Origin of the sequence: Nocardia sp. NPDC049190, from assembly GCF_040648115.1 — a bacterium.
GTDB lineage: Bacteria > Actinomycetota > Actinomycetes > Mycobacteriales > Mycobacteriaceae > Nocardia.
This window is the reverse complement of sequence record NZ_JBEZDE010000026.1, coordinates 1-57,671: the sequence shown is the minus strand read 5'-3', so window position 1 is coordinate 57,671 and position 57,671 is coordinate 1. Positions and strand designations below refer to the sequence as shown.

Annotated in this window: 46 protein-coding genes and 2 pseudogenes; 26 read left to right on the top strand and 22 right to left on the bottom strand. The window is 65.4% G+C overall.

Annotation, left to right across the window (positions count from 1 at the left end; translation table 11 throughout):
* Positions 1-148: 148 nt before the first annotated feature.
* The 4 genes and pseudogenes from AB0B25_RS21975 to AB0B25_RS21960 form a co-directional block, all read right to left on the bottom strand.
* A pseudogene (locus tag AB0B25_RS21975) lies at positions 149-973 on the bottom strand (mycofactocin-coupled SDR family oxidoreductase); the annotation flags it as partial.
* Between the two features lie 407 nt (positions 974-1,380).
* Positions 1,381-3,051 (bottom strand): bifunctional 3'-5' exonuclease/DNA polymerase, encoded by a 1,671-nt coding sequence (locus AB0B25_RS21970; protein WP_357182461.1) that lies wholly within the window; start codon positions 3,049-3,051, stop codon positions 1,381-1,383.
* Positions 3,052-3,285: 234 nt separating this feature from the next.
* Positions 3,286-5,262, bottom strand: coding sequence for a neutral/alkaline ceramidase (locus AB0B25_RS21965; protein WP_357182458.1), 1,977 nt, complete (start codon positions 5,260-5,262; stop codon positions 3,286-3,288).
* A gap of 502 nt (positions 5,263-5,764) precedes the next feature.
* Positions 5,765-6,373 (bottom strand): TetR/AcrR family transcriptional regulator, encoded by a 609-nt coding sequence (locus AB0B25_RS21960; protein WP_357182455.1) that lies wholly within the window; start codon positions 6,371-6,373, stop codon positions 5,765-5,767.
* A 57-nt stretch (positions 6,374-6,430) separates the two neighbouring features.
* Here AB0B25_RS21960 and AB0B25_RS21955 point away from each other — a divergent pair.
* Positions 6,431-6,850, top strand: a pseudogene (locus tag AB0B25_RS21955) (short-chain dehydrogenase); the annotation flags it as partial.
* A gap of 231 nt (positions 6,851-7,081) precedes the next feature.
* Here the strand turns inward: AB0B25_RS21955 and AB0B25_RS21950 are convergent.
* The 3 genes from AB0B25_RS21950 to AB0B25_RS21940 all read right to left on the bottom strand — a co-directional run bounded on the left by AB0B25_RS21950 (position 7,082) and on the right by AB0B25_RS21940 (position 8,821).
* Positions 7,082-7,450, bottom strand: coding sequence for a hypothetical protein (locus tag AB0B25_RS21950; RefSeq protein ID WP_357182452.1), 369 nt, complete (start codon positions 7,448-7,450; stop codon positions 7,082-7,084).
* A gap of 311 nt (positions 7,451-7,761) precedes the next feature.
* Complete coding sequence (locus AB0B25_RS21945) at positions 7,762-8,085, bottom strand: AzlD domain-containing protein (protein WP_357182450.1); 324 nt, start codon at positions 8,083-8,085, stop codon at positions 7,762-7,764.
* A complete protein-coding gene (locus AB0B25_RS21940; protein ID WP_357182447.1) occupies positions 8,078-8,821 on the bottom strand; it encodes an AzlC family ABC transporter permease in 744 nt (247 codons plus the stop codon). Before AB0B25_RS21940 ends, AB0B25_RS21945 begins: the two co-directional genes overlap by 8 nt.
* 79 nt (positions 8,822-8,900) lie before the next feature.
* Between AB0B25_RS21940 and AB0B25_RS21935 the strand changes: the two genes are divergently transcribed.
* A complete protein-coding gene (locus tag AB0B25_RS21935; RefSeq protein ID WP_357182554.1) occupies positions 8,901-9,341 on the top strand; it encodes an Lrp/AsnC family transcriptional regulator in 441 nt (146 codons plus the stop codon).
* Positions 9,342-9,816: 475 nt separating this feature from the next.
* Complete coding sequence (gene ligA / locus AB0B25_RS21930) at positions 9,817-11,808, top strand: NAD-dependent DNA ligase LigA (RefSeq protein WP_357182444.1); 1,992 nt, start codon at positions 9,817-9,819, stop codon at positions 11,806-11,808.
* Here ligA and AB0B25_RS21925 read toward each other — a convergent pair.
* Complete coding sequence (locus tag AB0B25_RS21925) at positions 11,805-11,969, bottom strand: hypothetical protein (RefSeq protein ID WP_357182441.1); 165 nt, start codon at positions 11,967-11,969, stop codon at positions 11,805-11,807. The genes ligA and AB0B25_RS21925 overlap by 4 nt on opposite strands.
* Before the next feature lie 372 nt (positions 11,970-12,341).
* Here AB0B25_RS21925 and AB0B25_RS21920 point away from each other — a divergent pair, with 372 nt between their 5' ends.
* The 5 genes from AB0B25_RS21920 (at position 12,342) to AB0B25_RS21900 (ending at position 18,973) form a co-directional block, all read left to right on the top strand.
* Positions 12,342-13,466, top strand: coding sequence for a cytochrome P450 (locus tag AB0B25_RS21920; RefSeq protein WP_357182438.1), 1,125 nt, complete (start codon positions 12,342-12,344; stop codon positions 13,464-13,466).
* A 373-nt stretch (positions 13,467-13,839) separates the two neighbouring features.
* Complete coding sequence (locus AB0B25_RS21915; RefSeq protein WP_357182435.1) at positions 13,840-14,964, top strand: radical SAM protein; 1,125 nt, start codon at positions 13,840-13,842, stop codon at positions 14,962-14,964.
* Between the two features lie 19 nt (positions 14,965-14,983).
* Entirely contained in the window at positions 14,984-16,207 is a 1,224-nt protein-coding gene (locus AB0B25_RS21910; protein ID WP_357182432.1) for a cytochrome P450, read from the top strand.
* A 669-nt stretch (positions 16,208-16,876) separates the two neighbouring features.
* Positions 16,877-18,064, top strand: coding sequence for an Ig-like domain-containing protein (locus tag AB0B25_RS21905; RefSeq protein ID WP_357182429.1), 1,188 nt, complete (start codon positions 16,877-16,879; stop codon positions 18,062-18,064).
* Positions 18,065-18,130: 66 nt separating this feature from the next.
* Positions 18,131-18,973 carry a TIGR03621 family F420-dependent LLM class oxidoreductase gene (locus tag AB0B25_RS21900; RefSeq protein ID WP_357182426.1) on the top strand — a complete coding sequence of 281 codons (843 nt, stop codon included), beginning with the start codon at positions 18,131-18,133 and terminating at the stop codon, positions 18,971-18,973.
* Between the two features lie 112 nt (positions 18,974-19,085).
* On the opposite strand, the gene AB0B25_RS21895 is transcribed toward AB0B25_RS21900, so the two are convergent.
* The 6 genes from AB0B25_RS21895 to AB0B25_RS21870 form a co-directional block, all read right to left on the bottom strand.
* Complete coding sequence (locus AB0B25_RS21895; protein WP_357182424.1) at positions 19,086-20,264, bottom strand: GDSL-type esterase/lipase family protein; 1,179 nt, start codon at positions 20,262-20,264, stop codon at positions 19,086-19,088.
* Positions 20,265-20,417: 153 nt separating this feature from the next.
* On the bottom strand, positions 20,418-20,993 hold the full coding sequence (locus tag AB0B25_RS21890) for a WHG domain-containing protein (protein WP_357182422.1): 576 nt from the start codon (positions 20,991-20,993) through the stop codon (positions 20,418-20,420).
* A gap of 228 nt (positions 20,994-21,221) precedes the next feature.
* The gene (locus AB0B25_RS21885) at positions 21,222-21,878 is read right to left on the bottom strand and encodes an NAD(P)-binding domain-containing protein (protein WP_357182420.1); all 657 of its coding nucleotides are present in this window, start codon (positions 21,876-21,878) and stop codon (positions 21,222-21,224) included.
* The gene (locus AB0B25_RS21880; RefSeq protein WP_357182417.1) at positions 21,875-22,987 is read right to left on the bottom strand and encodes an LLM class flavin-dependent oxidoreductase; all 1,113 of its coding nucleotides are present in this window, start codon (positions 22,985-22,987) and stop codon (positions 21,875-21,877) included. The genes AB0B25_RS21885 and AB0B25_RS21880 overlap by 4 nt, the downstream gene beginning before the upstream one ends.
* On the bottom strand, positions 22,984-24,039 hold the full coding sequence (locus AB0B25_RS21875) for an LLM class flavin-dependent oxidoreductase (RefSeq protein ID WP_357182415.1): 1,056 nt from the start codon (positions 24,037-24,039) through the stop codon (positions 22,984-22,986). Before AB0B25_RS21875 ends, AB0B25_RS21880 begins: the two co-directional genes overlap by 4 nt.
* A gap of 85 nt (positions 24,040-24,124) precedes the next feature.
* Complete coding sequence (locus AB0B25_RS21870; protein WP_357182412.1) at positions 24,125-24,496, bottom strand: DoxX family protein; 372 nt, start codon at positions 24,494-24,496, stop codon at positions 24,125-24,127.
* 109 nt (positions 24,497-24,605) lie between these two features.
* Between AB0B25_RS21870 and AB0B25_RS21865 the strand changes: the two genes are divergently transcribed.
* The 4 genes from AB0B25_RS21865 (at position 24,606) to AB0B25_RS21850 (ending at position 27,659) form a co-directional block, all read left to right on the top strand.
* Positions 24,606-25,232, top strand: a complete 627-nt coding sequence (locus AB0B25_RS21865; protein ID WP_357182410.1) for a helix-turn-helix domain-containing protein — start codon at positions 24,606-24,608, stop codon at positions 25,230-25,232.
* Positions 25,233-25,411: 179 nt separating this feature from the next.
* Entirely contained in the window at positions 25,412-25,726 is a 315-nt protein-coding gene (locus tag AB0B25_RS21860; protein ID WP_357182408.1) for an aldehyde dehydrogenase family protein, read from the top strand.
* Positions 25,726-25,962 carry a hypothetical protein gene (locus AB0B25_RS21855; RefSeq protein WP_357182406.1) on the top strand — a complete coding sequence of 79 codons (237 nt, stop codon included), beginning with the start codon at positions 25,726-25,728 and terminating at the stop codon, positions 25,960-25,962. Before AB0B25_RS21860 ends, AB0B25_RS21855 begins: the two co-directional genes overlap by 1 nt.
* Before the next feature lie 698 nt (positions 25,963-26,660).
* The gene (locus AB0B25_RS21850) at positions 26,661-27,659 is read left to right on the top strand and encodes an NAD(P)H nitroreductase (protein ID WP_357182403.1); all 999 of its coding nucleotides are present in this window, start codon (positions 26,661-26,663) and stop codon (positions 27,657-27,659) included.
* A gap of 314 nt (positions 27,660-27,973) precedes the next feature.
* Here the strand turns inward: AB0B25_RS21850 and AB0B25_RS21845 are convergent, their stop codons facing one another.
* From AB0B25_RS21845 to AB0B25_RS21835, 3 genes are read right to left on the bottom strand one after another with little or no spacing between them, the layout of a single operon-like run.
* Positions 27,974-29,593, bottom strand: coding sequence for an ABC transporter permease (locus AB0B25_RS21845; RefSeq protein WP_357182401.1), 1,620 nt, complete (start codon positions 29,591-29,593; stop codon positions 27,974-27,976).
* A complete protein-coding gene (locus tag AB0B25_RS21840; RefSeq protein WP_357182398.1) occupies positions 29,590-30,504 on the bottom strand; it encodes an ABC transporter ATP-binding protein in 915 nt (304 codons plus the stop codon). Before AB0B25_RS21840 ends, AB0B25_RS21845 begins: the two co-directional genes overlap by 4 nt.
* Positions 30,501-30,884, bottom strand: a complete 384-nt coding sequence (locus AB0B25_RS21835; protein WP_357182396.1) for a hypothetical protein — start codon at positions 30,882-30,884, stop codon at positions 30,501-30,503. Before AB0B25_RS21835 ends, AB0B25_RS21840 begins: the two co-directional genes overlap by 4 nt.
* Positions 30,885-31,865: 981 nt before the next feature.
* Here AB0B25_RS21835 and AB0B25_RS21830 point away from each other — a divergent pair.
* Positions 31,866-33,302 (top strand): wax ester/triacylglycerol synthase domain-containing protein, encoded by a 1,437-nt coding sequence (locus AB0B25_RS21830; RefSeq protein ID WP_357182393.1) that lies wholly within the window; start codon positions 31,866-31,868, stop codon positions 33,300-33,302.
* Between the two features lie 213 nt (positions 33,303-33,515).
* A complete protein-coding gene (locus AB0B25_RS21825; RefSeq protein ID WP_357182390.1) occupies positions 33,516-34,292 on the top strand; it encodes a hypothetical protein in 777 nt (258 codons plus the stop codon).
* A gap of 129 nt (positions 34,293-34,421) precedes the next feature.
* Here AB0B25_RS21825 and AB0B25_RS21820 read toward each other — a convergent pair whose 3' ends face one another.
* The gene (locus tag AB0B25_RS21820) at positions 34,422-35,402 is read right to left on the bottom strand and encodes an NAD(P)H nitroreductase (protein ID WP_357182387.1); all 981 of its coding nucleotides are present in this window, start codon (positions 35,400-35,402) and stop codon (positions 34,422-34,424) included.
* Between the two features lie 307 nt (positions 35,403-35,709).
* Complete coding sequence (locus AB0B25_RS21815) at positions 35,710-35,895, bottom strand: hypothetical protein (protein ID WP_357182385.1); 186 nt, start codon at positions 35,893-35,895, stop codon at positions 35,710-35,712.
* A 12-nt stretch (positions 35,896-35,907) separates the two neighbouring features.
* Here AB0B25_RS21815 and AB0B25_RS21810 point away from each other — a divergent pair, with 12 nt between their 5' ends.
* The 9 genes from AB0B25_RS21810 to AB0B25_RS21770 all read left to right on the top strand — a co-directional run bounded on the left by AB0B25_RS21810 (position 35,908) and on the right by AB0B25_RS21770 (position 46,146).
* A complete protein-coding gene (locus tag AB0B25_RS21810; RefSeq protein ID WP_357182383.1) occupies positions 35,908-37,320 on the top strand; it encodes an AAA family ATPase in 1,413 nt (470 codons plus the stop codon).
* Positions 37,321-37,462: 142 nt separating this feature from the next.
* Positions 37,463-39,208 carry a GAF domain-containing protein gene (locus tag AB0B25_RS21805; protein ID WP_357182380.1) on the top strand — a complete coding sequence of 582 codons (1,746 nt, stop codon included), beginning with the start codon at positions 37,463-37,465 and terminating at the stop codon, positions 39,206-39,208.
* Between the two features lie 127 nt (positions 39,209-39,335).
* Positions 39,336-40,253, top strand: coding sequence for a universal stress protein (locus tag AB0B25_RS21800; protein ID WP_357182377.1), 918 nt, complete (start codon positions 39,336-39,338; stop codon positions 40,251-40,253).
* 947 nt (positions 40,254-41,200) lie between these two features.
* Positions 41,201-42,328 (top strand): 4Fe-4S dicluster domain-containing protein, encoded by a 1,128-nt coding sequence (locus tag AB0B25_RS21795; protein ID WP_357182374.1) that lies wholly within the window; start codon positions 41,201-41,203, stop codon positions 42,326-42,328.
* Positions 42,321-42,791 carry a cyclic nucleotide-binding domain-containing protein gene (locus AB0B25_RS21790; RefSeq protein WP_357182371.1) on the top strand — a complete coding sequence of 157 codons (471 nt, stop codon included), beginning with the start codon at positions 42,321-42,323 and terminating at the stop codon, positions 42,789-42,791. The genes AB0B25_RS21795 and AB0B25_RS21790 overlap by 8 nt, the downstream gene beginning before the upstream one ends.
* Complete coding sequence (locus tag AB0B25_RS21785; protein ID WP_357182369.1) at positions 42,788-43,612, top strand: FAD/NAD(P)-binding protein; 825 nt, start codon at positions 42,788-42,790, stop codon at positions 43,610-43,612. Before AB0B25_RS21790 ends, AB0B25_RS21785 begins: the two co-directional genes overlap by 4 nt.
* Positions 43,612-44,388 carry an oxidoreductase gene (locus tag AB0B25_RS21780; RefSeq protein ID WP_357182367.1) on the top strand — a complete coding sequence of 259 codons (777 nt, stop codon included), beginning with the start codon at positions 43,612-43,614 and terminating at the stop codon, positions 44,386-44,388. The genes AB0B25_RS21785 and AB0B25_RS21780 overlap by 1 nt, the downstream gene beginning before the upstream one ends.
* Positions 44,372-45,664: a Ni/Fe hydrogenase subunit alpha gene (locus tag AB0B25_RS21775; RefSeq protein WP_357182364.1), complete on the top strand. Its 1,293-nt coding sequence runs from the start codon at positions 44,372-44,374 to the stop codon at positions 45,662-45,664. The genes AB0B25_RS21780 and AB0B25_RS21775 overlap by 17 nt, the downstream gene beginning before the upstream one ends.
* Before the next feature lie 20 nt (positions 45,665-45,684).
* Positions 45,685-46,146, top strand: coding sequence for a hydrogenase maturation protease (locus AB0B25_RS21770; RefSeq protein ID WP_357182362.1), 462 nt, complete (start codon positions 45,685-45,687; stop codon positions 46,144-46,146).
* Between the two features lie 39 nt (positions 46,147-46,185).
* Here AB0B25_RS21770 and ppsA read toward each other — a convergent pair whose 3' ends face one another.
* Positions 46,186-48,546: a phosphoenolpyruvate synthase gene (gene ppsA, locus AB0B25_RS21765; protein ID WP_357182359.1), complete on the bottom strand. Its 2,361-nt coding sequence runs from the start codon at positions 48,544-48,546 to the stop codon at positions 46,186-46,188.
* Between the two features lie 373 nt (positions 48,547-48,919).
* Here ppsA and AB0B25_RS21760 point away from each other — a divergent pair, with 373 nt between their 5' ends.
* The gene (locus tag AB0B25_RS21760) at positions 48,920-51,814 is read left to right on the top strand and encodes a cation-transporting P-type ATPase (protein ID WP_357182356.1); all 2,895 of its coding nucleotides are present in this window, start codon (positions 48,920-48,922) and stop codon (positions 51,812-51,814) included.
* A gap of 280 nt (positions 51,815-52,094) precedes the next feature.
* Here the strand turns inward: AB0B25_RS21760 and AB0B25_RS21755 are convergent, their stop codons facing one another.
* Positions 52,095-53,474, bottom strand: coding sequence for a wax ester/triacylglycerol synthase family O-acyltransferase (locus tag AB0B25_RS21755; RefSeq protein WP_357182354.1), 1,380 nt, complete (start codon positions 53,472-53,474; stop codon positions 52,095-52,097).
* A gap of 233 nt (positions 53,475-53,707) precedes the next feature.
* Here AB0B25_RS21755 and AB0B25_RS21750 point away from each other — a divergent pair, with 233 nt between their 5' ends.
* The gene (locus AB0B25_RS21750; protein ID WP_357182351.1) at positions 53,708-54,706 is read left to right on the top strand and encodes a hypothetical protein; all 999 of its coding nucleotides are present in this window, start codon (positions 53,708-53,710) and stop codon (positions 54,704-54,706) included.
* Here AB0B25_RS21750 and AB0B25_RS21745 read toward each other — a convergent pair.
* On the bottom strand, positions 54,687-57,050 hold the full coding sequence (locus AB0B25_RS21745; protein ID WP_357182350.1) for a heavy metal translocating P-type ATPase: 2,364 nt from the start codon (positions 57,048-57,050) through the stop codon (positions 54,687-54,689). The two genes, AB0B25_RS21750 and AB0B25_RS21745, sit on opposite strands and share 20 nt — an antisense overlap.
* 288 nt (positions 57,051-57,338) lie before the next feature.
* On the opposite strand from AB0B25_RS21745, the gene AB0B25_RS21740 reads away from it, so the two are divergent.
* A partial coding sequence (locus AB0B25_RS21740) for a helix-turn-helix domain-containing protein (protein WP_357182347.1) occupies positions 57,339-57,671 on the top strand: 333 nt, incomplete at its 3' end.

Genomic DNA, 57,671 nt, shown 5'->3' with positions numbered 1-57,671 from the left:
CCGGTGGGTCGCCCGAGTGCCGAACCGGTCCTCCGCTTCCGAAATCCGCACTGCAGTTCGGCGAAATCGCGTAATTGCTCTCTGCCTGAGCAGGTCTCGCTTTCCCACAACTTCGCGGCAGTTCGGGTCGGCGCGATACGCGGGAGGATCACAGTGATCCACCGGCGTCGACCATCTGTGTAGTGTCGGTGACGAACTTTGCGTCATCGGACACGAGATGCACAACAGTGTTGGTCACGTCCTCGGGTTCCAACGCCGCGATCGGAAGCCGGTTCAGAGTCCGGGCCGCTTCCTCCCACTCGGCGTGCCCGGGGTTCTCCAGGTCGGGCCGGAACAGCCGAAATGTGGATTCGTTGAGAACCATTGCGGTGGTCACAATCGTGGGATGGACGGTGTTGACTCGGATACTCTGCGGAGCCAGCTCTTTCGCCAGCACCTTCATCAGCATGACCAGACCTGCCTTGGCTGCCGAATAGTGGGCTATGTTCTCGTTGGCGTACATCGCAGCCAACGAGCTTGTCACGACAACGGAGCCGCCTCGCCCGCCGTCGATGATGTGTGGGACCGAAGCCTTCAGTGACTTCCATACTCCGGTGAGGTTGATATCGATCATGTCTTGCCAGGTCTCTTCGCTCATTTCGAGCGTCGGCCCCGGGCTGGCGATACCCGCGTTGGCGACAACGATATCGAGCCAGCCGAAAGTGGTTACTCCCTCCTGGACCACGGCCGCCATGGTCGCATAGTCGCGGACATCGGCGTCGCGAGCGACGATGCGCCGGCCAGCTGCCTCGACCGAACGCGCTGTCGCAGCGAGATCCTCGGCGCTGGCCAGCGGATACTCGACACTACCCACCATCGCAGTGGTATCGATCGCGATGATGTCGGCGCCTTCGCGCGCGAAACGTACGGCATGACTTCGACCCTGACCGCGCCCCGCACCCGTGATGAATGCGACCTTGCCGTCAGTTTGCCCATAGGCCTGTTCGCCTCCGCCTGACTCGACATGACAATGGTTCTGACAACAGTCGACACTCGCACCGTGGGACGGCAGGGCCGAGCACTGGCTTCGCATCGTCGGTAGGTTCGATGCAGCCGACGTTACCGTCGATCCAGACCGTGCTACCGAGCCATGCGTAATCGTTACCGATCGCCGACACCTTCAGGTTCTCCAGCAAAACCATCTACCGCCACACGACTGTCCCGTGTTCGTCGGCGCTCGAGATCGCGGGTGCGACTTCGTCGGGGAGCAGGTCGAGCCAGGGGCGAGTCCGGGGCTGTCGGGGTCGCATCAGCGATTTCCAGACCGTGCGTGGGGCGCGGGCAGGTTCCGTCGCTCCGTGGCGGAGGGCTCTGGATGTGTCGCGGGATCACCGCGGATCCTCACTTGGCGTCTGCGTAGCAGTCCACCACCGCGGTCGTGAAAGGGAACCGCACCGGTGTCGACCCGAAGGCGATCCGGCCGGCGGTCTCGGCCGCGGTCGCGATCGCCGCGGCGACCGTTTCGGCCTCTTCCGCCGGGCAATGCACGATTACCTCGTCGTGCTGAAAGAAGGCCAGTTCGCCGCGCAGCCCCGCGCGGGTCATGGCATGACGCAGACCCGCCAACACCAGTAGCGTCCAGTCGGCTGCGCTACCCTGCACGACGAAGTTTCGGGTGAAGCGGCCACGAGCACGCGCCGCGGGGTTGCTGCCATACCCGCCGGAATACCCCTGCTCCTGATCCGCCTGGTCGGATGATTCGGGGGGCGGCGAACAGGTGCGGCCTAACCAAGTGCGCACCAGGCGGCCCTCCTCACCAGCACTGGCCGCATCGTCGACATACGCCACCGCGGCCGGATAACGGCGACGAAGTTCGGCCATGTGGGTAAGGGCATCCCCGGAGGTCTGGCCGTAAATGGCGCCCAATAGCGCGACTTTGGCTTGTGCGCGATCGCCGTCGAAGGCGCGGATCGCCAGATCCGCGTACAGATCGTCGCCGCGGCCGGCAACCTCCATCAGCCCCGGATCGCGGGAGATCGCGGCAAGCACGCGTGGCTCCATCTGATCGGCGTCGGCGACCACCAGGCGCCAACCCGGGTCCGCGCGGATCGCTTGACGAATCACCTTGGGGATCTGCAGGGCACCGCCACCGTTGGTGGTCCAGCGGCCGGTAATCGTTCCTCCCGGCACGTATTCGGGACGTAAGCGGCCGTCGTGTACCCACTGCTCGAGCCAGGACCAGCCATGGGCGGTGTAGAGGCGGTAGAGCGATTTGTAGGCCAACAGTGGCGCTACCGCAGGGTGATCGATCTCCTGGAGTTCCCATTTTCGAGTGGAGGACAACGAGATCCCGACGCGGGCGAAGGCTCTGATGATGTCGTTGGGTAGGTCGGGCCGGACCCGCACGCCTTCCCCGAAAGCACGCGACACTTCATCGGCCAGTTCCACCATCCGGCGCGGTAACATCCCGCCCGGAATGCGTTCACCCAGCAACACGTCGAGCAACTCCCGGTGGACGTCCGCACGCCAGGGGATCCCGGCCCGAGACATCTCCGTGGCCACCAGCATGCCCGCCGATTCAGCGGCGAGCAGCAGCCGCATCCGCTCCGGACATTCGGTTTCGGCCGTGCGGGCCACCTGTCCCGCGTAGACCTCCAGCAGTGCGGTGAACTCGTCCGTGCCGGGTGGTAGCGGCACCGGGCCCGAATCGAACAGGGACGGTTGGGTCTCGGCGGGCCGTGTGGGCGCGTCCGGCGGGACGGGCAGATTGTGCAATCGCGCCCACGAGGCCGCCAACGAGTGGGCTTGCCCGGACTGACCCTCCTCGTGGCCGATCAGCAGCGCCTCCGCGGCCTCGACGTCGTAACAGCGGTCGACGCGCACACCGGCCGCCAGCAGGTGCCGATAGATCTCGGCGGTCGATCGCCACACCCACCGATCGACCTCGGGACGTGAACGCACTGCCGCGGCGAGCGAGGACTCGTGCAGCACCGGTCCCGCAGGCCGACCGTCCTGATCGAGTGGACACAGCCGGGCGCCACCCTCGCCGGTTTCCGCCACCGCCCATCTCATGTCCACGAGTCTTGCAGCGGACACTGACATCGCTGACACATCCGCCACCAGGTGGCGGTTTCCGGAAGTGCGCTGCTATACCGGAGATCGACTACGCCGGAGATCGACCTCTGTCCCCCGTGCACGGTCTGCCGGATTCGGGATCCGGGTGACCAGTACCCGGTCGTCGATCAGCCCGAGGTCGGCAACAGGCCCAGCGAGCGGGTTCGGTGGTGCTCGCCGCTGTGGGTGTGATCATTCGCCGTGATCGTCTTCGTGGATTCGGAACTCGGGTGAGGTGCCGCTGAAAGGGACGCAGTCGGTGCCGAGCCGCACGGCGTCACCGAAGTACCGGATCCGGTAGCTGCCGGGAGTCGCGTCGGCGGGGATGTGCCAGCCGATGGTGACTCGCGAGCTCTGGGCTGGTCCACGCGACCAGTTGAAGGTGGTCGACCAGTCGCCGTCGTCGGCGATCGTTCGCCAGCGTTCCCCGTCGCGCCGCTGCACCATGAGATAAGTACTGCCACGGTGCAAGTCGTGGTTGGGGTGCGCGCCGACGAATTCGACACTCACCCGCTCTCCGGCGTGATACGCCGGCTCCGGCTCGGTGAGCACGTCGCCGAAGTTCCGTCCCATTGATGGAAAGTCCGGCGGCGGCGTTGTTTTCGACGGTCGCTGCAGTTGCGACAGATCGGGTGCCGCGGCGCCGGACGGCATCGCCTTCTCGTCGCGCATCGCTGTCGCGAGCTGTGCAGCGATCTGCTGCAGAGCCGGCAACTCCCATCGACCGAACAAGGTGCTCGCGCCCTCGTAGTGCTGTGCGTCGTACTCCTCGGGAGTCGTGACGTAATGGACATAGGCGTTGCTGTATCCGGCGATCACGACGTTGGCCAGCTCGGTGCCGAGGATGGCCGCCACCGTGCGCCGCAACCGCAGGCCGGCGGTGATCGTCGCTTCGCCGGGAATGCCGAGTAGATACAGCTCGCCGATCTGGATGAGTTGCACCGGAACGATCTCTTGTACATACGGCCTGAGCCGATTGAGCAGCCCGCCCGGAGCGACGATCGCCTTGGGTGACTGCGCATCCCGCAGTGCCGGCGCGAACCGGTACGCCAACCGCGACAGCAGATCCCAGCCCGGATTACGGCCTTCGCGAAAGGTCTTCCAGTGGGTGGGCCCGTCGAACCCCGCACCGGCGAAGGCGGCCGCCCCTGCGGCAGGTCTGCCGGTGCGGTGCTCGCGCCCATCTCCGGTGAACTCCGCGGACACGGTCACCGCGGACAGGTCGACGTGCACGAAGCGGTGATCGATGCTGCCGGCCATTCGAGGCATGTACCCGGCGGCGAGTTTCGCAGCGGCCTCGTATTGACGCAGGCCGAGGATCCGGGTGTTCTCGAACTCGTCGTCAGTGGGGCCGTGACCGGGCCTGCCGTCGAGGTTGGGCGACATATCACCGGCGTTGGTCTGCGCGAATGCTGCGACGAAGTCGGGATCCGGGTCCGCCAGGTAGTCCACGTCCTCGACCACGCGCTCCCAGTGATAGGCCGCGTATCCCTTGTGGTCGCCGCTGATCAGCGTGTTTCCGTTGGTCATCGACGTGCCGTGCGAGGCGAACCAGTTGATGGCGCCGACCGGTTCGCCCTCGCGATCGATGCGCAGCAGAGTCGTTCGCGGATCGATGGCGTCGGGGAAGAAATCCTTGTCCTCCTGCGGATTACGGTCGAATGCCGCACGCGAGCGATTGACGCTGGCCTCGCGCAGTTCGCCGTGTATCAGACGCAGAGTGGCCGGTGCGAGATCCTCGTGTGCCCGCTCTGCCGCCTCGACGATACCGTCGATGATCGCCGCAAAGGTCTTGGGGCGGAAACCGATCGAGCTGTTGTACAACCGGTGGTGCGAATAACCGCCGGGCCCGCAGTGGGTGTGGGTTGCGGTGATCATCACGTTGGACTCGGTGTAGCTGTCGCCGAAGCGCTGAGCCAGGCGGCGCAGCACTTCCTGGGTGATGCTGGAGAAGATCAGCGGCAGGTCGGTCACGACCAGCAGCACTCGTCGATCGAGGATCGGGTCCGCGAAGACGAAAGCGCGAGCGCGCAACCGGAGGTGTATTCCGGCGGTCTTCTGATCGGCCTTGCCGTAACCGAGCATGCCGACCTCGGCCGCTTCTCCGGTGATGTCGGCAATCGCGCGCCCGACCAGGTGGCGGTCGGTTGAATACTTCGTTTCCGGCATCGACCTCTGTCTTCCGTCCTGTTGAACCGGCCCGCGGCAGCGGTCTGGAATTCTTACACCGACAAACTAGCGAAAGCAAAGTCGGGATTATGTTGTGTGACCCATGATTTCGCTGGTTTCATACGTCGAGAAGGGTGGTTTCGGGGCAAGCGGGGCGAGATCGTCGACCATGAAAGTTCCTACCCGATCCTGATCTGCGGAGCCTCACCGTGCCTGCTGTGTCATCGTCTCCTATCGCCATGCGTTCGCGCCACCTCGACCTGGTCGGCGCCAAGCAGAGCCAGGGTGCGCTGGACGTTCTCGAGTCGGTCCCCGATCGTCCGGTTGTCCGCTGCGGGAGTGCAGCACTGCTGGATCGAAGGCAATCGAGGACCGTCCCGATGTCATCGGCAGACACTGACCGATGAAACGTGGGTTGCCGAAATCGAAACGGAGATCGTTGGACTCGCGGGCTGGCTTCCTCTCGGCGCCTGAGCGGTTCGCTGACGCGATGAGCTCCTGATCAGTCGGCGGTGTATCGGCTCGCGAGAGCGTGGGCGGTGCGGGCCGCGCGGTCCTCCGCCCAGGCTGAGGAGTTCCTGGCGCCGGGCAGCATGTCCTGCCGATGGAACAACGCCAACCCGTGCGCGGCCGTGGCCACTTGGATCAGCAGATCCAGCGCCGACTCCGCCGCACCGGTGATCCGGCTGGTCACCGGCGTGAGGTCGTCGTGCAGAACGCTTCCCGCGCGAGCGAGTTCGGGGTGGCGGGTCTTGTCGAGGCCGGCCAGGAAGGTGATGTCGAACAGGGCGCGCTCCTCGATGGCGAACCGCACATACGCGGCGGCGAACGCGGCCAGCTGGTCGGCCGGGACGGTATGCGCGTCGACCGCGCCGCGGTAGCGGCGCCTTTGCTCCTCGTAGCCCTTCAGTGCCAGCGACGTCAGCAGGGCGTCACGGTCGGCGAAGTGCTTGTAGGGCGCCGCGACGCTCACCCCGGCGCGCCGACATGCCTCGGCGAGGGTGAATCCGTGCGGGCCCTTCTCGTCGACCAGGGCGAGAGCGGCCTGTTCCAGTGCGTTGCGCAGATCTCCGTGGTGGGTGCCGGTGGGCCGGGTCCGGTTGACTCGCACACGTCCAAGGTTAACATTACTAACCAATGGTGAATGGCATTAACCATGGCTGGACACCGCCCCTACAACAGGACTGTCGCATACGGACACTCCAAGCTGGCCAACCTGCTGTTCACCTACGAACTCCAGCGCAGGATGGCGGACGCCGGCCCTCTCGCGGTCGCAGCCCACCCCGGCGGCGCCGACACCACCGGTTCGAAGACAGCGATGTCCCACTCCGCCACGCTCACACGCGCGGCGTTCGCCGTCATCCGGCCGCTGCTCCTGCAGTCACCTGCTCTGGGAGCCTTGCCCGTGCTGCGTGCGGCCACTGACCCGCACGTGCGGGGAGGTCAGCACTACGGGCCGCGCGGATTCCAGCAGAGCAAGCGGTACCCCACAGTCGTCCGCTCCAGCCCGCAATCCCATGACGCCCATCTCCAGCGACGCCTGTGGGCCCGCTCCGAAGAACTGACGGGCATCGACTTTCCCTTATGAGGGACCGACCGTTCGATTCTCGAGCCCTCCCGCCGCCGTCTGCCACAAATACGCGAACAGGCGGTGGTATCTCCTGCGGCGGCTTGGGTGCCGACGCCGGCGGTTACTCGGATTGCTACGCCCGATTACATCGGTGGATCGCGGCTGAAGCAGGTGCGAACTCGGCTCCGACTACGCGTAGTCCAGTTCGTTGCCGCTCCTGTCGGCGTTTCGCCCAATCGTCATCTTGCGCTACGGAAGTTCGATCTGGTCAGGCTCGGGCAGCGCGTCTGGGCGTTCGTCTGTATACCAGGCATATTCGATTCCGCTGAGCCAGCCGTTCTCGACCCATAACATGATCTCGCCGATCGGTGATCCGTCGCGAGCGGTGACCGCTCCGCTGGCGAAGATCCCGTCTCGCGAACCGGATGCGTGCACCGCACCGGGCCGCACGGCCAGATCGACGCTGGGTGAGCCGATGCCCCAGGTTGCAATGACCTGGCAATACGGCACCTGTGCCAGGTATTCGGCGGTGCCGGCGGCGCCCGAGGACAGCAGCTTGGTGACGACGCCGACTTCTAGGTAGGTCAGCGTCCGCGGCTGAATCGGCCTGCTACTCATCGGTCTCCTCGCTTTTCGCGCTATTCATCATGGAATGTATGTGGCGATGAACCAGTTGCGGCAGGCGCGCCGTAGCGGATTTCGACGGCCCGGCCGCGTCGGGCGTCGGCGAACTCGACGAAGCGCGAATTCTTGGTGCGGATGAGCAGCCGATTCTATTGCGGGACAGCGTGAAAACACCGCCACTCATCGCTGCTGGTCGGATCCGACGGCCCGACACGGGGTCCGGAGATCGCGTCGTCTCGGCGACTGGGATTGCTTCTCAGCGCCACGTTTCGAGACACCCGGCCGGGACCTGTAGTCCCGAGCGCTCAGTTGTGGGCGAGAAGCGTTGTCAGCGCGACGTGTAGGGCCGTGCCGGTCAGGACGCTGAGTACGGCGTTGCGTCGCCACAGGTGCAACGCCAGGGTGACGGCGAGAGCGGGACCGGTGACGGTCAGTTGAGCGGGCGTGATGGCGCGCAGAGTGTATGCGGCGAGGATCACCATGACGCCGACGGGCATGTGCCGGCTCAGGTAGTCGACAGTGGTGCTCGTCCGCAGCGGGGCCAGGACGGCGAACGGGAGTGCGCGGAGCGACCAGGTGATCGAGGCACAGAGGGCGACGGCAGAGAGCAGGTAGCTGGTGTCAGGCACGGGAGTGGTCTTTCGTGGTGAGCGCTCGACGGATCAACAGTGCGGCGGTGAACAGGCCCAGGGCGGTCGGCAGCAGTTGTCCCGGCAGCAGGATCCGGGCCACCAGCGCGCAGACCAGCGCTGTGACCGGGACGGGTATGTCGCGGTCGGCGCGGTAACCATCGATGGCGAGCACGACGAACAGTGCGGTCAGAGCGAAGTCGAGTCCCTCGAGTCGTACTGGTAGCAGAGCCGCGGCGCTGCCGCCGACGGTGGCGCCGGCGACCCAGTAGCCCTGACACAGGAGTTGTAGCCACAGGATGCGTCTACCGCTCCATTCCCGCGCGGACGCACTGGTGGTCAGTGCGTAGGCCTCATCGGTCAGCACGAAGGTCGCATATGCCTTGGCCCACCGGCCGCGGATCCGGTGCAGCGGAAAGGACAGCGAGTAGAAGACGTGGCGGAAATTGACCAGAAACGCGGTCAAGGCCACCTGGGCCAGTGGTGTGGTCGCGGTGACGAGCCCGATCAGGAGGAATTCCAGGGATCCGGCGTAGACGACACCGGCGAAGGCAGGTGCCCACCACCAGGCCAGATGTGAATGAACGACCAGTACACCCAGGGTCGAACCGAGGAGGAACAACGCGAGTCCGACCGAGCTGGAGTCGGCCAGCGCCGCCCGCAGATCCGGCCGCGACCGTTCGTGACGTGGTGGGCCCGCGATCCCGGAATGCGCCGTCCCTGTCGAACTGTTCATCTGATTATTTTATGTGGGTAGGGGCGTAATATGGTTTCCGAAAATTCCGCAGAACCGCGAGTATTGGAAAGAAATGCTGCTGGATTCGGTCGATCAAGATATTTTGTTACAACTTCGCCGGGACGGGCGGCTGACGAATGTCGAGCTGGCCAAGCGCGTGGGCCTCACGCCGCCACCCTGCCTTCGCCGGGTGAAGCGGCTCGAGGACGCCGGGATCATCAGTGGCTACCGGGCGCGTATCGATCCGGCGGCGTCGGGCCGGGCGTTCGAGGTCATCGTGGCGGTGGAGATCAGCATCAATGATCTGCAGACGGTCGAAGAATTCGAGAACGCGATCGCCTCCTACGACGAGGTCGTGGAATTCCATCGTCTCTTCGGCCGTCCCGACTACTTCGTCCGTGTCGCGGTGGCCGACCGCGAGGTCTTCGAAACCTTCTTGACCAGCAAGCTCATGGGTTTGCGGGCGGTCGCGCGAGTGGATTCCCACCTGATCATGAAGAAGATCAAAACCGACGACTGAACCGATCCGATCCGGTCACTGCGGCACCGGGCATGCGGGCGCCGTTGGGTCGTGGGCCCGGTGGCGTGCCGATATTACGAACCGTAGCCTCGATCTGGCTACGTCCGCGCCTGGACCTGGAGCACCGACCACCAAGTCGACGCGCTCGGCCCGACCGGCGCGTGCCGGCCACGCCGACGCGGTCCTGCGACCGGGCCCCGCTGTGACAGGACGAGGCGTGCACGCATTTTTCGGCTCCGACATCGCGATCCGCGGTCGCTGTGCAGCACGCAACCGGTGACGTCCGTCTCTGCGGGACAGTCGTATTCGCCACGATTCTGTCCGGCCGTGGTTGCGGAGATCCTGCTCGCGGCGGTTCGGCGAGCGACGCGGAATTCGGTCAACCCACTACGAGAGGGAGGCGGCGAGCAGGCTGAAGGCCCCTCGCGTCGTCGTTCCAGGTGGGTGTCGGTGGGTATCGGTAGCGTCGGGTGCTGTGGACACTGGGGAACGAATCCAAGAGCTCGCGGACCGCATTGTGGCGCTGCGCGATGCCTACTACCAGGGCTCGCCGTTGGTCGCGGATGCCGAGTACGACGCAATCGAGGACGAGTTACGTTGCCTGATCGAGAAACATCCCGACCTCACGCCCGACCCGAATCCGCTGGAGCAGGTCGGCGCGCCAGCGGTACTGCACTCCCCGATTCGGCACTCGCGTCCGATGCTGTCGCTCGAGAAGGCGACCAAGCCGGAGCAGGTCGCGGCATTCTTCAACCGCTTTCCCGGCCAGTCTGTCGTGGTGATGCCGAAGCTCGACGGCCTGTCCCTGGCCTTGGTCTTCGAGGACAGGCGGCTGGTACGTGCCGTGACCCGGGGTGATGGCACCACCGGTGACGACGTGACCGTGCTGGTCCGCGCATTGGTCGATGGCGTCCCTGAGCGAATTGACGTCCCTGGGCGGGTGGAGGTGCGCGGCGAGGCGGTGATGCTGCGCTCGACCTTCCTCGCCTACAACACGGCGCATCCGGACAAGCCGCTGATCAATCCGCGCAACGCCGCGGCGGGCACGCTACGGGCGAAGGACCCGGACACAGTCTCCGAGCGTCGCTTGCAGTTCTTCGGCTTCGACTTGGATGCCTCTGCCGACGGCGCCGCAGTCGACCTGGGGCAGGGGCTGCGCGCACTGGGCGTGGCGTGTGCCCAGATGCGGCTCTGCGCCGACGCCGAGCAGGCGCAGGCGGCGATCACCGCGATCGAGCAGGGCCGCAACGAACTGGACTACGACCTCGACGGCGCGGTGCTGCGGCTGGCCGACCGCGATGCGTACGCGGCGGCCGGGACTCGGTCGAACTCCCCGCGTGGCGCGCTGGCGTTCAAGTTCGCCGCCGAGGAGAAGACCACATTGTTGGCCGAGGTGGTCTGGGATGTCGGCAAGACGGGCAAGATCGTCCCGGTCGCGTGGCTGGAACCGGTGTTCGTGGGCGGCACGACGGTCACGAAGGCTACGCTGGCCAACCAAGAGGTGATCCGCGCCCGCGACATCAAGGTCGGTGACACGGTACTGGTGCGCCGCGCGGGCGACGTGATCCCGTTCGTGGCAGGCGTACTCGACGCCGCCAAGCGCACGGGCGAGGAACGCGAGATCGTGCCGCCCACCGCCTGCCCTTCGTGCGAGCAGTCGGTGACCGAGCAGGGCAACAGCCGGGAACTGTTCTGCACCAACGTCTCATGCCCCGCACAGACGGTGCGCAGGCTCATCCACTGGGCGTCGCGGGCAGCGGCGGACATCGACGCCATCGGGCAGGTGTGGATCGAACGCCTGGCCGAGGCGGGCATCCTGGAGCGCCCTTCGGACTTCTACACCCTGACCAAGGAGCGCCTGCTCGAGTTCGACCGCATCGGTGAGGTCTCGGCCGCGCGCATGATCGACTCGATCGATGCCAGCCGGCAGGTCGGCCTGCGCCGTGCGCTGATCGGTCTGGCGATCCCGATGGCCTCCGACGGCACCGCCGCGCGCCTGGCCCGAGCGGGATTCGGCTCCCTGGAGGAAGTCGCCGACGCGAGCGAGGAACGGCTCGTGTCGGTGGAGGATATCGGACCGAAGGTCGCCGCCTCCCTGGTCACGCACCTGGATCGGCTGCGTCCGGAACTGGAGCGGCTGCGAGCGCGAGGCGTCTGTCTGGACGTGCTCGAGGAGGACCTCCCCCCGGTCATCGCGGTCGGCGCACCCCTGAAAGGCAAGACGGTGGTGATCACCGGCGCTATCAGCGACCCGCGCTCCGGCGAGAAGGTCGCCCGCCCAACGTTCCAACGCCTGTGTGAGAAGGCGGGCGCGACGGCGGCGTCCTCGGTCTCAGCGAGCACCGACCTGCTGATCACCGGCGCGGGAGTCGGTGCGAGCAAACTGACCAAGGCGGAGAAGCTCGGTGTCGAAGTCATCGACCAAGGCGAGATCTGGACCCTGCTGATCGCCGCTGAGGTCATCTAGACCGGCAAACCCGGCCGCACCGACGGGAACGCGTCGTCATGCTGCGATCCCGCGGGCAACCAATGGTTCGGGTTGCGAGCCTGCGGTTGCACGGCAAGGAACACGACATCGAATGGGTTCGCGGCCACGCTGACGCCGGCCCGGTCACCGTACCCCGTCACCTGGTGAACCCGGCCGGACCTGCACTGCGACCGACGAGGCTGTCACCGACCCGGTCTGCGCTTCTGGCGGTCTTGTGCGGCTCTCCGATCCAACCAGGCACGTGCCGCCGGTCGATCGCACTACCCTCCCCTTGCGGTCGATCCGCCACGGCAATACTGTTCTGATACAGGAGATGTCGTAACTGAGACAACTTCTTGCCTCTGACGCTGCGCTGTTCATTGGAGTTCCCGGCATTGACCAAGGCCCTACCGTCGCCCGAAACCCGCACTGCTGGCTGTCCGTACTCCACGCCCGGTGGGACCGGTGCCCCGCCTCGCGTTGCTCTGTACTCCGAGGAGTATGCCGCCGATCCGCATCGTGTCTTCGCCCGGATGCGCAGTCGGAACGAAACTCTCGTGCCGGTGGAGCTGGCCCCTAATGTCCCAGCCACTTTGGTGATCGGATACCACACCGCGATTCGGGTTTTCAATGACCCCGAACGCTTTTCGGCCGACGCGCGCTCGTGGGAGAAAACCGTTCCTGCCGACCATCCGCTCATGCCGATGATGGGCTGGCGACCCAATGTGATGCGCAGCACCGGACCGGAACATGCCCGATACCGGCAGGCGATCACGGCCGCTCTCGATGGGGTCGATCTGTTCTCCATGCACCAGAATGTCGAAGCGGTTGCCGCCCCTCTGATCAACAACTTCTGCATGGACGGCGAAGCCGAACTCATCAGCCAGTACGCCTTCCCGCTGACCTTCCACATGCTCAACGCCATGCTTGGTTGCCCGCCGGATCTCGGGCAGCAGATCGCCGCCGGCATGGCCGCCATGTTCGAAGGCGGCGCCGCAGCCACCGAAGCGGACGCCAGGATCAATGAAGCACTCTTGGAGCTGGTCGCACTCAAGCGAGCCGAACCCGGCCGCGACATCACCTCTCGTCTACTGGCTCACCCGGCGCAGCTCCAGGACTCGGAGATGGTGCACCAGTTGGCCGTGCTCTACGGGGCGGGGATAGAGCCGCTGACCAACCTGACGGTCAACACCCTGCTACTCATGATCACCGACCCGCGGTTCACCGGCACAACGTCACTCGGCGCGACTCCTACGACCCGCGACGCACTCAACGAACTGCTGTACACCGATCCGCCGATGGCGAATTACTGTCTCAGTTACCCAAGGCAGCCGATCATGCTCGACGGAGTGTGGTTGCCCGCCGATCAGCCGGTCATCATCAGCATGTCGGCCTGCAACAACGATCCGGCGATCCACTCGGGCGAGTACACCGACAACAACGCGCATCTGGCATGGGGCGCCGGCCAGCATGCCTGCCCCGCCAGGTCGATTGCCTATATGGTTGCCCAGAACGCGATCGATCAGTTGCTCGACGCGCTCCCCGAAATGCGGCTCGCCTGTCAGGTCGAGCAACTGCATTGGCGGCCAGGACCTTTCCATCGCGCGCTCTCAGCGATGCCGGTGATGTTTCCCCCATCGCCACCACTCGGCCCGTGACGTCGCTCTCATCTAGCCACATGCGGCTGCCCCGAGGCCTTTTCACAATATCGCAAGTACGCTGCGTTGCGGAGCCACCGCATGAATATGCCGCAATTCCGTACCGAATATTGTTGCGCTCGAGCAAATTTCGAGAATCATCGGGAATATCGTAAAAACGGGCCGCACCGTAGCTGGGGGTATTCTAGAATCCTTTGCAGCGCTACCGATTCCAGTACCGTAAGACCGCTTCGAATCCGCTATCCCACTGACCGCCTGCCGAATCCCCCGGTTCGGCAGCGCATCGGCAGCACTGTTGGTTGTTGACGTCGTCGACTCGCCGGTGACATCTGGCAGCGAGCAGGCCTTGCCGCATCGCACTGAGGAGGATGCCGTGGCTCAACCCATTTTCCTGGATATCAGGCCAGGCAAGGAACGCATTCTAACCCGCGCATTTGAACTCGCGCAAGAGGATCCAGCTTTGGCTGAGCGCTTGATGCGCGTGCAGGCAGAAGCCCGAGGAATTCGCACGGTGGAGGTCTGGGTTACCGACGCGTGCAATCTGCGGTGCAAGGGGTGCTGGTTCTTCGAACATGAAATGGACCAGCAGAGCACCGAGATTCGTGATCTGGGGTCGATCCGCGCGTTCGCCGAACAGCTACGCGATTCCGGAATCACCAGCACACTGCTGATCGGCGGTGAACCAGCACTGGTCTTGGATCGCATCCGCGTGTTCGCGAAGACGATTCGCAATGTCACCGTGGTGACGAACGGGACGCGGCCGATACCCTACGACGGACTGGAAGATCTCGCCATCGCGGTGTCCTTGTGGGGCGGCGGACCGGTTGACGACGAGTTGCGTGGTTACCGACCCAACGGTCGGCGGATCAGCGGGTTGTTCGACTCGGCGCTTCGTACCTATGCCGATGACCCGCGGGCCATCTGGGTCTATACGCTCAGTGAGGCAGGGATGCCATACCTCGAACGAACAGTGGAGGCCATCGCCAACAATGGCAACCAGATCAACTTCGGTTACTACAGCGACTACGGTACCGATCCCGCAGCGCGGATACGCAATGAAGAACGGGTGCTCCAGGAAATGAACCGGATGCGCGAGACCTATCCGGATACCGTTGTCGGGCACCCCTATTACTTCCGCACCTTGGTCACCGGCCGTACCCATTGGGGTACCTTCGGCGCCGAGACCTGCCCCAGCATCAGCAACGATCACCCGGCACATGCCCAGCGCCTGACCGAGGGGCATCCGATCGTCGGCCGCTTCAACGCCTATCGATCCGACCAAAGTGTTCAGTATTGCGCCACCACCGGAGACTGCGACAACTGCCGGGACAGTCAGGCGGTATGGAGCTGGCTGCTTGTCAATATGCATCGGTTCCTGGGTGATCTCGACCAGCTACAGACCTGGGTGACTTTGGCCGAGAACTTCTACCGCCAGTACTACTGGTCCAGCTACCACCCCGCCCGACAGGCGCCCGCCGAACCGGCGGTCGGAGCATAGTGTCAGGTGCCAATCGATAATGGCAACAATGTCTCTGGAGAAGGCTCGGCTCTTCTCGGATGTCCTTCGTGGTGACCCGGGCGCCAGGATCCTCTGGGCCCGGCCCGGGGCGGATCGGCATCGGCAATACGAGAAGGTCCGAGCCCGGGGCGCCCTGGCCACGAGTCGCCGCGGCCTGCTGTTCACCGCCTCCCACGCTCTGAGCCACCAGGTTCTCACCAGCAGCGACTTCGGCCCGACGCCCATCGGCGCCTCCAGCCGCCGGAAGACGAGCGGAGACCTCACGTTCGTGCATCCGGTCGACGACTCGTTTCTGAAGCTGGAACCACCCCGGCACACGGAGTTGCGGTCCCTGGTCGCTCCCACATTCCACCGGCGTGAACTTGCCGACCTCGGGCCCCGGATCGAAAAGAGTGTCGAGCACTGCCTGAACGAGCTTCCGCGCGGTCGGGTCACCGATCTGATCACCAACTATGCCGAAGCCGTTCCCTTGGCGATGATCTCCCGTATTCTCGGCCTACCGGACACGGAGGCCCTGCGTTTCGCCGCGTGGGGAAACGCGCTCGCCTCGTTGCTGGACGGCGCCAGAACATCGCAGGAACGTCAGCGTTCCCATGCGCTCGTCACCGAGATGACAGCGTATTTCAGGGATCGTCTCAACCACGTCGACCCGCGGAGCGCCGGGCTCATTGCCGTTTTGGCGCAGCAATGTCCGGCCCGCCTGACCCTGCGCGACGCCATCGCCACCTGCAGCATGCTTCTGGTCGGCGGTTTCGGCACCACCACACACCTCATCGGAAATGCCCTGCACACGCTGCTGCGGCAGCCTAACCTCCGGCCGACCGACGGCGACTATGCGCCGGTGATCGAGGAATCTTTGCGTTACGATACCCCCGTCCAGTATGTCGTCCGGGTCGCCAAGACCGACACCTGGCTGGCCGGTCGGGCCATCGCGGCTGGAACGCCGATCGTGCTGCTTCTTGCCGCCGCGAATCGCGATCCGGAAATCTTCACCGACCCACACGTATTCGATCCGCAACGCCGAGAACTTCGTCGCCACCTCACTTTCGGCGCCGGGATCCATTTCTGTATCGGCGCTGCGCTGGCCCGTGCGGAAGCTGCTGTCGCCGTTCAGCGCTTCATCGAAAGGTATCCGAACGTCCAGATCGCGGGACAGCCCGCTCCCCTGCGTTCCCGCGCGCTCCACGGATTGCGCCGACTTCCCGTCGTCCTCGAAGCCTGATGCGCACGCCTGCACGACGTCCTCGATCAGCCGACGGTTCGAGGCCGCCAACTGTGCGGGTCCGAAACCCGAACCGGCACGCTACCCGACAGTTCAGTTGTTCGGATACGGCATCAACGCGCGCCGAGGCAGGGACTTCTCGATCCATTGCGCCGCACCGGCGCGCGGCCACACTGATCTGACCGTCGGTTCGATTGCGCGGGCGCGCTCGTGGTCGGGAAGATTGATTCAATGCTCCGTAGGCCGCCACCGCGAGCGCAATCAGGACGACGCGGGCTCGGAGTGGGTGCAGATGATCTACATCTACCCCCGCGGTGCGGCCACCGAGTGGTTCGCCAGCCGCGGTTGGACCGATGAGCGCGCTTCGTCAATGACTGCATCCGCGACCTCGGCCGCACTCCGCCGCCGAGCAGTCATTGACAACCAGGTCACTGTAATGCGGCCCTGAGCTGGTATCCGTCCGGCTGTTCAGGGCAGCGGACCGTGCGATTATCCGGGTTTCGCAGACCGCACATGACCGTCTTGACGAGCACCCGGAGCGATCGCGGAACGGTGTCGGTTGTGCGACGGATCGGTGGAGATGCTGCTCGTTGGCATCTCGGCCGGCGCGTGGCTGCCACATGCTGGCGGAGAGAGGTCGGCCCGACATCCAGCGAAGGGAGGAACGCGGTGGCATTGGGACGTCGTCGGCTGCTGGTCGGCTTCGCCGGTGCGAGTGGCCTCGCCCTGGCCGGATGCGGGCTGCGAAAGCCCGCGCCCCCCGAACCCGCCACACTTCGATTCGATCCTCCGCCCGGCACCCGCGACGTCGATGCGCGCACCCCTGGTGCGGTCACGGTCAGCGGCGGGACGCTGCGGTCGGTCGAATGGATCGATGAAACCGGTCGACGGCTGCCAGGCGCATCGGCACCCGATCATCGAACCTGGACCAGCACCGAACCACTCGGCTATGGACACACCTACACCGCGAAAGCCGTGGCACACGGCGAAACCGGCGACGTGACCGCCACGACGACCTGCACCACGGTCCAACCACGACAGCTGGTCGACGTCTCCTTGCGTTCCGCCAATCTCGTCGACCTGGCCGAAAGCGACACCTATGGAGTGGGTTTCGTACTCGTGGCCCATTTCGACGAGGCCGTCGACCGGGCAGCTGTGGAACGCCACCTGAAAGTCACCACGCAGCCCGCCGTCACCGGCGCCTGGTACTGGCTCGACGACCAAAACGCACACTGGCGACCCGAGCACTATCACGCACCCGGGACCAGAATCACGATCGCGGCCGAGCTTTTCGGCGTCGCGCTCGGCGAGGGCCGCTACGGCCTGCGTGACCAACGGGTCTCGGTGACCATCGGGCGCGCGCACGTCGCGATCGCCGACGACAACACGAAACAGATCGAGGTCTTCGACAACGGAAACCTGGTGCGCACCATGCCCACATCAATGGGCATGGGTGGCACCGAGGTCGTCGGTGGCAGAGTCATGTCGTTCTGGACCCGCCCCGGCATCTACACCGTGCTGGACCGAAAAGACCCGGTGATCATGGACTCCGCCAGCTACGGCTTGCCCGTCGACTCCGGGCTCGGCTACCGCACAAGCATCAACCACGCGGTCCGCATCAGCCACGACGGAATCTTCGTGCACGAACTGGCGTCGAGCATGTGGGCCCAGGGCAACACCAACGTCTCACACGGCTGCCTGAACATCTCCCCCGACGATGCCGGATGGTTCTACGACTTCGTCATCCCGGGCGACGTCGTCGAGGTCCGCAACACCGGCGGCGACCCCCTCGATATCTGGCAGAACGGCGATTGGAGCATCCCCTGGTCCGATTGGCTTCGCGGCGCGCACACGTGACACGGTGACTCGAACAAGTAGGTCACCGATTCCATTTCGCTGCCCAGACCAGCACGAAGGGCTGTCATGACCGATTACCCGTTCCGTTTCGGCGTCAGTCTGTTCACCGTGAACTCTCGATCTGCCTGGCGTGATCGTGTACGCAAGGTAGCGGACTTGGGGTACGACGTACTGCAGGTATCCGATCACCTGGGCATGCCGTCGCCGTTCCCGGCGCTGGTGGCCGCGGCCGACGTGACAAGCATGCGGCTGGGTACCTATGTGCTCAATGCGGGCATCGTCAGCCCCGCGTATCTGGCCCGGGACGTCGCCGACGTGCACCGTCTCACGGACGGCCGCCTGGAACTGGGCCTCGGTACGGGATATGTCCCGGCCGAGTTCGAAGCCGCGGGCCTGCCGTTCGGCACCGGAGGCGAACGCGTGCGGAAGCTGGAGGCGACGCTGGCCGCGACGCGCGGCCTGCTGGCCGCGGAGGCCGACCAACCGCTGCCGCCGATCATGCTGTCGGGGTCCGGCGACCGCATGCTACGTGTGGGCGCCCGCGAGGCTGACATCTTCAGTTTCTCGATCATGGCGGGGGTGACGGCGGGCGTGGCCCCGGAGGAAGCGTTCGCCCGCCGTGTTCGAGTCCTGCGTGCGGCCGCGGGCGACCGCTCTGACGATATCGAACTGAACTTGTTCGTCGCCGCGGTGGGCGAGAGCGTGGACAAGCTCGACCTCACGATCATCCGCCAGGCCAGCGGTCTCGACGACGCCCAGCTCGGTCAGTTGCCCGGCGTGCTGGTCGGCTCTGCGCGTGAGATCGCGGACCGGCTGCGGCGGTATCGCGAGGAACACGGCATCAGCTATGTCAGCGTCCTGGAGCCGGACATGACTGCGTTCGCTGAGGTCATCAAGCAGCTGCGGTGACGTTCCCCGTTTGCAGAACGGCACGGAAGTCGCGGATCGCCCTACCCGGCGACGGAACCGCCAGCACGGGCCGTCGGCGACCGCCTGCCCCAGGCCTCGCGACCCGACTCGATCAGCTGGATGTGGTTGCGAAGACGCCACCATCGCCGAATACGAGCCGTCCGAAGTTCGCGCCGATACGGCGGTGAGCCGCGGGATCGGGGTGCACCTCGTCGGGCAGCGGGAATTCGGCGTAGTCCTGCTCGCCGTACAGGTCACGGCCGTCGAGGTAGTGCAGATTCGGGTCGTCGGCCGACCGCTGTGCGACAATCCGGGCGAGTTCGTCACGGATGACGGTGAGCGTCAGACGCCCGGCGGCGCGTTCGGCCGGATCGCCCGTGGCCTTGAATCGCACTGTGCCGCCATCGAAGTCGGGCATGAGAGGGCCCGGGGTGTCCTCCTGGACCGGGCACAGAATGGGCGACACGACCAGCAGCGGCGCGGTCGGGTGCCCCTCGCGGATGGTGTCGAGGAATCCATGTACCGCCGGGCTGAAGGCACGTAGGCGCATCACGTCGCTATTGACGACATTGAGGCCGATCTTCAGGCTGATCAGGTCCGCGGGGGTGTCCCGCATCGCGCGGGATGTGAACGGGTCGAGTAGCGCGCTGCCGCCGAATCCCATGTTGACCAGATCTACTCCGCCCTGGGCTGCGGCGAGAGCGGGCCAGATGGCGGTCGGGTGTGCTGCATTCGAGCCGTGGCTGATGGAACTGCCGTGGTGCAGCCACACCCTGCGCCCGCTGTCCGGCGCCGGCTCGACGGGTGCGTCGGTGCGTAGCGCGATCAGCTCGGTGATCTCGGTATGCGGCAGCCAGATCTCGACGTCCTTGTCATATGCGGGTAGATCGGTGAACCGGGCAGTGCCGATGGGCCCCTCCGACAGTTCGGAGGACTGGGTGACCATGTCGGTGATCGTGCGCACATTACCGCCGGAAACCGTGGTCTGGGACACGAGTCGGCCATCGACCAGTAGGTCGTACACGCCGTCCGCCGGGGCCGGGAGACCTCGGTAGGCCCGCTTGGTAGGCAGCGTGTCCAGCTCGATGGTTCTGGACCGGGTGCGAAACGCCAGGCGCACGCCGGAGGGCTGGGCCTCGGCCATGGCCAGTTGGTTTTCCGGGATCTGCCGGCGAGCCCGAGCGGGCAGCCGATGCGGCAGTAGACCGTGTGCGGTCGCTTCCACATCGAGGTGACCGCGCAGGATGTCCTCGGTGACAGGTGTGGTGTGCCAGTCGTGGTCGGTATTCATTGCTTCAGCCTTTCGCCGGTAACGGCTTCGGACGGACGGCGAGCCGCGACAGCCACATGCCGCCGATATTCGAGACGTCACCAAGCCCATAAAGCACAAGAGCGGCAACGGTGTTCGGATTGTCGGTAAGAGCGGGCGGCCTGCCGTCGGACCCTAAGAGTGGTGTGCTGACCAGTTGGCGAGCGTCAAATCCAGGGATTCGAGGATCCGCGACCAACTCTCCTCGGCGTCGGGGGCGCTGTGACTGAAGGCTCCACTCAGTTCCAGATCGGTGTAACCATGGAAGACGCTTCCTAGTAGCCGAACCGCATGCGTCTGATCCGGTTCGGTGATGTCATAGCCTCGGAGGATTGCCCGCATCATGTTCGTGTGCCGGGGGCCCGCGCTCGCGGCCGCCACCTCCGGGGCAAGCTGCATCCGAGCGGCGGCGTACCGTCCCGGGTGCTGCCTGGCATAGTTTCGATAGACGTTCGCGAAGGCGGTCAACGCGTCCTGCCCCGCGCGGCCGGCCACGGCGTCGGTGGCCCGATCGGCCATTTCGGCCAAGGCGAGCAGCGCGATCTTGGTTCTGAGGTCCTGGGAACTCTTCAGGTGGGAGTACACGCTCGCAACCTTGACGTCGAACCGCCGAGCAACCTCGGAGAGAGTCACCTGTTCGAAGCCGACTTCGTCTGCCAGTTCCGCACCTGCCTGCGTCAGTCGTTCGGGGGTCAATCCGATACGTGCCATGTCCTCAGCATCATCCTGAAGGGGTCACTCTTCTGCCTATAGGTTATAGGCAGATAATGGTGACTATATCGTACACGCCTACAAGGCTTAAACGGTCTGGCCGGTGCAATGTCTTTCGGCCACGTACGACGCATCGGGTCGAGGCCCGCGACGAGTGCACGATGCTCCGCGACTACTCGCTCGAGCGCGCCGATACCACCGACAACGACCCTGGTCGGGTCGGCGACCCTATCCTGTTGCGGTGGTGGCGCGGTCGATCATGGCGCGGAGCTCATGGGCGGCAACATTCGCGCCGAATGCCTCGGCGCCCGGTTGCAGTCGGATGCCGTCGGCGAGTGGTCCGGCGATGACGGGGTCGAATCCGAGTTCATCGACGAATGCGGTGATGGCGGCGACGTCGTCGGGGTCGTTACCTGCGATCGCGATGGCCTTACGGCCGGGTTCGCCGGCTGGCCGGGCCTCGTCTTCGAGGTCGTGGTACCCCATGTGGTTGAACGCCTTGACCACGTGCGCGGTGGGCAGGAACTGCTGGACGATCTCGCTGGTCGAGGTACGCGGGTCGGTCAGGTCATCGCGGATGCCGTCGATCTCCCACCAGTAGTTCATGGCGTCGATGACGAGTTTTCCGTCCAGTTGCTCGGCGGGGATCGTGCGGTACTTCCCCAGCGGCAGGGCGAGGATCACCACGTCGGATCGACGCGCTGCCTCGGCGGGCCAGACCGCGGTCGCGCCGGGAACGAGCACGTCGATCGTGAGGGCGATCTTCGCGGGATCCCCCGAGCCTGCGATGAGGACCCGGTGGCCGACGGAAACGGCGAGACGAGCCAGGACGGTGCCGACCTTCCCGGCGCCGAGGATGCCGACGGTGCGCGCGGTGGGTGTCATCGAGATACCCCCGACGTGACCGGACGCTCGGCGAGCATTTCGCGGACCAGGGGTAGGACCTTCGTGCCATAGAGCTCGACGGCGCGGAGCCGGGAGCTGGCGGAGAGGGTGCCACCGGCGGAGTAGATGAGGTCGAACCGGCCCACTCCCAAGGTCTGGATGGCGCGGGTCATCTTGCGGGCCACGGTTTCGGGTGAGCCGACATAGAGGGAGCCGTACGCTACGTCGGCGTCGAACTCCTCCCGGCGTAGCGGCGGCCAGCCGCGCAGGGCACCGATACGGTCACGGATCTCCTTGTAGCCGGGGTAGAAGAGGGCCACGGCTTCGGCGTCGGTGTCGGCGATGAAGCCGGGTGAGTGCATTCCGACCGGGTAGGCGGGGGTGCCCAGTTGTTCGGTGGCGCGCCGGTAGAGATCCACGTAGGGCGCGAAGCGATCGGGTCTGCCACCGATGATGGCCAGCATGAGCCGGAAGCCATAGTGGGCGGTGCGGACGACCGATTGGGGTGATCCACCTACTCCGATCCACGTGGTGAGTCGACCGGAGTCGGTCTTGGGGAACACGTCAGCTTGGTTCAGGGCTGCGCGGGTAGTGCCTTCCCAGGTGACAGGCTTCTCGTCGAGGAGCTTCGCGAACAGGTCGATCTTCTCCTCGAAAAGGATTTCGTAATCGCTGAGGTCATATCCGAACAAGGGGAAGGACTCGGTGAACGAGCCGCGGCCGAGGATCACCTCGGCGCGTCCGTTGGAGAGGGCATCGACGGTGGCGAATCGCTGGAAGACCCGCACCGGGTCGTCGGAACTGAGAACGGTGACCCCGGAGGCGAGCCGGATGCGGGAGGTTGTGGTCGCTATCCCGGCCAGCACGGTCTCGGGGGTGGAGATCGCGAACTCGGGACGGTGGTGCTCGCCCAAAGCGATCACGTCGATCCCGATCTCGTCGGCCAGGACAGCCTCGTCGACGACGGCGCGGATGGCTCGGCCATAGGAGGCGACGTTGCCCTGGTCGTCTCGGGGCAGATCGCCGAAGGTGTCGATGCCGAATTCGATGGTGTCCATGGTGGTCTCCTCCATGCTCTGCGTCCGGTCGTCGGTCCGTGGGCGGCTCATGTCGTTACCCGGTCGGCGGCGAGCAGCTCGTGCACGCGCGGGGCAACCTCGCTGCCGAGCAGCTCGATGCTGCGGGCGCGGGCCCGGCGGGGCAGGTGCAGAATGTCGTACTTCAAGTCGAAACGGCTCAGGTGGAGGTCGCGGGCCATGGTCGCGATCTTGCGGGCCACGGTCTCCGGCGAGCCGACGAACAACGCGCCTTCGTCCAGCTCCCGCTCGTAACGGTCCCGGGTGGCGGCGTAGAACCCCCGTTCGCGGGCGAGCTGCTCCACCAGGGGTTTCCAGTACAGCCACCACAGCTCACGTGCTTCCTCGTCGGTGTCGGCGACGAGCCCGAGCGAGTGCTGACCGATCGGTTGTCTGGAATGCCCGAACTGCTGCAGGGCCCGCAGGTACAGGTCCACATTGCCGGCGAAGCGCTGTGGGCGTCCGCCGATGATCGCCATCATCAGCGGGAGCCCGTAGCGAGCGGCCCGGATTACCGAAGGGGGGCTGCCGCCGACGCCGATCCAGGTGGGGATGCCGCCCTCGGGCATCCGCGGATGCAACCGCTGGTCGACCAGTGGGGGCCGGAAAGCGCCCGACCAGGTGACCCGCTCCTCACGCTGCAAGCGTATGAACAGATCGAGCCGCTCCTCGAACAACTGCTCATAATCGGCCAGGTCATAGCCGAAAAGAGGGAACGAGTCCGTCGCCGACGCCCGACCGAGCACGATTTCCGCCCTGCCGTTCGAGACGGCGTCGACCGTGGAGAACGACTGGTACAGCCGCACCGGATCATTCGTGCTCAACACCGTCACCGAGGTGCCCAGTGTGATTCGCTCGGTCGACGCGGCGATCGCCGCCAGCAGCACCGGGGTTGCCGAGTCGGTGTGGCCCTCGCGGTAGTGCTCGCCCACGCTGTAGGCATCCAAACCCACCGATTCGGCCAACTGGGCCTCCTCGATTTGCAAGCGGATGGTGTCCGCGTCGGAGAGTGTGCGTCCCCCGTCCGTGGCCACTTCGCCGAACGAGTCCAGGCCGATCTCGAATTCCTTTGTGCGTAACACCATTTCAGTCAAAACCTTCCCGCGGACTGGCGCTTGATTCTTCGGTACCGTTCACTTCCACTGCTTCGGATCCCGCTAGTGGCTCGGATCAGAACGAGTACGGCCCGAAGCGTCCCCACGCGATCACCGCGGCGAGCGCGAACAGCACCAGGCTGGGGGCGATCTGCGCGTATTCGTTTCGGCGTGCGTGAGTCAGGGCGGCGCCGAGCATGGTGAGCGCGATGCCGACCGCGGCGATCGGGGTGAGTACCGGTGCGATGTCGGTGACTGCGGGCAGTATCAGTCCGAGGCCGCCCAGGACTTCCACGCCGCCGATCGTCTTGACTTGCCCGTCGGTAAAGCCCTCCACCCAGGGCATCTTCGGGGCGAGCTTCTCGCGTGGCTGGCCCAGTTTCCCAGCGCCGGCGGCCAGCATGGCCACAGTTACGACACCTTGCAGGATCCAGAGGAAGACGTTCACGGACGGGACTCCTATTTCGTTGTTCGGCGGGGTGGTGAGCGGGTGCTCGATCGAACACGAGCGTAAACGGACTTTACCCCGCTTATATTCCGCCGGTAAGTTGGAGCTTATGGAACCGGCTGCGCTCCCCCTGGCCCCACCGCGTCCAGAACGCGGTGACGCCGCCCGCAATCGCCGGCATCTGTTGGCGATGGCGCGGTTGATGATCGCCGAGGTCGGCGTCGAGAAGGTCACCATGGACGGCCTGGCCGAACGGGCCGGACTCGGCAAAGGCACAGTTTTCCGTCGCTTCGGGACCAGGGCGGGGATCTTCCACGCATTGCTGGATGAGGACGAGACGGCATTCCAGCAGTCGGTGCTGTCGGGACCGCCGCCGTTGGGTCCGGGTGCGGCCCCGGTTGCGCGGCTGATCGCATTCGGTCGCGCCCGCATCGATTTTCTGTTCGACCACGCCGCGATCGCCCGGGCGTCTCTCGACACCAACCAGCCCATCCCCGTCGGAGTGGGCACCATCTCCCAATTCCATATCCGCATGCTGCTGAATCAGACACACGTCGACGTCCTCGACACCGACGTGCTCGCCGTTCAGCTCGCCGCGGCACTGGAGGGACCGATCCTGCTTTATCTACGGACGCCGACGGCGGCTGACGCCGACCATATGCGTTGGCGACTGGCCGACGGATGGCAAATACTGATCGAACGAACCTGCACACCACTCGTGCTGGATGCCGGCTGACCCGCGCCGTTCCTGCCAGATTCCGCGCGAAACCGAGCGGCGCGCGACCGGTCAGCACAATCCACGCCGAGAACAGTGTGTGATCCGGTCCAGGACGCGCGGGGCGATCTGCGGGCGAGCATCAGTGTTCGACGCCGGCTCATGCTGGGCAACACGGGTCTGATCAAGCATGCCAGCAGTTGTGTGCAGTCGGCGTTGGCGCTCAGAAGTTGTTCGCCGATGCCGGAGCACCTGAGGGGGTATACACCAACTTCTTCGTCTTCCGGTGCAAAGATTGCATTGTCGGACACCCCAAGATCAAGGGTGTTTCCCTCACCGGGAGTGAGAGCGCCGGGGCAAGTGTCGGAGAGCGAGCCGGTAAGCACATCAGAAGTCGGTGCTCGAACTCGGTGGCAGCGCGCTACGAAGACAATAGGACGTTTCATTCCGGTGTGATAACCAAGACTCTCAACGCTCCGAGACAACGAATTTCGGCACCGACGAAGGACGGATGATGGCATTCCAAGACACAATCGCTCGACTGCGTCAGGACATTGCGACGGCCTCCGCCGCCGGCGACCAACCGGAAGTCGCCCGGCTTCAGGCCGAACTAACAGCCGCACTGAAAAACGCGAACTCCCACACCGAGACGGTGCACGACGCCGACAGCCCACAGGCGAACGCGGACGCCTCGGCTACGACGGAAGATCAAGCCTCGAATATGGACTACGAGGGCGACACCCCCAATTAGGCCTTGTCCCGATCAAGCCTTTGCCGCCGTTCTGCTCGCCATGTCTACGCCGCCGATGCCGAGATCGCGCGCCACGACCCAGTTTCGACGATTTCGCGCCGCTGGGGGCGATGTCCACTCACCGGAACCACAGCCCTGATGCCGCGAGGCGACGCCAACCCAACCGGGGTCGTTTTCTGGAGAATGCGCACCTGTACTGGTTGCGGAAGATCCGTGCCAGACGCCGGGGGCCTACCAGATGAAGATTCGCGCCGAGAGACATGACTACGAGGACCGCGTCGGTAGGTGACGACATCGCCGGCAAAGCAGCCTACAGCCGATGGCGCGCACCGCCGATGCGCGCCATCGGCATCGCGCCCAGCACGATCCGCCTGGGACCTGTACCCTATGCGCGGCCATCCGGCCGCAATACGGCGTGACCGCTCGCCCTGGCCGATAGACCGGACGTGATCGCGCTGCCTCGACAAGCGCTTTCCCGCGGATCGAACTCGTTGTCGACCTCGATCCGGCCGTGCCCCGCTCCGTTGAGGCGGGTTCGACACGAGAGTCGGCATCGAGCCGGAGCCGACACGTGAACGGGTCCGTTCGTCCGTCCAGCGGCAATGGTCCGCAACAGGCGCCCGACGAGGGACCGCGAGCGCTGAGATGGGGACCAACGACTCCTCCGGCACCGGAGTCGGACACCTACCGTCAAGGGTATGAACCAGCTACCGACCGGGGAAACCATCGAGAAGGCCGTCCTGCTCGCGGGCCGGGCGCCGTCGCTGCACAACAGTCAGCCATGGCACTGGACATTCGACGGCCAAGTGCTACGGCTGTTCGCCGTACCCGAGCGTAGGCTCCCGGCGGCGGATAAATCTGGCAGGCAGATGCTGATCAGCTGTGGCATCGCCTTGAATCATCTGCACGCCGCGATGGCCGCAGCAGGCTGGCGGATCCTTGTCGCCCGCTTTCCTGACCCCAACCGTCCTGATCACCTGGCCAACGTCACCTTCCAAACGGCCCAGATCGTGACCGATGGCGACCGCGCTCGCGCCGACGCCATACTGCAGCGGCACACCGATCGGCTGCCCTTTGCCGCGCCGTCCGATTGGCCTGACTTCGAATCCGTGCTGCGGACCACCTTCGATCCTGCCGACGCTGCCCTCGACGTCTTGCGGGATGACAGCCGACCCGCGTTGGCTCGCGCCTCTGAGATGACCGCATCCCTGCGGCGCTACGACTCCGAGTATCACGCCGAATTACAGTGGTGGACAGGGCACACTGTCGCCGACACCGGTGTCCCCAGACAGGCCCTTATCTCTTCCGAGGAACGGCAGCGAGTAACCGTAGGACGCCAGTTCCCGACGACCTCCGGATCGCCCCGACGCGGCGAAATCACTGACGACCACTCAGTAATTCTCGTCCTGTCCACTGACGGCGATACACCGGACGACTTGGTGCGCTGCGGCGAGGTGCTGTCCACGGTGCTGCTTGAATGCACAATAGCGGGTTTCGCGACGTGTCCGCTGACCCATCTGACCGAAGTTCCGCTCGGACGCGCCGCCGTCCGTGAGCTGACCGGGCACTCCGGCCTGCCACAAGCCCTGATCCGCGTTGGCATCGCGCCCGAAACGGAGAAGAACGCTCCGGCTACGCCCCGTCGGCCACTCACCGAAATCCTCGACATGCCCGCAAGCACCGGAAAGACGAAGTGACCTCAGCGGAACGCGGCTGTTTCGCCGCGCCCTCGCGGCATCAACCTCTCGCTCGTGTTCGGCCCCGCTCGTACCGGCCAAATGCTGTAGGCACGTTTCCTCTGGCGGGCCAGGACGGTGGTGGATCGGTTCGATCACGCTGACCGGAGAGTTCGTCGGGTGGCCTCCGCTGTCTGGAGGTGCGGGACTCGCGGTGGTAAGTCCCACTTGATCCTGATGCGACCGACGTCGCGGTCACGGTAAGTGATCGCCAGGCCCGACGATCTTGCAGCGGGAGTCATCGTCAGCGGCCGGAACCTTTGTCAGTCCTGTGGTCAATATCCGGCGTCGCGGCGGCGGAATCCGGCGAAGCCGACCACAAAACCCGCGAGAGCTGTCGCGGTGACCCCGAGCATCGGTGCGGCGGTGACGGTTTGGAGCGGCACCATAGGAAGATGCGTGAAGGGTGAGGCATCGACGAACCAGTCGGGCAGATCGAAGGCAGCCGCAAAGAGGAGCGCGACTGCGCAGTAGGCGAACACGGCCCATGCCACCGCGACAACCGCCCTCGGTGTCCAGCCGATGCCGAGCGCCGCGACCGCGGCCACCGACCATACGGCGGGCAGATATGCGAGTGCGACCCCGGCCATACGCAGGGGCTGGATAGCGTCGAAGATTGTCAACCCATATGTCAGCCCGACACCGAAGCCTCCGGTGGCCAGCACGAAAGCATCGCCGCCCAGCGCGACCGCGAGATGACTCGCCAGCCAGCGATACCGGCTGACTGGTGCGGCCAAGATCACCTCGGCGCGGCCCGCGGTCTCCTCGCCGCGAGCCCTCAGCACACTGGCGACGCCGAACGCGGAGGTGAGCAGCGCGACGATCGAAACCGTCATGGACAGATACGAATCCACCGCTTCGGCCGCGCCGCCGGGCAGGTAGGCGGCGATCTCGGGATTGTCGGCAAGATAGTCCTCGATACTGTCGGCGAACGAGCCGTACGCGGCCCCCAGCGCGAAAACGCCAACAGCCCACCCCGCCAGCGAACCGCGCTGCAACCGCCAGGCAAGGCCCAGGGGTGAGCCCAGCGCCCAAGACGCGGTCGCGCGCCCTGTCCCGTAGGGGAGCAGGCCGGCGCCGAAGTCGCGCCGATCGAGCAGGGCGAACGCGACGGCGGCGAGTGCGAGGGTGGCGGCGGCGAACAGCAGGACCGTCCACCAGCGGTCGCCCGCGTACGGATAGCTGCGCTGGCCCCAGCCGATCGGCGAAACCCAGGAAGCGGTCCCGCTGCCCACATCACCGAGAGCACGTGCCACATAGGCGGCCGCGAGAGTCAGGCTGACCGCGCCGTACACGCTGCGCGGATTCTCGAATATCTGCGCGGCGACCGCGGTGACCGCGGCAAACGTGCCACCAACACCTCCAGTGACGACGCCGAGCAGCAGCGAACCACCCACCGGAAGTCCGGTGCCGACCGCAGTGACGAAGATCACCAGCACGACGGTGGCATCGGCCAGACCGGCCAGCGCAAGCGCAGCGATAGCGGGAGCCCGGCGCCCCACCCGCGCCGAACGGAGAAGTTCGGCCCGCCCCGTCTCCTCGTCCGAGCGAGTGTGCCGGCCGACCAGAAACATGTTCATCAACGCGACCACGACCGCCAGGTAGGCAAAGATCTCGAACACGATCTCGCCGCCGATGGTGTCCAGCAGCCGGGTGGGGCCGCCCATGGCGATGGTGGCCGCACTGGCGCTCATCGTCTCGCGAAGCTGCGCGAGCTTCTGCGGTGTGTCGTAGAAGCGCTGACTGCCGAGGGACTGGAAGGCGAGCAGTGCGCTGACGCCGAGCAGCCAGCACGGCAACAAGGATCGTTCGCGCCGCAGGATGAAGCGCAACAGCGTACCTGCTCCGGAATAGTTCGCCCGCAGCGGCATCCAGGTAGTCGAGGTGGTGCTCACGGGCTCTCCTTCCCCGCTGGTACCGGGGTGGCACTGTAGTGGCGCAGGAAAATGTCCTCGAGTGTGGGTGGCGTGCTGGTGAGGCTGCGTACACCCAGTCCGGCGATTACGCGCATGACGGTGTCGAGGTGGGCGGAGTCGACGTCGAACCTAGTGCGCGTGCCGTCTCGGACGAGGCCGTGCACGCCGGCTAGCGCGTCCAGATTCTTTGGGGGCCGCAAGGTTTCGACCGTGATCGTGGTGCGGGTCAGATGCCGGAGTTCGGACAGCGTGCCGGTGTCCACTGTGCGCCCGCGCCGGATGATGCTCACCCGGTCACACAGCGCCTCCACCTCAGCAAGAATGTGACTGGATAACAGCACAGTCCGGCCCCCGTTCTTCGATTCCGCGATGCAGCGCTGGAATTCGGCCTCCTTCAGCGGGTCGAGGCCGACGGTCGGTTCGTCGAGCAGCAGCAGTTCGGCGTCCGAGGCCAGCGCCGCGATCAACGCGACTTTCTGCCGGTTGCCCTTCGAATAGGCACGCGCTTTCTGGCGGGGGTCGAGGTCGAATCTCTCCAGCAGCTCGTCACGGTGTCGCCGGTCCACACCGCCGCGCAGTCGTGCCATCAAGTCGATGACCTCACCACCGGTGATTCCGGGCCAGAGAGTGACCTCACCAGGCACGTAGGCCAACCGAGCGTGCAGCGCGACCGCGTCGGACCACGGATCATCACCGAGCATTCGTACCGTCCCCGAGTCGGCGCGCAGCAATCCCAGCAGTATCCGGATCGTCGTTGTCTTCCCCGAACCATTCGGACCCAGAAATCCATGTATCTCACCGGTTCTCACGGTCAGATCCAGACCGTCGAGCGCGCGCGCCGTGCCGAATGATTTCGTCAGACCGGCAATCGAAATCGCAGATCCCGTCATGGCGGCATCCTTCCCGTCCGCGGTGTCAACAGATACCACCATCTCCGCGGTGTCAGCGGGTGTACGTCGGAGTGCATCGCCATCACCCCGGCGTGGGAGTCACGGCCGAAAAGGGTCCGCCCGGCACCGCGTCTCAGCCGGTCCGGATCGATACGGGAGGCCAGAGGGGCGTCCGCGTTCGCTGCTGTGTCCAGACCGATCAGACCGTGCTCCCGCTGTGGCATCGCCGTGAGCCCCGCGAAGGTTTTGGTGATGGGGGCGAGTCGGAAGATAATGTCCCGGGTGACCGACCGGTTCGCGGCGCTATCTCGGGAACTGTGCCCGGCGAATGAGTACCCGCCGATCGGCTGTGCCAACGGGATGTTTTCGACGCCCAGCACGGCTCCTCCATTCACCCACCCGTTCGTCCGACGGACGCAGCACCAGCCTGCGGCTCAGCGACGGCCGGGCGGAGGAGGACATCGGCTCGACCTGTGGGGCCGAACGTCCCACACTGCGCTAGCAGGCTGTCCGACCAACGTGCGCGATCGGTCCCCCGTTCTCGAGTCCGAGTGGAGCGTCGATCGCATTCTCACCGACGGTGCGATGCCCACCGTGTACCGATCGGCACAGACGCCTCGTCGATGCCGGTCCAGTACATGTGCGACCGACTCGACTTGTTCGGCTGGTCGCCTTCGCGGGTGCCACCTCTCGAGCTCGAAATCGGGCCAATGGATGCTCGCTGCGATTCACTACCGCATGATGCCCGAACGGCACGAATTCGCCATCGGAGTGCGTCATGGTGCTTCCCTGGCGATGCGTCCTCGACAGCGGACGAGTAGTTCGGGAACTCGCGCAACCTGCAGCATGGGTATCGGCGAATCTCGACGCAGCGGTATCAATGCGGACGAGCGTTCCGGCCACTGTCCTGGCCGAGTGGACCCGCGTCGATCTCATGTCGCCGGGGTCTGCCGGTTCGCGGACTCTCGTGCCCAGCGGATCAGCGACAGGGGCCACAGTGATCGGCGGTGACGTCGGCGATCATGAACGCGCCGGCTACCACCCGCCTTGGGTCTGCCGCGAGGTGACCGTGCTCGACACCACACGGTCGATCGCTACGTCCCGCCGCGCACCACTATCTGAGTTGGAGGGTCGTGCGCTGTGTAGAGGACGAAGGGCCTCGGCATAAAGGTCTTCATGATCGGTTGCCATTTGCCGGCACCGAGCACAATTACCGGTATGGATACGGCCCAGTACGCCGGCTCCCCAGTCGCGGATATCTTGTCGCCGAGTGCTGGGGATACCTGAGGGACTGGAGCGAGGCGGTTCAAGATACACAGCGCGTTCGAAGGCAGCAGGCGATGAATTTACGCGAATCCCACATGTCGCAGTCGGACCTGTTCTCGTGGAAAATGGAGCGAGATCCGGCCCTGCGCTCGACGATCGTCGCGGTCCTGACACTGGATACCGATCCGGACTGGGATCGTCTGGTACGCACGATCGATCGCGGCACTCGGATCGTGCCAAAGTTACGGCATCGACTGGTCACCGTGCCATTCGGGCTGGCTCCGCCCCGGTGGACTCCTGACCCGGAGTTCGACCTGTCCTGGCATCTACGACGTGCCGCGCTGCCGGAGCCGGCGAACCTGTCTGCGGTACTCGAGTTCGCCCGTGCCGAGGCGATGACTGCATTCGATCCTGTCCGGCCGATGTGGCGGTCCACGCTGCTGAGCGGTTTGGACGGAACTGGTAGCGCATTGGTGCTGACGGTCCACCACAGTCTCACCGACGGAATCGGCGGCATTCAGATCGCCACCGAGGTTCTCGACTTCGATCGTGTGGGAACCGAGCGCAGCCATCAGCCCGAACCGCCGTCCGACCGGGATAGCGGGCTGCGCGACATCCTCGCGTGGAACTGGTCCGTCGGCTCGGAGCTCTTCCGCAGCGGTATTACCGCAGCAGCGCCGACTGCGTGGCGAGCTTTCACCCATCCGGTTCGGGCAGTACGCGACGGCGCCGCGCTGGCAACCTCGCTGGTTCGCCTGGTCCACCCCGCTACCACGACATTGTCACAGGTGATGACCGAGCGCGGTCTCGGGCGCCGTCTGGCGGTGCTCGACATTCCAGTCGCGCGACTGCACCGCGCCGCGCACGCCGTGGGATGCTCGATGAACGACGCATTCCTGACTGCCGTTCTTATCGGACTACGTACCTATCACGACCGGCATGGGTCACGGGTCGAGTACCTGCGGCTGACCATGCCGATCAGTGTTCGCACAGCCGACGATCCGCTCGGCGGCAACCGAATCACACTGGCCCGCTTCATATTACCCGTCGACATCGCCGGGCCGATGGACCTGATGCGCGCCGTGCATACCGTGGTCGGCAGCTGGCGCCGTGAACCGGCCATACCGCTCACCGGCGCTGTCGCGGGCGCACTCAATCGGTTGCCGGTCGGTCTGCTCACCGACATGTTCAAACATGTCGACTTCCTCGCCTCCAACGTCCCGGGTTCCTCGATACCGCTATTTCTCGCCGGTGCCAGGATCGACCGGATGTACGCTTTCGCTCCCACCCTCGGTACGGCCGTCAACGTGACACTGACCTCGCATGCTGGAACCTGCAACATCGGCGTCAACGCGGACACCGCTGCCATCCCGGACCTAGCGGTCCTGGTCGATTGTCTCTGCACGGGTTTCGACATCGTGGCCCACCTCGGTGGTGAGCGCGAAGTGGACGATGGTTCGGGCATGACGGCCGAAACGATTGCGCCGGGAGTCGGCGGCAGAGGGTCATCAAGGTGGCCGACGGGGGCGTGAGCATTTGTGGCATCTACGCCGACCCGAGTGACCAGCGCGTGATCGCCGTGCTCGCCGCATCATCGACGGAGTGCTCCCCGTCGAAGTGGTGGACGACGCTGCCGCACCACTGATACTCGCGCTGGTGGTGACTTGCCCGGTGACGGCCGCGGCTGTTCACGCCTGTGTGCGGCGACGAGTTGGCGTTGAGCGCGGCGTTGGTTAGCTGATCTGGTGCCACCGACAGTTATCTGGGCCAGCCGATTACAGTCGATCTGCCTGTTGTCCGGACTGGCGGCGCTGTCGCTCGGCGGCGCGCGCCGGTGTCCCGGTGGCGAACTCTCTTCTCCACTGCGCGGCGATCTGCGGACCAAGGTCCCTCCGCCCACGGAGGTTCGGCACTGTTCAAGGCACGCGCCCGACCGTATCGTCTCTGCTCATCATGCTTCCGAAGGCATCGCAGACAGCATCGAGGAAACCGAGATGCGGGCACGGATCGTCTATGAATCGATGTTCGGCAATACCGCCGCTGTCGCCGCAGCCATCGCGCGAGGAATGCGTGAGCACGCGATAGTCGAGTTTCTGAACATCTGTGCCGCGGCGGAAGTCTCCGACCCGTCGGTGGATCTGCTCGTGGTCGGCGGACCGACCCACGCCTTCGGGCTGAGCTGGAAACTGACCCGGCAGGACGCCGCCCAGCGAACCAACGCGCCGATCGCGGTCGACGTCGGTATCCGAGAGTGGCTCGACGCCGCGCTGCCGGTTCCCGAGGGCAGCAGGGCGGTAGCGTTCGGCACCAAAGTCGGGAGCCCGCCTTGGCTGCCGGGGTCGGCGGCGCGTGCCGCCGGAAGACGCCTACGACATTTGGGTTATCAGCTCGCCGACGACCCGATGGATTTCCTGGTCGACGGCATGACCGGGCCGGTCACCGCAGGTGAGCTGGACCGCGCCGGTGCTTGGGCCGAACGTCTCGCGCACACCGAACTCGACCGTGTCGCCCATCAGGTCTGACGCCGAAGGCGCAGGTCATGGCATACCCGGTGGTGATAGTCGAATCGGCGCCGCACCTGGTCCTGATACGGATCGCGGAGGACCTGGAAGGCCATCTGTTCTGTCTCCGGCGATCCTGCGATACGAATCTCACCCGAATGGATCTCGGTCGGTAGGTTCCACCACGTCCTCGACCAGTCGGCGGGGGAGCGTCGGCATGCTGATCGGAGCCCAACCGATTCGGATGACTACTTGGGGGTAGGCGATGTCGTAGAGAATGCTGCGGCGAACCATGCGGCGCACATCCGCGATTTCCAGCGGCTCGGTCAGCGCGCAGGTCGCCAGGCCGACATTGGTGGCCGTCAACAGCACCGCGCTCATCGCCTCGCCCGCGCGCAACCGTGACAAACGGTCGAGTGCGGAGGTGCCGAGTACGAGCAGTTTCGCGTAGTCGGTTTCGTCCGCGTTATCGACGAGTGGCGGCGTCGCGACATCGCCTACGGGCAGTTCGTCCTCCGCGCCCTGGCTCGGGGTGTCCTCGGCTGGTACACAGCCTGCGGTGTTGCGCCTGTCACTCCAGTCGGACAGCGCGTACCGGTTATCCGGATCCGTCGCATGCCTGGCCGCTGACTTGCGAATCGCCTCGGCCAGGTGATCGTGTGCGGGATCAGCGGCCTGGCGCACGATCGCGCCCAACGCGGCGGCGCGCTCGGTCACCAGCCCGAGATATCCGGGCGGGATCGGCCATGAGGCGTAGTGTCTGCGGTCGGTCCGGCGCTGTGCTATCGCGGCACTCAGGGCGATGTCCAGCGGTGTCGGCCGATGCCGCACCAGTTCGATCGCGGCCAGGTGATTCGGATCCACCGGATTCGGCAGCCGGTGCACCACCGCCGACCACCCGAGCGCCGCGAAGGCGACATTCAGGTGATGCAGTGCCGCACCACAGCTCAGCACCAGATCGCGTTGAACGGGATCGGCGTACGGCGGTGCTCGAGTCGGATCGAGGTCGAGATGCACGGATCGGTCGGTAATCCGCCACCGCCACGGCTGGACATTGTGTACCGACGGTGCCCGCAATGCGAGCTCCAGCGCTGTGTGGATGGTGTTGTCGTCGGGTAGTTCGTGATACATGTCGTCCTCCGTCTTGTTCGAATTCAGACTTGCAACGGCCGCGCCGTATCGGTAAGGGGAAGTGGGCCTCTACCGGCGGGACCTTCGGGCGTCTACGGTCCATCGGCGCCGGCGCACATCGAAGCGGAAGGCCCCGCGAATCGATGACCTTCGGCCATCCCCGATGCGGTAGCGGTGCGGAAGTCTGAGGGAACCGAACTCGAAAGGATCTGGTCACCATGTCCGATGTCCCTCGGGGTGATTTCCATGGGTGCGTCGCCGGCGTCTTGGGCGCGCGCACCGCCGGGCGACCAGTTCCGCGGTTGGGTCAGTCGGAGAAGGTTGCCACGATGGTCGGGTTCATCGTTACCGAGGTGACGTTCTCGACCGGGTCGGAGTTCGTGCTCGATGGCGGCGGGGCGGCCGATGCGACGTCGAGCGAACCTTCCTCGACGGCCTGCTCATCGTGATGACGACCGCCCTCGGCGCGCATGCGCAGTTGCGCGAGACACACACTGGGATAGTCGTGTTGTGTGGCGAACGCGCCTATAAGGCGAAGAAGCCGATCACCACCGACTTTCTCGACTTCGGCACACCAGAGCTGCGCGAACAAGCCTGTGCCCGCGAACTCGAACTCAACCGCCGCATGGCGCCGGACGTCTATCTCGGCGTCGGTCACCTGAGCGACCCCCTGGGCGCGCCGGCCGAGCCCGTGCTCGTCATGCGGCGGATGCCCGAGGACCGCAGATTGTCCAATGTGCTTGCCGGCACGGTGGCGCGTAGCTCGAAGCTGTCAGCGCTGGCACGGGTGCTCGCCGAGTTTCACCGGTCGGCGCGCCGCTGCCCTGACATCGATCGGTCCGGTAGCCCGGCCGCGCTGCGAAGTCGATGGCAGGCACTCCTGCACCCGCTTCGAGAGCAGCCCGCGGACCTGGTCGACCCCGCCGTGCTCGCACGGATCGAGGCACGGACCATGCGTTACCTCGACGGTCGAGAACCGCTGCTGGCCAGGCGGATCGCCGAAGGTCGTATCGTCGACGGGCACGGCGACCTGCTCGCCGAGGACATCTTCGATCTCCCTGACGGCTTCCGCATCCTGGACTGCCTGGACTTCGACGACCGCCTTCGCTACGTCGACTGTGTCGACGACATCGCGTTCCTCGCCATGGATCTGGAGTTCCTCGGACATCCTCACCTGGGTGAGTGTCTGCTGACCGACTATATGCGGGCTACCGAGGACTCGGCACCGACATCACTGGTCGACCACTACACGGCCTATCGCGCCCTGGTACGCGCGAAGGTCGACGTCATCCGTTTCGGGCAGGGCGAGGATGCCGCCCGCGGGCACATCCGCCGCCATGTCGAGATCGCCGACCGTCGTTCGCGCTACGCGGTGGTCCGGCTCACTCTTGTCGGCGGACTTCCGGGTACCGGAAAATCGACTGTCGCCGAACATCTTTCGAATACAACGGGGTCCGCACTGTTGGCCAGCGACCATGTGCGCGAGGAACTGGCCGCGGCCGGGGAGGTGAGCGGGCAGGTCGGTACTTACGGTGTCGGCATGTACTCGCCCGCCGCGAAGACCCGCGTCTATTCCGAGTTGCTCGCCCGGGCCAGGACACTGCTGGCGACCGGAGTGTCGGTGGTCCTCGATGCGAGCTGGATCGACGCATCGGAACGTCAGCGTGCCGCAGCTCTGGCCGATGAGGTGTCCACCGATCTTGTGCAGGTGCAGTGCTGCTGCCCGCGCGAGTTGGCGAATTACCGGATTCGACGACGACGAGACTGCTCCTCCGATGCAACGGCCGAGATCGCCGAGGCGATGTCTGTCTTCGCCGCGCCGTGGCACGACGCGATTCCACTGGACACCAACCGGCCGCTCGGCGACACGATGGCTGACGCCTTTCGTGCCTGGCAAATGGTCGCTGAAGCGCCGTAACCAGCGGCTGGCAAGTAACCGGACTCGCAAGAGACCTTGGGGGACATATTCACGCGACGGCGCGGGCCTCGAAGGTCAACCGACCAGCAACCATTTCGATGCTCGCCGAATCCAGGGCGTTGATCGTGGAAGAATGCCATATATGGAACGACAGCCGTCCGGGACGCACCCGAATGGCCGGACACCGGTTACCGAGACGCTGTCCCAGCTGCGACTCCACGAACTGCTCCTCGAAGTTCAGGAGCGGATCGCGGTGATCGTCGACGTTCGCGACCGGATGGACCGGCTCATCGAGGCCATGCTGGTGGTCACGGCAGGACTGGACCTCGACAACACACTGCGCACGATCGTGCACGCCGCCATCGAACTCGTCGATGCCGGGTACGGCGCGGTCGGAGTCCGCGAGACCGAACAAACAAACAGTCAACTCGCCGAATTCATCTACGAAGGTATCGATGATCGCACCCGTGTATTGATCGGTGATTTGCCCCGTGGCCACGGAGTCCTCGGCCTGCTCATCCAGCAACCCGAACCCATCCGGCTGGCCAATCTTTCGGACCACCCGTCCTCGGTCGGTTTCCCTGCACATCATCCACCCATGCACACCTTCCTCGGTGTGCCCGTCCAAGTCCGCGGCGAGGTGTTCGGCAACCTCTACCTCACCGAAAAGACAGGAGGCCGAGAGTTCACCGCAGACGACGAGATCGTCGTACAAGCCCTTGCCGCAGCCGCGGGCATCGCCATCGAAAACGCCCGACTCTACGAACAGTCCTGCCTACGGCGGAGATGGCTCGAAGCGACCAGCGATGTCGCCACCGAACTGCTCGCCGGTGGCGAGCCGAGCGAGGTCTTCGATCTTGTCGCCGAGCGAGCACTCACACTCAGCGAGTCCGCATGCACGTTCCTCGCCCTGCCTGAAGACCCCGATATCCCACGTGACGATGTGACCGAATTGATCGTGGTCGCCGCCGCAGGCAAGGGCTGCGAAGAACTCACCGGACGACGGATACCTGTCGAACAATCCCAGACTGGCGAAGCCTTCCGAAACGGGCGGATGATCGCGATTGACAAGTTGCCCTCCTTCCGGCTCCTCGACTCGAATACCCAGCTCGGCCCAGCGCTGATTCTTCCGCTACGAGCCGGACACACCGTCCTCGGCGTCCTCACCACCATCCGACCCGTCGACACGACAGCCCTTGACAAACCCGCCCAGTCGATGATGTTCGCAATCGCCGACCAAGCCGCACTGGCGCTGCAACTGGCTTACACCCAACGCCGGATGCGGGAACTCGACGTCTTGTCCGACCGCGACCGCATCGCGCGAGCTATGCACGACCACGTGATCCAGCGACTGTTCGCGGTGGGACTCTCCCTCCAGGGGACAGTGCAGCGGGCACGAGCGCCGGAGATCAGGTCCCGGCTGATGGAAACCATCGATGACGTCCAGGCGATCGTGCAGGATATCCGCCATTCGATCTTCGATCTGCAGAGCAACACGGTCGCGGATTCCTCGAAATACCGCAAACACCTACACGGCATCATCGTCGACATGACCGCCGACACCGGACTGCACACCACCGTGCGATTGGCCGGACCCGTCACCATCCTGACACCCGAACTCTCCGACGACGTCGAAGCCGTCCTCCGAGAAGCACTCAGCAACGTCGTCCGGCACGCCTCGGCAACCACCGTTTCGATCGAATTACAGATAGGCGACGACATCACCGTCGAAGTCACAGACGACGGAATCGGTCTACCTGACGACATCACCCGCCGTAGCGGCCTGGCAAACCTCGCCAAACGCGCCGAACGCGCAGGCGGCAGGTTCAGCGTCAACAACGTTCCCACCGGCGGCACCACCCTCCGCTGGACAGTGCCGTTGCCCTGAACTGCCCACACCGGACAGCGACCGCGGTCTTTTTGCTCTGTGGTTCGTGACCAAGTACCGGTGTGCGGTACGGCGGCGAACTTCTAATCTACGGGAGCGCGTTTCACGGACCGGAAGGGTGAGACGGATGCCCCCAACACGCAGCAGCGACTCGCACCGACTGACATCGGCGGCCGTGGTGGTCGGCGTCGACGGCTCCGAAGCCTCCGACCTGGCCGTTCGCTGGGCTGCGGAGACAGCGGCACGGCGCGGGCGGCGACTGCAGATCGTGCACGGTCTCGGCCTCGCCGCGGCGCGGTCCGTCCTGGGCGTCTACGACCTGATGGTGCCCGCTGTCATCGACACGATCCGGCGTCAGGGCGCGGATCATGTGGCGACCGCCCGCAGGCTGGCATACGACATCGACCGGGGCCTCACCGTGGAAATCGAGGTATGCGAGGACCACCCCGCGAAACTGCTGATCGAGCGATCGACGACGGCACATCTAGTCGCGATCGGCGCCACTGGTGAAGGCGGTACGATCAGCCACCTCGGCTCCACGCTGCTCGCGGTGGTAAGCCACGGCCACGGCCCGGTCGTCGTGGTGCGCGACACCGAGACCGAACACCAGACGCGCTGTGCCGGCCGAGTTGTGGTCGGTGTCGACGGCAGTGAGATCAGCGACGCGGCCGTCGGCGCCGCCTTCGCCGAAGCCAGCGAGCGTCGTGCCCAACTCGCGGCCGTCTACGTGTGGAGCGACCTTCGCTACGGCCGATTCGCCGGTTTTCCCAACACCATCCCAGATCGCCGTGTCGCGGCGGAGGCGCAGTCGACCTTGGTGGAGCAACTCGTCGGCTGGCAAGAGAAGTACCCGGACGTCGACGTCGTGCGAAGGATCTATCTGTCCGGGCCACGTCACCACCTCATCGAGTGGTCCCGATCTGCCCAGCTTCTTGTCGTCGGCAGCCGTGGCCGCGGCGGGTTCCGTGGCCAGCTGCTCGGCTCAACCAGCAACGCGCTCGTCCAGCGTGCCTACTGTCCGGTCATGGTGGTCCATTCGCACTGATGCCTTCGGCTCGACGCTCTGCCAGGACGGCTGGCGAACCGAGCGGTGACTTCGGCCGGTAACGCCGCCGAAGTATGAACAACCCGGCGTTACGGGGCATAGAGATGGATGGTGCTGTTGTGCAACAGGGTTGACATGGCGCCCAGCGTCGGTTGTCCGGAGAGCGGGAATCGACACGTCAGCAACCGGGCCGCGGCTGATACACGGGCCGGGCCTGGGACGCGGGAGATCCGGGGCGTCGGCTACGCGTTGCCGTGCGAACGGGCAGCTCTTTGCCGCGGCTTTGAAGTTCTATGAGCACTGTGACTCGGAATTCATACCGATAGAAACCCGATCGACAGCGTCTGTTGTACTCGAAAAGGAGAAACCCTCATCCTTCCCGGCTGCCTGGTTGCACCCGACCAGTACGACACAAAAGCCACCGGCGGTGCCAAAGCCATACACGGTCTACAGGCTGCGAGTCAGGGCTATGATGCGAATTCAGCCGTGCGGTCGAGTTCAGGTTCCAATAGGTTTCTTTTCCTGCATCTCGGCGGGTTCGACCGTCGGAGACCGTGCTGCGGGTAGCTCTACCGTCTGGCGTACTTCTGGGAATGTTCGACTCCGGAGTCCATCTCTTTTTCGTCCTTCTTGCCGATATCACGAGCCATACCGGTGGGAACGAGTACTTCGAACTTCGGCGGGTAACCAAATGTCAAAAAGAGGGTCGGCGTATGGCTTTCGACTCTTGAAACAGGTCGAAAAACCGACAAGGGTGGAAGTTGTGTCGATGACCACCAAAGAGCCCTGGTGGTGGTACGACCGAACGGGCAGCGGGAAATGCCACCGTCGGTGGGCGGGGATACCGGTCCACGGCGTCGTGGCGGGCGTCGACGTCCTTCGTCGTCGACATGCCGGTCTGCGAGCGACTGCCCCGGATCTGTGACTGTCGAGGGAGGTAGGTAACAATGGCACCTGATACGGCAGTGGTGCTCGATCGCGCGGGGCTGGATCGTCTGATCGAGGTTCTCATCGACGACGGTTACCGGGTTATCGGCCCGACCGTACGCGACAACGCGATCGTGCTCGCCGAATTGGCCTCGGGGCGCGAACTGCCCGCGGGGTGGGGGGTGGATTCCGCGCCGGGCCGATACCGGTTGCGCCGTCGCGAGGATGCCGCGGTGTTCGGGCACTCCGCCGGCCCCCAGTCCTGGAAACAGTTTCTGCATCCGCCGCACCGCACGCTGTGGACCAGCGACCCCGATGTCCACGTACAGCCTGCCGACGAACCTCCGACCAGGGACGCGTTCCTCGGGGTGCGCGGCTGCGACCTGGCGTCCATCGCCATCCTGGATCGGGTGCTCGGAGCGGGGGCCCATCCGGACAGCTCCTTCGCCCGAAAACGCCAGGGCCTGTTCGTGGTCGCGGCGAACTGCACCGAGCCGGGCCAGGTGTGTTTCTGCGTCTCCATGGGCACCGGCCCACAGGTGGGACCGGGATACGACATCGCACTCACCGAGCGTATCGACGAGCAGGGCCACCGGTTCCTGGTCGAGGTGGGTAGCGCCGCCGGTGAACGTGTCATGGCGCTGGTAACGGCTCGCTCCGCCACCGAAGCCGAGATATCCGATGCCCGGGCGGCCGTGGCCGAGGCTGCTAACAGGATGTACCGCGCGATGCCTGAGGTCGACCTGCCGACGTTGCTGCGCGAATCGCGCGAGTCGCCGCACTGGGAGGACGTGGCGAATCGGTGCCTGACCTGCGGCAACTGCACGATGGTCTGCCCCACCTGCTACTGCACCACCACCGAGGATGTCACCGACCTGACCGGTGAGCACGCCGAACGGCAACAACGATGGGTGTCGTGTTTCGAATTGGACTACTCCTACGTGCATGGTGGCAGCGTGCGGAAATCCGGCGAGAGTCGGTATCGCCAGTGGATCAGCCACAAACTGGGTACATGGCACGATCAGTTCGGCAGCTCCGGATGCGTCGGCTGCGGTCGGTGCATCGCGTGGTGCCCGGTCGGCATCGACATCACCGCTGAAATGTCGCGGCTCGCCGAACTCGCGGAGAGAGGCGCCGCGGATGGCTGACATCGGCGAGCTGTCGACTTTTCACCGACTCGCCGGGCTGAGCCGCGACGAACTGACCGTATTGGCGCGGATCGGCAAAGGCGTGTCCTTCCCGCCTGGGCAGCGGCTGTTCACCGAACATGCGCCGGCCGACCGCTGTTGGTTGATCTGCGACGGTCTGGTCCAGCTGGACGCGCAGATACCGGGACGCGGCGAGGAAGTGGTGCAAACACTCGGGCGTGGCGACCTGCTCGGATGGTCCTGGCGGGTAGCGCCGTACCGGTGGCATTTCGGGGCGAAGTGTATCGACGCGGTGACCGCGATCGAGTTCGATGCGCGGCAGTTGTCCGAACTGGTCGATCAAGATCCGAGATTCGGGCGCGCATTGACCACCGTGCTATTCGAGACCGTGTTGGAACGGCTGCAAGCCACTCGGGCCAGACTGCTCGATCTCTATCGCAACCCTGGTAAGGCCCGGACGTGAACGCCAACTTCCCGGTCGCATATCGCGTAACCCACCGCATCCAGCAGACGGCGGATACCGCGACGTTGCGGCTGCGCCCGGTCGACGCCACGTTGCCGCCGTTTCTTCCGGGCCAATTCATGATGCTCTATGCGTTCGGCGTCGGCGAAGTCGCCATTTCCATCAGCGGCGACCCGAGCCAGCAGGATGGCACCCTGGAGCACACCATCCGTGCGGTGGGACCGATCAGCCGTGCGCTGCACGACACTCCGCCGGGCGGACTGATCGGCGTGCGCGGGCCATTCGGTACCGACTGGGGACTGGAAGCCACGGTTGGCCGAGACCTGATCATCGTGGCAGGCGGCCTCGGGTTGGCCCCGCTGCGTCCGGTGGTGCTCGCCGCAATAGCAGCGGGAAATGATTTCGGCCGGGTCAGCCTGGTCACCGGCGCCCGCACGCCCTCCGACATGTTGTTCCGCGACGAACAGGAAAAATGGATGGCCGACGGAGCGCTGGAGGTCCACCAGACTGTCGACCGCCCGACGGAGGGGTGGCGCGGCCGAGTCGGGTTCGTTACCGAACCTACGGCACACCTGACTATCGCGCCGGACCGTACCACCGCGTTCCTGTGTGGCCCGGAGCCGATGATGCGGTTCAGCGCGGAGACATTGCTCCGTAAATCCGTGTCGGCCGCCGATATTCGAATGTCCTTGGAGCGCAACATGCAATGCGGAACCGGGCTGTGCGGTCACTGTCAGCTCGGTCCGCTGCTGTTGTGCCGGGACGGTCCGATCGTCGATTACGTGACAGCCGATCCCCTGCTCACGGTAAGGGAGTTGTGATGAGTACAGCGACTTTGGCGGTCTGGAAGTTCGCGTCATGCGATGGCTGCCAGCTCACCGTGCTGGATTGCGAAGACGAGTTGCTCACGCTTGCGGACCGAATCCGGGTTGTGCATTTCCTCGAGGCCTCCAGCGCAGTGGTGGCCGGTCCCTATGACGTATCACTGGTGGAGGGTTCCATCACCACTCCCGACGATCTATGGCGGATCCGCGAGGTGCGCGACCAGTCGAGATTCCTGGTGACGATCGGAGCGTGCGCGACACACGGAGGTATCCAGGCACTGCGCAACTTCGCTGACGTCGCCGAATTCACTTCGGTGGTGTACGCGAGCCCGCAATATATCGACACGCTGGCTACTTCCACCCCGATCTCGGCGCATGTCCCGGTGGACTTCGAGTTGCGTGGCTGCCCCATCGACCGCCGCCAACTGCTCGAGGTGCTGAATGCGTTTCTGGCGGGGCGGGCCCCGGACATACCGAATACCAGCGTCTGTACCGAGTGCAAACGCCGCGGCCTGACCTGTATCACGGTCGCCGAGGGAATCCCGTGTCTGGGACCGGTCACCCATGCCGGATGCGGTGCTCTATGTCCGGGCGTGCATCGCGGCTGTTACGGCTGCTTCGGTCCGATGGCGACCCCGAACCTCCGCGCGCTGCTCCCCCAGCTGGCCGAAAATGGCATGTCCGACAGCGAAATCAACCGGATTTTCAGCACTTTTGCAGTCAACGCACCGGAATTCGCGCAGGGAAACTCCGAGCATGAGCAACCGCATTAGGCACCTCCAGGTCAATTCTCTGGCCAGGGTGGAGGGTGAGGGCGCGCTACGCGTCGTGATCCGGGATGGCGAAGTCGAGGCAGCGGAGCTGAGCATCTACGAGCCGCCCAGGTTCTTCGAAGCGTTTCTGCGTGGCCGCGCGTACACCGAGCCACCGGACATCACCGCACGGATCTGCGGGATCTGTCCGGTGGCGTACCAGACCAGCGCCTGCAACGCGCTGGAGCAGGTTTGCGGGGTGGAACTCGATCCGCCGCTTGCCGCCCTACGCAGACTCTTGTACTGCGGCGAGTGGATCTCGAGCCATACCCTCCATATCTATTTGCTGCACGTGCCCGATTTTCTCGGCTATCCGGATGCGATCGCCCTGTCCCGAGACCACCGCCACATCGTCGAGAAGGGGCTGGCGCTGAAGAAGTCGGGAAACGCCCTGCTCGAGTTCATCGGCGGGCGCGCCATCCATCCGGTCAACGTCCGAATCGGCGGCTTCTACTCGGTGCCGAGGCGCGCCGAGCTGGCACCGATGGCCGAGCAACTACACCGCGCCCTCGATTACGCGATCGAGACGGCCCAGTGGGTGGCGGGATTCGAGTTCCCCGATCTGGAATTGACCCACGATCTGCTGGCCGCATCCGATCTCCACCGGTATCCGATCGACCGCGGTGATATCCGAACCAGTACCGGCGCCACCTTCCCAGCCGCGGAATTCTCCACGCATGTCGTCGAGCACCAGGTACCGCACTCCACGGCACTACATGCCCAGCTCGACGGCCGTCGATACCTCACCGGACCACTCGCGCGATACTCGCTGAACTCTCAGCTCCTGTCGCCGACGGCGCGACAAGTCGCCAGTGCGGCCGGCCTCGGCGCGGAGTGCCGCAATCCTTTCCGCAGCATCGTTGTTCGCGCGGTCGAGGTGGTGTACGCGATCGACGAGGCATTGCGGCTGATCGACGAATACCACCATCCACAACGCCCAGCGGTGCCGGTGACGCCGGCTGCGGGCGTCGGGCACGGAGTCAGCGAGGCACCACGTGGATTGCTCTATCACCGATACGAACTGGACGCCGGCGGCATCATCCTCGATGCCACCATCGTGCCGCCGACCTCGCAGAACCAGCCCGCCATCGAAGACGACCTCCGGCGGGTTGTCGCGGCTAACAAGGACCTGGATGACGCCATGCTGACCTCGCTGTGCGAACGTACCATCCGCAATTACGATCCTTGCATCTCCTGTTCGGCTCACTTCCTCGATATGGAGATGGTGCGCCTGTGACTCCGCCGCACCCTGGCGCCGTGGTTATCGGCCTGGGCAATCAGTATCGCGGCGACGACGCTGTCGGTCCGGCGGTGGTGTCGGAACTCCAGCGCTACCGGCTCCCTGACGTGGAGCTGATCCTCAGCGACGGCGAACCCGTCGGTTTACTCGAGGCATGGAGTGGTGTCGATCTCGCGATCCTGGTGGATGCCGTCCTGCGTGAACCATCCGATCCGGGCCGCATCTGGCGTTCGACCGTAGACAATCTGCATGGGGTGACCCACAGTGCGAGTACGCATACTCTCAGCGTCCCCGAAGCCCTTCTGTTGGGGCGAGCGCTCGACCGAGTCCCAGGCAAACTTATCGTCATCGCGGTCGAAGCCGCCGACCTCGATTACGGTCTGGGTTTGTCCGCTCCGGTCGCAGCCGCCGTACCACGAGTTGTCGAAACCGTCTTGGACGAGCTGACTGCGATGAAGATCGACTCGATCCGGCCATAGCCATCCGCTGATCGAGGTGATCCACCACGTCATCGACCGCTATGGCCGACGCAATCCGGCTAGGGAAGCGTCCAAGAGGATTCGCTGCTCGGCTGCGGCGACAGCACTGCGAACGTGGGACGCCACGTCAGGGTTGACCGAGATCGATGTGATGCCCATGCCCACGAGGCTCGCGGCGTATCCGGGGCGGGTCGAGGGCGCCTGGCCGCACAGCGATGATGTGAGGTCGTGGTCGCGGGCAATGCCCACGATGCGGGAAATCGCGTCGAGGACGGCCGGGTCCGACTCGTCGAACATTTCCGCGCACGACTGTGAGTCGCGGTCGACACCAAGCACGAGCTGGGTCAGGTCGTTGCTGCCGATGGAAACGCCGTCGATGCCGAGGCCGGCGTACTCGGGGAGCCAGTACACCACTGACGGCACCTCGGCCATCACCCACCGACGCAATCCGCGGCTGTGCCCGAGCGGACTCGCATCGACGAGATCCAGGCACTGCTCCAGCTCCCACCTAGTGCGGACGAACGGGAGCATCAGATGAATATTCGGGGTCAGTTCGCGTGCTCGGGCCAATGCCGCGAGCTCCAGGGCGAACATGTCCGGTTCGTGGATGTAGCGGAAGCAGCCCCGGTAGCCGATCATCGGGTTGTCCTCAACCGGCTCGTAGTCCGCTCCACCTGTCAATCCACGGAACTCATTGCTGCGCAGGTCCGTTGTCCGATAGATCACTGGCCGCGGCGCAAACGCCGCGGCAATGCGCCGCACTGATTCCGACATCGCGGCGACGAACTGTTCCTGTTCGCCTCGGGCGATCAGGTCGCGCGGATGCCGACCGCCGAGCGCCTGGGTCAACATGAATTCCGCCCGCAGCAGCCCGACGCCGTCCACGTTCTGGGCCGCCACGGTTTCGGCGGCATCCGGCATCGCCAGATTGACGTAGATCTTCGTTGCCGTGACGATCGGCGGCTCGGCATCGGCAAGGTGCGGCTGCGCCACCTGGACGGGCTGCGCCAGCGGATGGCTGCCGGAGAACACCCGGCCCGCTCCCCCATCGACTGTGACGACCTGGCCATCGACGAGATCCGACGTGGCAGAGCGTGTCCCGACGACGCAAGGTACACCGAGTTCGCGCGCGACGATGGCAGCGTGGCAGGTGGTTCCACCACTGTCGGTGACCAGCGCGGCGGCCCTGCGGATCGTCGGAACCCAGTCCGGCGTGGTCATCGCGGCAACCAAGACCTCTCCGTCGCGCAGGCGCGACCCCTCGGCCGGACGCGAAAGGATGCGGACCGCTCCGGAGGCGATACCTGGCGAGGCGGCCAGACCCGCCGCCAGCTGGGCACCCGCCGGGACCGGCGTCGTGGCTGCCGGGGGCCGGTCGATCGTGGTGATCGGGCGCGCCTGGACCAGCCAGATCCTGCCACCGTCATCGATGACCCATTCCACATCCTGCGGTCTGCCGTAGTGCTTCTCTCCGGCGATCGCCAGCCGAGCGATGGCTTGCAGCTCGTCGTCCGTGAGGACCGAGCGATCGTCCCCGGCTCCAACAAGTGCGATCGACCGATCGCCGCCGCTGTCCCCGCGGACGATCTCGAATTCCTGATTTCCGCGATGCGCCTGCAAAATCCGGAGATCATCCTTGACCAGCACATAGTGATCCGGCTCGACCGCGCCGGAGACTACTACCTCGCCCTGCCCGCGCGCCGCCTCGATCACCACCCGGTTCCGCTCACCCGTGCTCGGGTCGGCGGTGAATGCCACGCCGCTTCGTTCGGCGGACAGCATGATTTGCACCGCCACCGCCATCGCGGGCTCACCCGCGAATCTCCGCTCGGCCCGGTACGTTTCGGCCCTCGGGCTGAACAGCGACGCCCAGCAGCGCTGCACCGCGTCGAGCAGTGCGGCGATACCGGAGATATTCGTGAACGTCGCGTTCATTCCCGCGAACGACGCCGATGCGCTGTCCTCGCCAGTCGCCGACGACCGGACTGCGACCACCGCCTCAGCGCTGTCGGTACCGAGTCCCTGATAGGTCAGCGTGATCTGGTCGGCAAGATCGGGCGGCATGCCCGCTTTGGCCACCAGCGCCCGCAGCTGCTCGCAGTGCCGCGCGAGTGCTTCGCCGTCACCGACCGCAGCCAACGCCCGGCGATGCTCGGCGGCCAGCTCGTCCGCGACTCCACCGCGGCGCATCGCATCCAGATAGCCGTCGCGGAGAATGATGAAACCAGGGGGCACGGGTAGCCCGGCCGACGTGAGCTCACCGAGATTGGCGCCCTTTCCACCCGCCTCGACTTCGTCAGACAGCCGGATGGCGGAAAGATCGCGGACAACCTCTCCGGGTCGCCGCACATCCGACGCTGCAGTGTTCGTGTGTTGCTCAGCCGGCTCCGCTGTGTCCATGGGTCGACTATGTTCGCCTGACCACCGTGGATACAGAGGCCAACGCCTATGGATGCCGGGCATACCGTCTGTCACGGCAGGGACCAATGGCCCTGCACAGCGGTATGGCCTCCGAACTGACGAAAGTCACCGATCGTCTCTCATTTCGGCTCTGTCCACTGCAGTTTTGCGGCTCTAACGTCGGGTCTCTCAGTCAACGCGAACGAGAATCCGCGGCGAGAGGGACGGACATGCGCACAGCTGTTGCCCATGAATTCATGTTCGACACCCGCCACCACCGTCGGCGGGCATATTGCGGCGGAGCAAAACGCCGTCGACTGGGTCCGCGCAGCCGCTTCCGAGCTATCCGATCCCTGCCAGGTGTGATGTAACCGTGACACAAACGCGATCCGTGGACGACACGACGTTCGAGGCCGCCGTTATCGATCCGACCGAGCATCTGGATCTGCTCCTTCGCGATCTCCGAAGTGCCAGATCTGGGCTGTCCACCCGAGAAGCTGAGCGCCGCCTGCTCCACCTGGGCCCCAACGCGCTGCGCCGCCGCGGCGGCGTCCGCTGGCCGAAGGAACTGGCGCAGCAGTTCACACATCCTCTGGCGTTGTTGCTCTGGGCGGCCGCCGGTCTGGCCTGGTCGGTGGGCATCGCACCCATCGCGATCGCGATTCTCATCGTGATCGTGGTCAACGCCATGTTCGCCTTCGTGCAAGAGCGGCACGCCGAGCATGCCGTCGAAGTGCTGGCGGGCTTCATTCCTCTGCGCGCGAATGTCATTCGGGACGGACGGCCGCGCACGATCGATGCCGGCGACTTGGTGCCCGGAGACGTCCTGGTCATCGCGGAGGGCGATCGGATCTCGGCGGATGCCCGGCTGCTCGATGGTGGCATCGAGGTCGACATGTCGACTCTCAATGGGGAGTCGATGCCCGCATTTCGGTCCGCCGACCTCATCGATACGCAAGAGCCGTTGCTTCGTGCTCGGGATGTCGTATTCAGCGGCACCACCTGCACGGAGGGCACGGCCAGGGCGGTGGTGTTCGCCACCGGAATGAGGACCGAACTCGGGCGGATCGCCTCACTGTCGGAGCGTGTGGAGCGCGACGAGAGTCCACTCGAGGCACAGATCCGTCGTGTCGCCTGGCTGATCGCGCTGATCTCGGTTCTGCTCGGCGCCGCGTTCATCCCGTTGGCGACGCTCGGCGCCGGGCTGTCATTCCTCAACGCGGTGATCTTCGCGGTCGGTCTACTGGTCGGCAACGTGCCGGAGGGACTGCTGCCGGTCATCACCTTGGCCCTGGCCATCGGGGTGCGCAAAATGGCCGATCAGGGCGCGGTAATCAAGCGCCTCAGCGCCGTGGAGACGCTCGGCTCGACCGAAGTGATCTGCACGGACAAGACGGGCACGCTGACCGAGAATCACATGCGCGTCACCACCATCCACACTGTGGCCGGTCGGATCGACCTCACCGGTGCCGGTCGGGGCGATAGCCTGAACGACTCGGCCTCGGCTCGACTGACTGCCGCCATGACAGCGTGCAATAACGCCCAGATCGATGACGACGGCCCGGCCACCGGCGACCCGACCGAACTCGCAGTCATGGCGGCGGCGATCGTTCTCGGCGCAACCCTGGACACCGCCGATCGACAGCGATCGCGGCGCAAACAGTTTTCCTTCGATCCGATACGCAAACGCATGTCAACCGTCGATGAGTACGGCGGGCTCCGGTGGGTGCACACCAAGGGTGCCCCGGAATCCGTGCTACCGCTGTGCGTGGCCGAAATGGATACCGACGGCACCGATCGCCCGCTGACACCGACACGGCGAAACGAATTGGCCCAACTAGTGGATGCTCAGGCGGCCAATGGCTTACGTGTGCTGGCTACCGCGGACCGTCGCCTCGCACCGACCCAGGCCATGCCGGAATCCAGCGCCGCCGCCGAGCGGGGCCTGACCCTGCTCGGTTTGCTGGCGATAGTGGATCCGCCGCGTTCGGAGGTGCCCGACGCCGTTGCGCAATGCTATGCCGCGGGGATCCGGATCATCGTCATCACCGGCGACCACGGCCTGACCGCCGCAGCCATCGCACGCCAGGTCGGCATCGTCCGCGGCGAGCCCACCATCGTCACCGGCGACGAACTCGACCGGATGAGCGAGCCCGAACTGGACGAATTGCTCTGCGGACCTGCGGAATTGATCTTCGCACGGTCGTCACCCGAGGCGAAGCTGCGGATCGCCGACGCACTGCGCGGGGTCGGGCGGGTGGTCGCGATGACCGGGGACGGCGCCAACGACGCTCCTGCGCTACGCCGAGCCGATATCGGGATCGCGATGGGCCGCTCGGGCACCGATGTAGCACGGGAAGCCGCCACGATGGTGCTCACCGACGACAATTTCGCGAGCATCGCCGCCGCTGTCAATGCGGGACGGCGTGTCTACGACAACATCCGTAAGTTCATTTTCTACATCTTCGCGCACGCCACCCCCGAGATCACGCCATTCCTGGTGTTCGCTCTCTCTGGCGGCGCCGTGCCGCTTCCGCTGACCGTCATGCAGTTGCTCGCCTTCGATGTCGGTACCGAGACAGTGCCGGCTCTCGCGCTCGGTCGCGAACCGGCCGAACCGGGTCTGATGCAACGGCCGCCCCGCAAACGGAACGAATCGGTGATCCGGCCTGCGATGTTGTTGCGTGCCTGGCTGTTTCTCGGAGTCATATGCGCGGTACTCGCTATGGCCGGCTTCTTCGCTGTGCTCTTGGCCGCCGGTTGGCGCCCCGGTGACCCCACCGAGGCGGGCGCGCCGTTGCATCATGCCTACCTGCAGGCCACCACCATGACTTTCGTCGGCATCGTCGCCGGCCAGGTCGGAACCGCATTCGCCGCCCGCACCGAACGTGTCGCACTGCGTACGGTAGGTGCGTTCTCGAATCCATTGCTGCTGTGGGGCATCGCGTTCGAAATCGCCTTGACTGCGGTGATCGTATACTTTCCGCCGATCCAGGATCTGCTCGGCACCGCAGCGCTGGAACCATGGATGCTGGCCATCGTGGCTCCGTTTCCACTCATCGTTTGGGGCGCGGACGAACTGCGGCGGCTGCTGGTGCGGCGGCTCGCGGCCACAACGGCCGAAGCGCCTCAGCCAGCGCCCATTCGACATCTGGCAACCGTGGCCGACGGCACTACCTCGATAACATTCGACCGCACAAACCGAGGATTCAACGACCAGGAGCGAGCCATATCGGATGACGACACCGTCACCGAAACAAATCCGTAGATCGTGGACGGCGATCTGCGCGTACCACCGATCTGGTTGACTACAACCAGATCCTGGCCGTGTGCCGCCGGCCGGGTGCGACGAGACGACGGCGCCGAGTGGCGGCTGCAACTTCGGGTGTAGCGGTCGACCGGGCATCTCCGACCGGCCGAATGCCGATCGAACCGCGGTCCGATTGCTACATTGCGTCGAATCCACGTAAAGATCGCGGACACAAACTCGCGCACCCGGACTCGGCACTGCGGCGCAACGTTCACTGCGGTGTTACGCAGCCTCGGCATCAGCGAGGGCTGTCGGATATTCGTCTACTACCTTGATCGGCATCGCGCGTCGCCTGGGCGTGATCGAGGAGTCGGTCGATGGCCTGCTCGACCGACTCGGCAAGCACGGCGATGTCGGGTGTGGTGTCGAAATCGCCGGTAATACCGAATGTCAGCTGATCGCTGTAGCTCAGTATGGCGATGCCGGTGCGCAGCCGCATCGCGATCGGCACGTAGGCCAGGATTTCCAGCACCTCCCGGCCGTAGAGATACAATCGACGCCGAGGCCCAGGCACGTTCGTCGCCAAAGCGGCGATGCCGTGCTGGGGAAATCGGGAAACTAGCCGGAAAGTCCACGCGATCGGCGCAAAAGGCAGCCAATCGGCCAGCGTGAGTATCGCGCTCGCGGCCGACGCCTCGCCCCTGGCCTTGTGCCTCGACATCCGCTCGTGAACCGTGGCCAGCTGCCCGACCGGGTCGCCGATATCAACCGGGAGCACCGGCAGCATGAGCGAGATCCGGTTGTCCAAGAGGTATTTCGCGTGCGAGGCACGGACCGACACCGGTGCCAGAATCCGCACCTTGTCCGCGGTGGGTTCCTCGCCGCGCCGCAAGAGTATCGACCGGAAGGCCGACGTGACGGCGGCCAAGGCCACGTCGTTTACCGTCGCGCCGAATACCGCACCGATCTCCTGGACCGTCGACAGCGACGTCCGTGCCACGGCGTAGCGGTGTTGCCGTCCGATGGGACCGTTCAACGACGACACGGGGGCTGGCCGCACAGTGGACAGTGCCAGCGGCGCAGCAGCGCGCACGGTCTGGGCCACGATTCGTGGCGCGTCCACCGGAAGCCGCAGCATGTTCACCGCTAGCGCGCGCCAGTCGAACGAACTGGCGGCCGGGGCTGCGCGGGGTACAGTCTTATGGTCGGAGCGCGGATCGCATAGACGCTCGAATAGGGAGATTCCCGAGACGCCATCGACCATACTGTGGTGGGCCTTCACGATCATCGCCCAACGATCACCGGCAAGCCGTTCGACGACCACGCATTGCCACAGTGGGTGGTCGCGGTCGAGGCGTTCCTCCATCACCTCCGCGATCAGCTCACAGAGCGTGGGCTCGTCGCCGGGTTCGGGCAGTGCCATCCAACGGAGATGGTGCGCCAAATCGAAATTCGGGTCGTTCACCCAGACGGGTGCGGTGAGATCCCACAGGGTGGTCCGTACCTTCTGCCGGAGCCTGGCATCCATCGTCAGCCGCTTCGCCAACCCCGCTGTGAACTCAGCGCGCCGGGGAGGTGGTCCGGCGACGATCGCTACCGCGCCGATCCCGACACTCACATGCCGATCGGTGTCCTCCAATTCCATGAATCCCGAGTCCAATGGGTTCAGTTCGGTCATCGCGGATCTTTCATCTCGACGTCGTGGACGCCGGTGCCTGGTCGGCCACGGCCGCTACCTGCTCCCATTCTCGATCGACCATGGACGCGGCGGCAGGTGCGAAGGCACTCTGTCCGCAGGACGTTGGGCCTATGGTTCCCGGAGGCCAGCAGCGAGAACAGGGTCGGAGGTCCCGCCAGAACGTGCGCAATGACTGTGTCGGCGGCGCCACCCCGCCTACGACACTGAACGGTATGACCGCCCGTGATGCCTCTGGCGTACCCGACGTGCCGGACCATCCGACCATGCTGGCAGCGATACGACTCGGCTGCCGCGCACCGTCGGTGCACAACACCCAGCCGTGGCGCTGGGTATTCGACGGCGCCCGCCTCCATCTCTACAGCGATACCGACCGGCAATTGTCGATGGATCCGCATGGGCGCCAACTCATGATCAGCTGTGGCGCCGTGTTGCATCACGTGCGAACCGTCTTCGCCGCCTACAACTGGCATACCGACACCGTGCGTCTGCCCGATCCCAGGCAACCGCGGCACCTCGCGGCCATCGAGTTCCATCCGTGGCCCGACCCACCCGCGGAGGTGCGCGCCCGCGCCGACGCGATCGACCACCGCTACACCGACCGGCTTCCGATGCTCCGGCCTGACGGCTGGGACGATCTCGTGCCCGCATTGCGAAGACTGGTGGCGCCACACGGCATCGAACTCGACGTCCTCGACGACAGCGTCAGGTCCCGGCTGGTAGCCGCCTCAGAGCAGTCCACGGCGCTGCGCCGTTACGACATGCTGTATCAGTCCGAATTGCACTGGTGGACCGGACATACCAATATGCCGGAGGGGATTCCTCCGTCGTCACTGATCTCGGAGGCCGAATTCGCCCGGGTCGGCGTCGGACGTACGTTTCCGTCGGTGCCGCGCTCGATGCGACGCGATCATATCCAGGACCAAGCCTGTATTGTGCTCTTGAGCTCGAACGGCGATACCCTGCGGGAGTGGGTGCACACTGGGGAAGCGTTGTCGGCTGTCCTGCTCGAATGCGCCGCGGCGAGCCTGTCCACCTGTGCGCTCACCCACATCACCGAGGTGTCCTCGGGTCGGAAGCTGTTGGCCAATTTGGTCGCGCGCGCAGGATTCCCGCAGGTGCTGCTGCGCGTCGGTACGGCGCCCGACGCAGACGAACCCACGCCGACCCCACGCAGGTCGCTGACCGACGTGTTCACCGAACACCGGGACTAGGCTCGCTGCCCTCCCTATTCGCATGGTCCGTGTTCGCGCGCGCCAAAGTGAACAACACCTCGTCCTCTTGGGCGAAGTGCAGTGTCAGAACCGCGTCGAGTCCATACAGCGTTGCGCGCAGGTCGGGCACCTGATCGGCGGCAATGCTGTGCGGAGCGTCATCGAGATGGCGGTGGATCCGCTCGACCAGACGCTCGATCTCGGTGTGCTCCCGACTCATCGTGACCAGCGCTTCAGGATCGTCCAGGTAGTTCGATAGGGCGGGATAGAGTTCGGCTTCCTCGGCGTGCTCGTGGGGCACGACGTACTCGGCGAGCAGTTCGAGCGCACGGCGGACCGCGGCGTCGGCGATCGGTCCCGGCCCGTCTCCCAGTGCGTCGGCCGCATCGCGTACCGACGCGCGTGCGGCGTGCAGCCCCTCGTGCTCGCGCGCGAAACGCGCCACGAGTGGGTCGATCGACGCGGTATCCCGACCTCGCCCTACCCGTAACGCCCGCAACGCGTTCAAGATCACCGCGACGTCGATGCCCTCCTGGACCAACGCGCCCACTGCCGGCACGAGCAAGCCGAAGGCCGCCGCGACCATGGCGCACAGCGACAGGAGCATTCCGGCCACGGCGCTCTGCACCGCCAACCGGTGCGCGCGCTGAGCGATCTCGACCGCATCGGCGAGCCGACCGATCCGATCGTCGACGATCACCGCGTCGGCGGCCTGCGCCGCAGCGGTCGACCCGCGCGAGCCCAGTGCGATACCGACGTCTGCCGCAGCCAGTGCGGGAGCGTCGTTCACCCCGTCACCGACCATCACTGTCACGCCGCCGCGACGCTCGGCACGGATGGCCGCGATCTTGTCGGCTGGGTCAGCGTCGGCGACTACCTCGGTGAGCCCGAGCATGCGTGCCACCTCTCTCGCGTTGTCGACCCGGTCACCGGTGAGCATGACCAGCCTGTGCAGGCCCGAAGTACGCAACCTCCGCATGGTGCGGGCGGCGTCCGTGCGAATGCGATCACGCACCAGCAGGGCAGCGACCGGCTCGTCGTCGACCGACACCCAGATCACGCTCGCCAGGTCCAAACGGGCGCGGCGCAAAGCAACATCGGCCCACGCGGCAGGCTCGGCGCTCTCCGGCAATCGGCCCACACTCACCCAGTGGCCCTCCACCCGACCTCTTGTTCCACGGCCGGGTCGCTCCGAAATGCTCTCCGCGACAGCGGGGTCCAGCCCGCGCGCCGCTGCCGCAGCAATAACCGCCGCAGCCAGCACATGCGCCGAATACTGTTCGACAGCGGCGGCCCGCCGTAGTACGGCGGGCACGTCGGCGTCCGGCGCGGCGACGACATCGATCACCTCGGGTCGCCCGATTGTCACCGTGCCGGTCTTATCCATCGCGAGACAGACCGCGCGGCCGAGCGTTTCGAGCGCGGCGCCGTTCTTCACAACCACCCCCGCCCGAGCCGACCGCGACATCCCGGCGGTGATCGCTACCGGGACAGCGAGCAGCAGCGGACATGGAGTCGCGGTGACCACCACGGCGACCGCTCGCACGGCGTCGCCCGTAATGACCCATGCGATACCCGCAACGGCCAGCGCAACAGGCAGGAACCATACCGCGATCCGATCGGCAAGCCGCACCACGGGGGCGGCCGTGGCGGCCGCCTGCCCCGCCAATGTCACGATCCCGGCGTAGGTGCTCTCGGCGGCAGTGGCCCGAGCCCGGATATCAACCGCACCACCCGCGTTCACCACACCGCTACGGATATCCGTGCCGACGTCGCGAACCACGGGTACCGGCTCCCCGGTCAACGCCGACTCGTCGAACACGCCCTCCATGATGAGAACGCCATCGACGGGAACGGTTTCTCCGGGCAGGACGACTACCGTGTCACCCGTTGACACCGCCGCCGCCGCGACCGTCTCGATGCCATCGGCCTGCCGTAGATGTGCCTGGACGGGTGCGCGCCGCAACAGCTCCGAGAGGTCGTGACCAGCCCGGCGGCTCGCGTACGCATCCAGCACCCGTCCCGTCGCGACCATCAGAGCGATGAGCGCGCCCGCGAAGTATTCGCCGACGAAGGCCGCTCCGACGAGGGCTACGAGTGCAAGCATGTCCGCGCCGTATCGGCCTCTACGCAGATCCGCCCACACCCACATCAGGGTAGGAACCACGGCTACGGCCACGGCCGCGAGCCACAGCAGGTTGGCGGCCTGCCACCCTGGCAACCACGCAGCCAGTCCCCCAGCGACGAGCACGGCGATTATCGACGCCAATGCCGCCTCCGGGTAACCACGCCATCGCATACCCCAGCGCATCACCGCCCCGATCGACTCGATGACAAATCGCATGACTCAGTACCTCACTCCGCGTACAGGGCGAGAGTTCGACCGAGCGCGGCCCCTCTCCGGCCTGTGGCTGCCCAGTTCATGTGCTTCATAGTCCCGCCGGTGTGTCGTGCGGCACAGGAGACAAAGCCCTCACCCCGGTGGCCATTCGGCACCGCTCGTCCTGTGTGCTGAAATCTTCCACCATTCGACTTCCGCTGACCTCCTCGCCGACCACGACCGTGTGGCGGGTAGCGCGACAGCTAGTGTGTCGCGCCTGAAATCAGGCAAGTAAGTTGATATTTTGTTTGTGTGTCGCATCGTGGACCTTCTGCTGTTGAGATCACGCTGTCCGATGGCGAGCGTGCCGAGCTTGTGCGCAGGTCGGGGTCGTTGGACCGGCGTGAGGCCGAACGGGCGTGGATTGTGCTGGCCTGTGCTGAGGGTATGTCGAACGCCGGTGTGGCCCGGGATCTCGGTGTCGCAGTGGGGACGGTGGCGAAATGGCGGGGCAAGTTCGCGACCCATCGGTTGGATGGGTTGGCCGACAGTGGTCGTGGCGGTCGACCGAAATCCGATCTGGTGTTGAGCGATGCCGAACGCGCGCAACTGATTTCGTGGTCGAGGCGGGCCAAGACCGCTCAG

What these genes read in the sequence shown, in the direction of transcription:
- AB0B25_RS21970 (WP_357182461.1), bottom strand. Translation starts at nt 3,051, where the DNA reads ATGAGATGGGCGGTGGCGGAAACCGGCGAGGGTGGCGCCCGGCTGTGT.
- AB0B25_RS21965 (WP_357182458.1), bottom strand. Translation starts at nt 5,262, where the DNA reads ATGCCGGAAACGAAGTATTCAACCGACCGCCACCTGGTCGGGCGCGCG.
- AB0B25_RS21950 (WP_357182452.1), bottom strand. Translation starts at nt 7,450, where the DNA reads ATGAGTAGCAGGCCGATTCAGCCGCGGACGCTGACCTACCTAGAAGTC.
- AB0B25_RS21940 (WP_357182447.1), bottom strand. Translation starts at nt 8,821, where the DNA reads ATGAACAGTTCGACAGGGACGGCGCATTCCGGGATCGCGGGCCCACCA.
- AB0B25_RS21920 (WP_357182438.1), top strand. Translation starts at nt 12,342, where the DNA reads ATGCGCAGTCGGAACGAAACTCTCGTGCCGGTGGAGCTGGCCCCTAAT.
- AB0B25_RS21910 (WP_357182432.1), top strand. Translation starts at nt 14,984, where the DNA reads ATGGCAACAATGTCTCTGGAGAAGGCTCGGCTCTTCTCGGATGTCCTT.
- AB0B25_RS21900 (WP_357182426.1), top strand. Translation starts at nt 18,131, where the DNA reads ATGACCGATTACCCGTTCCGTTTCGGCGTCAGTCTGTTCACCGTGAAC.
- AB0B25_RS21895 (WP_357182424.1), bottom strand. Translation starts at nt 20,264, where the DNA reads ATGAATACCGACCACGACTGGCACACCACACCTGTCACCGAGGACATC.
- AB0B25_RS21890 (WP_357182422.1), bottom strand. Translation starts at nt 20,993, where the DNA reads ATGGCACGTATCGGATTGACCCCCGAACGACTGACGCAGGCAGGTGCG.
- AB0B25_RS21885 (WP_357182420.1), bottom strand. Translation starts at nt 21,878, where the DNA reads ATGACACCCACCGCGCGCACCGTCGGCATCCTCGGCGCCGGGAAGGTC.
- AB0B25_RS21880 (WP_357182417.1), bottom strand. Translation starts at nt 22,987, where the DNA reads ATGAGCCGCCCACGGACCGACGACCGGACGCAGAGCATGGAGGAGACC.
- AB0B25_RS21875 (WP_357182415.1), bottom strand. Translation starts at nt 24,039, where the DNA reads ATGGTGTTACGCACAAAGGAATTCGAGATCGGCCTGGACTCGTTCGGC.
- AB0B25_RS21865 (WP_357182410.1), top strand. Translation starts at nt 24,606, where the DNA reads ATGGAACCGGCTGCGCTCCCCCTGGCCCCACCGCGTCCAGAACGCGGT.
- AB0B25_RS21855 (WP_357182406.1), top strand. Translation starts at nt 25,726, where the DNA reads ATGGCATTCCAAGACACAATCGCTCGACTGCGTCAGGACATTGCGACG.
- AB0B25_RS21850 (WP_357182403.1), top strand. Translation starts at nt 26,661, where the DNA reads ATGAACCAGCTACCGACCGGGGAAACCATCGAGAAGGCCGTCCTGCTC.
- AB0B25_RS21840 (WP_357182398.1), bottom strand. Translation starts at nt 30,504, where the DNA reads ATGACGGGATCTGCGATTTCGATTGCCGGTCTGACGAAATCATTCGGC.
- AB0B25_RS21830 (WP_357182393.1), top strand. Translation starts at nt 31,866, where the DNA reads ATGTCGCAGTCGGACCTGTTCTCGTGGAAAATGGAGCGAGATCCGGCC.
- AB0B25_RS21820 (WP_357182387.1), bottom strand. Translation starts at nt 35,402, where the DNA reads ATGTATCACGAACTACCCGACGACAACACCATCCACACAGCGCTGGAG.
- AB0B25_RS21805 (WP_357182380.1), top strand. Translation starts at nt 37,463, where the DNA reads ATGGAACGACAGCCGTCCGGGACGCACCCGAATGGCCGGACACCGGTT.
- AB0B25_RS21800 (WP_357182377.1), top strand. Translation starts at nt 39,336, where the DNA reads ATGCCCCCAACACGCAGCAGCGACTCGCACCGACTGACATCGGCGGCC.
- AB0B25_RS21795 (WP_357182374.1), top strand. Translation starts at nt 41,201, where the DNA reads ATGGCACCTGATACGGCAGTGGTGCTCGATCGCGCGGGGCTGGATCGT.
- AB0B25_RS21790 (WP_357182371.1), top strand. Translation starts at nt 42,321, where the DNA reads ATGGCTGACATCGGCGAGCTGTCGACTTTTCACCGACTCGCCGGGCTG.
- AB0B25_RS21780 (WP_357182367.1), top strand. Translation starts at nt 43,612, where the DNA reads ATGAGTACAGCGACTTTGGCGGTCTGGAAGTTCGCGTCATGCGATGGC.
- AB0B25_RS21775 (WP_357182364.1), top strand. Translation starts at nt 44,372, where the DNA reads ATGAGCAACCGCATTAGGCACCTCCAGGTCAATTCTCTGGCCAGGGTG.
- ppsA (WP_357182359.1), bottom strand. Translation starts at nt 48,546, where the DNA reads ATGGACACAGCGGAGCCGGCTGAGCAACACACGAACACTGCAGCGTCG.
- AB0B25_RS21755 (WP_357182354.1), bottom strand. Translation starts at nt 53,474, where the DNA reads ATGACCGAACTGAACCCATTGGACTCGGGATTCATGGAATTGGAGGAC.
- AB0B25_RS21750 (WP_357182351.1), top strand. Translation starts at nt 53,708, where the DNA reads ATGACCGCCCGTGATGCCTCTGGCGTACCCGACGTGCCGGACCATCCG.
- AB0B25_RS21745 (WP_357182350.1), bottom strand. Translation starts at nt 57,050, where the DNA reads ATGCGATTTGTCATCGAGTCGATCGGGGCGGTGATGCGCTGGGGTATG.